The following is a 57,671-nucleotide window of genomic DNA, read 5'->3' as shown; positions in this document are numbered from 1 at the left end:
TGAAGCACCTGATAGATTATCTCTTGTCCCAGAAGTTTATGAGATACATGAAACGCGATTGTTGTTTCCAAAGGATGTTTTATCTGGAGGCACTTGGATTGGTGTTAGTGATAACAACAGAGTAGTTTGTGTGCTTAATGGAGGATTTGAATGGCATAAAAGAAAAGAAATATACAGATTGAGCAGAGGTATTGTTGCTCAAGATTTTTTATTGCATGACCATGTTTATACTGCCATGAATTCGTATAATTTATTAGATATCGAACCATTTACCATGGTTATTGTTGATTGGAACCGTGGTTTAAAGTTTTTTGAATTGGTTTGGGACGGTGTAAAGAAACATATTTCTGATTTACCTCTTGAACCTAAAATATGGTCGTCTTCAACATTATATAATTCAAAGATGCGAAACGAAAGACGAGATTGGTTTAATACTTTTAAGGAAAGGTATGATTTAAGTACTGAATCTTTAATGGAGTTTCATAAAAAGGCTGGCGAAAATAATAACGATTATGGGGTTATCATGGATAGAAACCACGTAAAAACAACGAGTATCACTCAGGTAGAAAAAAGAGCTGATAACGTTCAAATGAGATATGAAAACTTAGACTTTAAAAAGGTGACTTATTGTCAATTTAATCAATCTCAAATTGTTAATGACTAACACGGCAATTATTTTAACCTTAGCCTACCCTGAGACTATTGTTATGGTTTCTGAAGAATGGTTTTCACCTTTTTTGAAATTTCTAGGGATAGGAAAAAAGAATTATTTAAAAGCTGGTCATGCTGCTTTAGTTCTTATTAATAAACAAACGGGTGACTTAGAATATCATGATTTTGGTCGTTATATTACTCCTGAACCTTATGGTAGAGTGCGTGGAAGAGAAACCGATAACGAACTACATTTTCCCTTAAAAGCAAAAATTGTAAATGGAAGTATTTCAAACCTTAATGAGATTTTAAGGTTTTTAGCAACGCATCCAAAATTTACGCATGGTGACGGAAAGTTAGTAGCTTCTGTTTGCAATGCTGTTAACTATCAAAAGGCAAGAGACCATATTACCAGAATGCAAAACAAACACTTTATTAGATATGCGGCTTTTATTAAAGAGGCCTGTAATTGTGCGCGATTTGTAACCGATGCATTGATAGGTTCTGTTTCTAATGCTGAAATAAAAAAGAAGCTTGTAAAATCGAAACGATTTACACCAAGTACGGTTGGTAATGTATTGTTGTCAAATACTGAAAAAGAAGTATTTGAAGTCTCTGACATGGGTGTTGTTTCAGAATTTAAAGGAACTCAAATGAGTGAAAATATACGCTGCTTTTTAGATAGACTTAAAAATCATAGTCCTAGTTTTATTGGAACCTTAATGCCAAAACATATATGTGATTTAGATGATAAGGCGCAATGGTTGTCTGGGATTGCTGCTGGCGCATGGTTTGAATTACAACATATAGGGCATGATATAGAATATCAATTTAAGAGAATTTCACCTCATGGAAATATTGATGTGCATGATGTTTTTGTTTTAGAAAACGAAGGGTTTGATTATCACGCTCATTTTGAGTTTGTTCATTACTCAAACTGTAGCTTTTTTCATGTTGAACAAGCTGGAAAACTATATAAATTTAATAGAAAGAGAACTAGTTAGTTAATGGCAAAAGTGGCACTTAATTTGAAAGTAGGAATAATAACTTCAAAACTTTTTGTAGTCGTAAGGTTTATCATATCGTAATAGCCTTTCATAGCTCCAAAGGGAGATGTTAATAAACATCCAGACGTATAAGTGTGATATTCACCAGGTTTTAAAACCGGCTTTTTCCCAATAACACCTTCGCCAGAAACTATTTCAATATGGTTTAAAGCATCATGAATTTCCCAATGTCTGGCATTGAGCTGAACAGAGTCTTTACTTTGGTTTTCAATAGTCACTTTATAGCCAAAAGCATACTGTATTTTATAATTTTTATAAAATGAGCCTTCAAAGTTAGTTTCCACTGAAATTTTTATACCTCTTGTTACTTGTTGAACCATGTTACCTATTGATATACAATCTGTTTAGCAGACAAAAATAAGGTTTTTTTTCAATCCTAATTAATTAAACTAGATTAATCCGATTAATTGGAGATATTTATCGAGGATCCTTCGCCTAATCCTATAATTCTATCATAACGTTTTCCGAAATCACGATAATAAGCAAGTACTTTATAATTGTTTTCAGTTTGATAAAAATCGCCGCTTACGGCTCCTTCATTTAATGTTCCATTACTTTCAACTTCTACATATTTGTAATTATAGAACCCTTGTTTTAATAGTATTGAACATTTAAACAAATTATCATTTTCATCATACATCATTTTGGTGTTGTCATCAATGGCATAATTGTTAAAATTTCCATAGACATGTATGGTTTTATCTTCTATATTTATGTTTGGTGAAAGAGAAAAATGAACCCATACATAATCGGCTTCAATATCAGGATTATCTGCATCTATGTTTATAATTAAATAGTTTCCGTTAATATCGGGATTGTAAGTATAAGGTTTATCAGCTCTTGAATAATTTACAAATAAATAATTATGATATAACTCTTTTAAATCAATAAACTGAATTCCTGTGTTTGCTGCTCTAATATCCTTGTTTTCAAAAAATAAATATTCATTCCCTGCCCAAAAACTAGACTCAGAATCATACTTATAAATTAGCTGGTTTCCAATGGTGTATTGTGGTACAAGATTAGAAATTGCAGTATTTAAGTTATTGTTTTGAACCACCAAAAGTTTAACGTTTTGTTTTGGGTTGTTTAATTGAATACCTCTTGGGGCCATTGTGATTTCAACACGTTGTTTGTTTTCAATATGAGAAATATCTCTGGCACGTTTAAGAACAACACCTATATTAGCCATGTTTTCATAAATCATAAATTTTCTTGAAAATACAAGGTCATCATTGTCATTATAAACATGAATCATATAATTTCCAGAAATTTTTAGACGTTTAGTCCATTCATTAGGAATAGTAAGCTTGTAATGTGAATAAATTTGATAGGTATTGAAGGAATTTTCATAATTTCGAATGCGTTGATTGTCAATGCCATCTAAAAATTCTGTTTTTATTAATACAGAAGGCGTCCAGTCAAAATTATAGTGTTCAATTTTATAATAGAAATCTTCCTCTTTGCCATTTAGAGCATCAAACTCGAGAGAAAGATATTCGCCTAGTTTTAAAACTGGGAGTTGACTTTCATTCGTATTCCCTTTAAAATAGATGGTTTTAATAAAATCTGGAGGATTAATTTCTTCGACTTCCTGACCATTTGTAATTGATGAAATAATACTTAAGTATAGAAAAAGGTATCGTTTAATTCTCATTAATTCAGTGTTTTTTTGTAAATATAATCAAATTTTATACCTAAAATTGAACTTGCTAAAATGGCGGTAAATTTCTATGTTAATTATTATGAAAACTGAGTTTTAAATTTGTAAATTTGCTGCGTTTTTAGACAACTAATCTCAATATAACAAAATATGTCAAACGACATTCGTATTAAAAAAGGTCTAGACATTAAATTAAAAGGTGAAGCTGATAAGACCTCTGAAAAGGCTGCAATTAGCAACTTTTATACTTTAAGACCTGAAGATTTCCACGGTGTTACGCCTAAATTAATTTCTAGAATTGGAACAATAGTAAAAGCCGGAGAGCCTGTTTTTTATGATAAATCTAAAGAAGACGTAAAATTTGTATCTCCTGTTTCTGGTGAAATTATAGAAATTGAACGTGGCGAAAAGCGAAAAATTTTATCGATTAAAATTCAAGCTGATAAAACACAATCTTACCAAGAAAATAAAATTCTAAATTTAGAGACTGCAAAATCAGAAGAAGTCAAATCACTTCTTTTAACATCGGGTTGTTGGCCATTTATTAAACAACGCCCTTATGATGTTATTGCAAATCCAGATAAGGAACCAAAAGCAATTTTTATCTCTGCACATGCTTCTGCACCTTTAGCGGCTAATTTGAATTATACCTTACGAGGTAAAGAAAAAGAATTTCAAGCTGCAGTAACGGCTTTAGGTAAATTAACAAAAGGGAAAGTACACGTTTCTGTGGGGAAACATGGTAAGTCACCAATGGAAGGCTTATCAGGTATTACCTTACATAAAGTATCTGGTCCCCATCCTTCAGGGAATGTTGGAACGCAAATTAATAAAATTGACCCTGTTAATAAAGGTGAGGTTGTTTGGACGGTTAATCCACAAGACTTAGTTATTATAGGTGAATTATTACTTACGGGTAAGTTTAATGCGGAACGAATGGTGGCATTAGTAGGTTCTTCTATTGAAAAACCAAGATATTTTATCGCAAAACTTGGTTGTGAAGTAGCAACAATGATTTTTGATAAGGGTATCGAAAAAAATGCTCATGTTCGTATTATTTCTGGTGATATTTTATCTGGCAAACAGATTAATCCAGATGGTTATTTAGGTTATTATAGTAATTTAATCACTGTAATTCCTGAAGGTGATGATTATGAATTGTTTGGATGGACTACACCGGTATTTAATAAAATATCTACTTCAAGAGCCTTAACGTTCTCTTGGATGTTCCCCAACAAAAAATATGAGCTAAATACCAACACCAACGGTGAACATCGTGCTTTTGTTACAACAGGTAATTATGAAGAGGTATTTCCATTAGATATATATCCAATGCAAATATTAAAAGCATGTATGTACAAGGATTTAGATGAAATGGAAGTGTTAGGAATGTATGAAGTGTCACCTGAGGATTTTGCGTTAACAGAGTTTGTTTGTGTGTCTAAACAACCACATCAAAAAATTATAAGAGAAGGTTTAGACTTAATGTTAAAAGAAATTGGATAATTATTCATTGAGAAACGAAATGAAAAATATTACAAGATGGGTTTAAAAAGTACATTACATAATTTTAAAGAGAAAAATAAAGATAAAAAGTGGTTGCCAGCATTTTCGGCATTCCATACATTTTTATTTATGCCAAATGATACTACCAAAGGTGGTACACATATTAAAGCAGCCGACGATTTAAAGAGAACAATGAATACCGTGATTTTAGCACTTATTCCTTGTTTGATTTTTGGAATGTTTAACGCGGGTTATCAGCATTACTTAGCTTTAGGCGAAATTGATAAAGCTGTAGGGTTCTTTTCGGAGTCATTTTGGGCTTGGAATAACTTAGTCGTTGGGCTTTGGAAAGTGCTACCATTAGTTGTTGTGTCTTATGGCGTAGGACTAGGTATTGAATTTATTTTTGCAATTATTAAAGGACACGAAGTAGAAGAAGGATACCTTGTAACGGGTATGCTTGTTCCGTTAATTGTACCGGTGGATATTCCATTATGGATGCTTGCTGTTGCAGTTGCTTTTGGTGTCGTAATTGGTAAAGAAGTTTTTGGAGGAACAGGAATGAATATTTTAAATCCTGCTTTAACTATTAGAGCATTTTTATTCTTTGCCTATCCAACATGGATGTCTGGAGATAAAGTATGGGTTCAAGGAGCTGTAGAGCGTGCCGGAACACCAGATGCAATTTCAGGTGAAACGATTTTAGGAAGTTTAGCTCAAGGAAATGAGGTTGCTTATTCTGTATCAGATATGTTTTATGGATTAATTCCAGGGTCAGTAGGAGAAACATCCACAGTGTTAATATTACTCGGAGGATTGTTCTTAATCTTTTCCAAGATTGCAAGTTGGAGAATTATTGTGTCATCAATAATTGGAGCTTTAGTAATGGGATTAATATTTAATGGAGTTGTAGATCAGGGGTGGATTTCAGAGAGCAGTAAGTTTTATTCATTAATGGATACCGTGTTCTGGCAACATCTGCTTATTGGAGGTTTAGCCTTTGGTATTGTTTATATGGCTACAGACCCAGTGACAGGTTCGCAGACCAATAAAGGCAAATGGTATTATGGTTTCTTTATCGGATTTATTTCAGTAATGATTCGTGTATTTAATCCTGCATATCCAGAAGGTGTCATGTTAGCCATTCTTTTAATGAATGTATTTGCACCTGCAATAGATCATTATGTAGTTCAAGGAAATGTAAAACGTCGTATGAAACGTCTTAAAGCTAAAGTTGCATAACTATGGAAAAGAGAACAGAAAAAAATTCATATACTGTATTTTTTGCCATAATAATGGTAATTATAGTTGGAGCATTATTAGCTTTTACAGCATCAGCATTAAAAGAAAGAATTGCAGAGAATAAGCGTATAGAAAAACAACAAAATATTCTATATGCTATGGGAGTAAACGAAAATGAAGGGAATAAAGCAAATTTTGTTTCGAAAGACAAAGTAGGTGAATCTTTTCAAAAATATATTATCAATCAATTAGTCATTCAAGAAGGGAATGAGTCTCAAGATGAAAAAGCGTATTTGATTGATATTAAGAAAGAACAAGAAAGTGCAAAAAACGGAAATGCAAGACGTTTACCATTATTTATCGGTGAGAAAGAAGAAAAAAAATTCTATATCGCTCCAATAAGAGGTAAAGGTCTTTGGGATGCCATTTGGGCTTATGTAGCTATGGATGAAAACATGGTGGTGCAAGGCGCTTATTTCGATCATAAAGGAGAAACACCAGGATTAGGAGCAAACATTAAGGAGCGATTCTTTATGGATGATTTTATTGGTGAGCACTTAATGTCTAATGGTGCTTTCAAAGGGATTACAGTTTCCAAAAGTAATGGTGATCCAAAAAACGAAGATAAAACAGATAATGAAGTAGATGCCATCGCAGGTTCTACTATTACAGGAGATGGTGTTACAGCTATGATTAGAAATGAGCTTAAGTTGTATGTGCCTTATTTTAAAAACTTAAAAAATTAATTGATGGGACTTTTATCAAAAAAAGACAGCAAATTAATATTAGATCCTTTAGCGGATAATAACCCAATTACCATTCAGGTATTAGGTATTTGTTCTGCGTTGGCTATTACGGCACAATTAAAAGCATCTATTGTAATGACAATTTCAGTGTTGTTTGTTATGGGTGTTGGTAATGTTGTTATTTCGCTTATTAGAAATGTAATTCCTTCGAAAATCAGAATTATAGTTCAGTTAACAGTTGTTGCGGCATTAGTAATTATTGTTGACCTGGTTCTTAAAGCATTCGCTTATGAATTAAGTAAAGAACTTTCTGTTTTTGTTGGACTGATAATTACAAACTGTATAATTATGGGACGTTTTGAAGCCTTTGCATTAGGTAATGGGGTTTGGCGCTCGTTTTTAGATGGTATTGGAAATGCTCTTGGTTATGGTATTATTTTAATAATTGTTGGTTTCTTTAGAGAATTATTAGGATCAGGGACCTTATTAGGTTTCCAAGTTCTTGGAGATCCAATTGATAAAACGGGTGTTTACGCATTTGGATATGAAAATAACGGGTTTATGTTATTATCTCCAATGGCCTTAATTGTTGTAGGACTTATTATTTGGGTACAACGCAGTAGAAACAAAGCATTAATCGAAGATCACTAGAAAAACATACTATGGAACATATAGAATTATTTTTTAAATCAATATTTATAGATAACATGGTATTTGCCACGTTCCTTGGGATGTGTTCTTACCTTGCCGTATCTAAAAAAGTATCAACAGCTGTTGGTTTAGGTGCTGCTGTAATTTTTGTATTAGCGATTACCGTACCATTAAACTGGTTATTAGATCAATATATACTTAAAGAAGGTGCATTAGTGTGGTTAGGCCCAGAATATGCCGATTACGACTTAAGTTTCTTATCATTTATCATGTTTATCGCAACCATTGCGACGATGGTACAATTAGTAGAAATTGTAGTTGAAAAATTTTCACCATCGTTATATAATTCACTTGGTATTTTTTTACCATTAATAGCAGTAAACTGTGCTATTTTAGGAGGTTCGCTGTTTATGCAATCTCGTGAGATAGCATCTGTGGGATTAGCTTTTAATTATGGTGTTTCTTCTGGTATAGGATGGTTTTTAGCTATTCTTGCAATTGCTGCAATTAGAGAGAAAATAAGATACTCTAACGTGCCACCTCCTTTAAGAGGATTAGGTATTACGTTCATTATTACAGGACTCATGGCCATTGGTTTTATGAGTTTTGGCGGAATGTTAACTGGTGGCGATGAGGAAGCTAAAGAAGAAAAAACCGTTAGTGTTAAGTCTTCTGAAGAAACTGAAAAAGAAGCTAAGGATTTAGCTAATAACAATATTAAAGCGGTAAAATAACATGATATTAGCAGCAGGGACATTAGGAACAATTATAGCAACTGTAGCAGCCTTTTTAGTGTTAACACTTGCATTGGTTGCATTACTATTGTTTGTAAAGCAAAAATTATCACCATCTGGTCCAGTAAAGATTACTATCAATGGTGAAAAAGAGGTAGAAGTAGCTTCTGGTGGATCGTTATTAACGACATTAAGTGCAGAAAAAATCTTTTTACCATCGGCATGTGGTGGCGGTGGAACTTGTATTCAATGTGAATGCCATGTGCTTTCTGGAGGAGGAGAAGCCTTACCAACTGAAACGCCACATTTTTCAAGAAAAGAATTACAACATGGTGCACGTCTTGCTTGTCAAGTAAAGGTTAAGCAGGATATGAACATAACCATACCAGAAGAAGTTTTTGGTATTAAAAAGTGGGAAGCAACTGTTGTTAGAAATTATAATGTAGCATCGTTTATTAAGGAATTTGTAGTAGAAATTCCTGAAGACATGAATTATAAGGCAGGTGGATATATCCAAATTGAAATTCCTCAATGTGAAGTGAAATTTTCTGATATGGATATTACGGCACATCCGGAAGAACATGAAACACCTGATAAATTTCAAGAGGAGTGGGACAAGTTTAAACTTTGGCCATTAGTAATGAAAAATACCGATGTAGTAGAAAGAGCCTATTCAATGGCCTCTTATCCAGCTGAAGGTAGAGAGATTATGTTAAATGTTCGTATAGCGACGCCTCCTTTCGATAGGGCTAAGGGTGGATGGATGGATGTAAATCCTGGTATCGCATCATCTTATATTTTCTCAAGAAAAAAAGGGGATAAAGTAATAATCTCTGGTCCTTACGGAGAGTTCTTTATAAATGAGTCTGACTCGGAAATGTTATATGTTGGTGGTGGTGCCGGAATGGCTCCAATGCGTTCGCATTTGTATCACTTATTTAAAACACTAAAAACAGGTCGTAAAGTTACTTATTGGTATGGTGGACGTTCTAAGCGTGAATTGTTCTATTTAGACCATTTCAAACAATTAGAAAATGAGTTTCCTAATTTTAGATTTTACTTAGCTTTGTCTGAACCAATGGAGGAAGATAACTGGAAAGTAAAGGAAAATATTGATGCTCCTGGTGATGGTTTTGTTGGTTTTATTCACAATTGTGTTATTGAGAACTATTTAAATCATCATGAAACACCAGAAGATATTGAATTATATTTCTGTGGACCTCCTTTAATGAACCAAGCTGTTCAAAAAATGGGTGAAGATTTTGGTATTCCAGACGAGAATATCAGATTTGATGACTTTGGAGGGTAGACAATAAATTGTCATGCTGAACGTGTTTCAGTAGTATTATAAATAAAAAAACCAACTCATTTGAGTTGGTTTTTTTATTTATTTTAGATTAAACCAATTCATATTTTGGCTTATCGTTTTCAAATTCAAAAAGTTTAGTGTAATCCATCATATTATTAATATGGTCTAACTTGCATAAAAACGCTATAACAGAGCATAATCCTTCAAAGAGAACATCTTTATTATCGAGGTTTTGAGGTTTTTCATTTTTGTGATGAAGTGGTAATTGAAATCCGCAAGAACTCAAAAAAATATGTTCAATTTTTAGAAGTTCTAATGGTGTATAACCATTAAACGTTCTTCCTAAGTTTTGATGCACCCTACCAGCATAATTTAATTGCAATGAGCCATGATGATTAGATAAGTGTTTCCAACTATCTGTCTTATCTAATATATTTCCAACTGCGCATTGTTTACAACATTCGGGATGCAATTCATTATTATGAAACGCATTATATAATTTTCTAATAGCTTGATCCAATCTAATTGAGGTTTTCATTTTTTATTTCTAAAATACTAAAAATGAATTAAATATTAAAGATTGAATTTTAAGCATTGGCTTTTTCCTAACTATTTTCTTTTCTTAATACTTTTAAAGGTGGATTTTTTATAACGCTTCTGGTATTGGATAAACCTATAGTAAGCACTAAAAGTGTAATAAAAGGGAATAGGACTGTAAATGGAATTAAGGAAGGTGTAAATGGGGTTTTAAAAATCCATAAAGCAAGAAATTGACTACTAATTAAAGACAATATAATACCGGTAAAACTGCCAATAATGCCTAAGTAAATATATTCCAAAGTTATTATTTTGAGTATTTGATTGCTTTTGGCTCCCAACGTTCTTAGTAATACACTTTCCTTAATTCGTTGGTGTTTACTTGTACGAACAGCACCCATAAGTACAATAATACCAGTAAGGATGCTAAAAAATGCCATAAAGTTGATAATCCAACCAATTTTATCTAGTAGTTTTTCTACGACATTTAATATTTGTCGCAAATCTAAAACAGAAACATTGGGAAATTTATTTACTAATGCTTGCTGTAAAATAGCACTCGCTTGTTCATTGGGAACATGAGTAGAAAGGACCCTAAACTGAGGAGCATTTTCTAAGACACCTTTTGGAAATAATACATTAAAATTCAATTGCATTCGACTCCAGTCAACAGATCTTATGCTGCCTACTTTGGTATCGATTAAAACGCCTTGAACATTAAAGGTAATAGTATCATCAATATCTACGTTAGCATCTTTTGCAAAATTTTCACTCACTGAAATAGGCACTATATCGTTAGTAGTCGCAGTAGAAGTAAATTCACCAAATTCGATGGTTTCAGATGCAATGAGTGCATCACGATAAGTAACCCTAAATTCATGGTCTAAAATCCAATTGTTTATTTTATAGGTTGAATCTTTACGTATGTCATTCACAGTTTTACCTGAAATACTGTTAATACGCATTGTTACAATGGGGATGTTGTCAATAACCTCATGTGAGTTACTCACAATAGTTGCAGCAACGTCTTCTGTCTGTTCATTTTGAATGTCTAGTAATATCATATTAGCGCTATTGGTTTTTGCTTCAATTGAAGCCTGAGACAACAATAGGTTTTTGCTAAAGTATAGCGTACTAATTAAAAATGAGCCTACACCAATTGTGAGTACTAATATTAGGGTTTGGTTCTGCGGACGGTATAAATTTAGAAGACTCGTTCTTGCTATAAAACCCCATGAGTGTGGAAAGTATTTTTTTATTACTTTCATAAGCATATGAGCAATGCCTCCCAAGATGGAAAAGGTTATTACGATTCCAAATAGAAACGCTAATGCATAACGAAGGTCTTTTAGTAGCCAATAAGCAAACAAAAAAATAAAACTAAATATGGCAACCAACACTATGAGCCCTGCTTTTTTTGATTTTTGATTTGTGTTTTCCTGAATACGAAGCGCCTGTAAAGGCGAGATATAAATAGTACCGATCAACGGATATAGCGCGAACAAAATCGACATAACTACACCTAGTAATATTCCCATTATAATAGCTTGAGGCGCTAAGGCTATTTGAACATCTACAGGTAGCAAACCTTCTAATAACAGTGGAAACAACTGTTGCAAAAGTATACCGGATAATGTTCCAATGATACCACCTATGAGACCTATAAACCCGATTTGTATAAGATAGATTAAAAATGTCTGTTTTTTACTAGCTCCTAGACATTTTAATATAGCAACCGACTTCAGTTTTTCTTTTATATAAATATGAACAGCACTAGCTATGCCTACACAGCCTAATAATAAAGCAATAAATGCGACGAGATTAAGAAATTTACCAAAGTTATCATAGCGTCTTCCTAATCGTTGGCTTGTACTTGTATGTATGTCTAAATCGGCATCTTCGGCATCTAATGCACTATCAATGGCCTCATCTAATAGGTCTAAATCTGTTTCTGGTTTTGAAACAAAATAAAACTCATAATCTAACCTGCTTCCCGTTTGTACTAGACCCGAGGTTTCAATGTAGCTATAAGGAATAATCACAGGCGGTGCCATACTACTAAATAAAGAAGAGCTTCCCGGAACAGATTTTAAGGCGCCACCAATAGGAAGTGTTGTATTTCCTATTTTTATTGAATCTCCTACTTTTAATGAAAACTGTAACATGACAGTGGCATCTACCAATGCAGTTTCCAGTTTTTGATACGTTGTAGCGGCTGTTTCTGGATTTGTTTCCATAGAGCCATAAAAAGGGAATCCACCGGCGATGCCTCGCACTCTTACTAACTTAGTTCCATTATGATTAGGAAATGCAGCCATTGAAGCAAAATTAATTTCTTTGGCATTAGCGCCTCCCAAGGAATCAATAATGGCTAATACGCGCTCATTAGGAGCTTTATTACTGTCAATCTTAAAATCACTGCCCATTAACGATTTAGACTGTAAGGCGATATTGCTCTTCAGGTTTAAACTAAAAGATTGTATTGAAACCACCGCAGCTATTCCCAAAACAATAGAGGCCATAAAAAGCATTAATTTTTGCCAGCTAGACTTCCCATCTCTCCATGCCATTTTTAAAAGCCAACCAAAACCAACTTTAGAAGTACGTGTTTTTTTTATCATTATGTTAATTTGCTGTTTTCAATAACACGGCCACCCTTAAGTTTCAGAATATGTTTTGTTTTTTGTGCAAGTTCTATGTCGTGAGTCACTATTACGAGGGTAGTACCTAATTCTTTATTAAGATTAAAAAGTAAATTGACTACTTTTTCACCAGTTTCGGCGTCGAGGTTTCCAGTAGGCTCATCGGCAAATAAAATGGTAGGATTGTTAGAAAATGCTCTTGCCAAGGCGACGCGTTGTTGTTCTCCACCAGATAATTGTGAAGGGTAATGACCTAAACGATCTCCCAAACCAACTTTTTCTAATAGTTCAATGGCTTTTTTAGTAGCTTTTTTATCACCTTGTAGTTCTAGCGGAACTCCAACATTCTCTAAAGCAGTAAGTGTAGGTAATAGTTGAAAGTCCTGAAAAATAAAGCCTACATTCTGGTTGCGAAGTTGAGCACGTTCATCCTCACTTAGATTACTCATTTTTGTATTACAAAGTTCGACAGTACCAGAGTCAGGCTGATCAAGTCCAGCACATAACCCTAATAGCGTTGTTTTTCCACTGCCAGATGGCCCTACAATAGCAAAGGTTTCTCGCGCTTCAACATAAAAATTGATATCCTGGAGAATAGTGAGTTTTTTTGAGCCACTAAAATAACTTTTCTCTAAGTTCTGAACGTTTAATATCTTTACCATAAATGTTTTTTAAAGAGGTCTTTTGTGTTTTCCACAAATTATAAAAATGTTTTTAATAAGTAATTCTAAAGCTATGAGAATCCTGTTAATGTTTTGTTATTTTTTACTGCTTGTTCTTAGTACATCGTGTGGAGAAACAAAAAGCAAAAAAAACACAGCTGCTTCCAATGAAACTGAAACAAATGATAGTTTGCAAATTACTAAAGACAAAACTATTATATTCTTTGGAAATAGTTTAACCGCTGGTATGGGTTTAGAAATGGCAGATGCTTTTCCATCATTAATACAACGAAAATTAGATTCATTAGGGTTTTCATATCAAGTTATTAATGCTGGTTTAAGTGGCGATACCTCGGCGGCTGGAAAAAATAGAGTGAATTGGGTTTTGAATCAAAAGGTTGATGTTTTTGTGCTTGAACTTGGAGCAAATGATGGATTGCGTGGTATTCCACTTAGTGAAACAAGGAATAACTTACAAGCTATTATAGATATCGTTAGAGAAAAAAATTCGGATGTAGAGATTATTTTAGCAGCTACACAAATTCCACCAAATATGGGAAAAGATTATACCACCGAATTCAAAAATATGTTTCCAGAACTAGCGGTCAAAAACAATTTGAAGCTGATTCCTTTTTTGCTTGAGAATGTTGCAGGCATTCCTGAATTGAATCAAAACGATGGTATTCATCCAACTGCAGAAGGGCATAAAATATTGGCACAGAATACATGGGTAGTCTTAAAGAATGTCCTTTAAGCTCATAAATTTTCAGTAAGTTTATAAGGCATTTTGATCATTTAAAGATAAAGAGACCGTTCGTGTTTTGAAGCTAAACAATTTCTGAAATGTCATCATCAAATAAACTTTTATACTATTTTTGTGATATGAGTAAACCTCTTACAAAACAACAGTTACATAATTTAGCTATGAACCACGTAGGAAAAGATCTAGAACAACGTGGTTTTGAATTTATAGCCGTCAATAGTAAGCTTAAAAAGCATCCTCAGTTTGTTTGTATCGATAAAAACAGTCAATACTTTTTTGTAATTGTAAGAGCAATCTTACTACCAGAAAATCCAAATAATTATGATGTTATTTGGATGGAGTCTTTTAAAAAGCACGCAAGAGAAAAAAATGCACAAGTACTTTATGCTGGTGTTGGATTGGCAAACGTAAATGATGAAAAGTTGCCCATATACCTAAATGAAGCATATTTAATTGAATATAATGGTATCCAAGTTTTAGATACCAATTTTAATTAATTTAAACTATGAAAAAACTAATAACGCTTGCCATAACTTTTTTACTGCTTATATCGTGTAACAACGAAAACATAAAACAATCAGGATTGGTTTTTGGAACGTCGTACACCATTCAATATAATGGAAAAACATCTCAAAGTTTAGTGGCTAGCATAGATAGTTTGTTTTATGATATAAATAAATCTATGTCTACTTACGATGCTAGCTCTTTAATTTCAAAGATTAATAGAAATGAAGCTTTTGAAATCGATGTATATTTTGCAACGGTTTTAGACCGTTCTAAAGAAATTTACAAAGAAACTGAAGGGGCTTTCGATCCAACCATAGGGAATCTTGTTAATGCTTGGGATTTTGGTTCAGAAGGGCGTATAGTTGCTTTAGATAGTATAAAAATTGATAGTTTAATGCGCTCTGTAGGATTTAATAAAGTGAGTCGTGACGGATATACAATCAAAAAACAAAATCCAAATACCTATTTAGATTTTAATGCCATTGCAAAAGGATATAGTGTAGATGTTGTATCTAATTTTTTAGAAGGACAAGGGATTGAAAGCTATATTGTTGAAATAGGCGGAGAAATAAGAGCCAAAGGGATTAATAAAGAAAAAGATAAATCGTGGAAAGTTGGAGTTGAAATGCCTCACTTTGATGGTACACGTTCTATCATTAGAGCTATTAGTTTAAATAATCAAGCAATGGCGACTTCTGGTACTTATAGAAAATACAAAGTTGATACCAATGGGAATAGGTATTCACATATTATTGATACTAAGACAGGTTACCCTAGTAAAACCAGTCTTCTAAGTGTTTCTGTCATTGCTTCAAATTGTATGACAGCTGATGCATATGCAACAGCGTTTAAAGCTATGGGTATTGAAAAGATTAAAACATTTTTGCAGTTTCATCCAGAATTACAAGTTTTTTTAATTTATGAGAATGAAAATCAAGAATTGGAAAGCCTGTCTTTAAATGGGTTTCCAGAAAGTTAGACTTTAAATACTATTGGAATTATTTCTCCTTTAGCTAAACAATAGGTTTTGATGTCATCTTCAGCAAGAGTGGTTGTATAATCTACTTCTTTAACTTTAAAACCAATAGATCGCAATTTGTCAAAATAGTCTCGACCATAAATGCGAACATGGTCATACTGTCCAAAAATTTTAGCACGTTCTTTTTTATCTGTAATCGCGTTGTCTTCAAAGGTGTTTTCTCTATTTAGATCTTGTGGAATTTGAAAAATACCAAATCCGCCAGGTTTTAAGACACGATATAATTCTTGCATGGCTTTGGTGTCATCTGGAATATGCTCTAATACATGATTACATAGAATGATATCAAATATATTATCATCAAAAGGCAAGTTGCAAATATCAGCTTTAACATCAGCTAAGGGTGAATTCAAATCGGTCGTCACATAATCCAGATTTTTCATCTTTCTAAATCGTTTATAAAAAGCTTGTTCTGGAGCAAAATGAAGGACTCTTTTTTTAGTAGTAAAAAAATCAGTTTCATTTTTTAAATATAACCAAAGTAATCTGTGGCGCTCTAAAGAAAGGGTTGAAGGTGATAGCACATTATTCCGTTGTGTTCCATAGCCATAGGGTAAAAACGTTTTAAAGCTTTTCCCGTCTATGGGGTCTGTAAATTTACTTCCTTTTAAAAAAAGCGATAAAACAGGACGAACAAGAAAACTTATCCTAATTAATATAGGTCTGGGAATGGTGTTTAGAATTAATTTGAAGAGTTTTTTCAAAACAAAACGACTATTTATAATCTTCTCTCACAGGACAAAACACATCTGTCAACTTACATTTAGTAAGTGCTTTGCCACCATGTAATATATTAGAAGGAATTTTAATAATCATTCCAGCGTGATATATTTTTGTAATACCATCGCAAGTCATTTCAAATTGGCCTTGGGTCACTTCGGTAGTTTGCTCATGAATGTGGGAATGTAATGGAATTTCAGATCCGGCTTCAATTTCCCAATACCCAATAGTAAAACTTTCCATATGAATAAATCTACCTTTAAAGCCTTGGAAAACTTCCTTTTGTTCAATATTTGAAATATTCATATTATAGCGTTAATGCTTTTTGTCTAAACTCATCTTCTTCATCAGAAACAATTCCTAATGCTTCATAAATATAAGCAAAGGTTGAAAGTAATTCGGGTTTGCCATCAACGAGTGCTACATCATGTTCAAAATGGGCGCTTGGTTTATTGTCTAACGTAGTAATGGTCCATCCATCTCTATGCTGTTTAATACGATGTGTCCCCATATTAATCATAGGTTCAATGGCAACTACCATACCTTCGATAAATTTTTTTCCTCTGCCTCGTTTACCATAGTTGGGCATTTCTGGGTCTTCATGCATTTTAGCACCAAGTCCATGGCCAACCAATTCTCTAACTACCCCATATCCATGATCTTCACAATATTTTTGAATAGCATAACCCACATCGCCAACACGATTATTGGCTTTAAACTCTCTGATGCCAACGTATAACGATTCTTTGGTAATTTGAAGTAATTTCTCCGTTTCTTTATCAATCTCACCTACTGCAAATGTATAGGCATGATCTCCATAAAAGCCATTTTTTAAAACACCACAATCTATGGAGATAATATCTCCTTCAACTAAAGGTTCGTTATTTGGAATACCATGTACAACCTGTGTGTTTGGACTCATGCATAATGTGTTAGGAAAATCATATAGTCCTAAAAACCCAGGAATGGCTCCTTGATCTCTAATAAACTCTTCGGCTATTTTGTCTAGTTGTAACGTGGTAACTCCAGGTTTAATTTCTTTTGCAACTTCTCCTAAAGTTTTAGATACTATTAACGCGCTTTCACGCATTATTTCGATTTCTTCTCTTGTTTTTACTACTATCATGCTTTAAAAATAATGGCAAAGATACTTAAAATTAAATTTTAATTGATTTTTTAGTGAGTATGACTTTGGACAGTTTTTATAATGTATTTTATTAATAGTTTTGTGATATAAAGAAATTTGCTATGTATAAAATATTTAGTGCAGATGAAGCTGTAAAAGTCATTAAATCAAATGACAGAGTATATCTTCAAGCAGCGGCTGCAGCCCCGCAGGTTTTAATAAATGCAATGACGCAACGTTCAGATGAATTAAGAAATGTTGAGGTTTGTCATTTACATGTTGAAGGGGATGCTCCTTATGCTAATCCAGAGTTGCGTAACAGTTTTCATGTAAATTCATTTTTTGTCGGGAATAATGTTAGACATACATTGGCAGCAGGTAATGGGTCGTATACTCCCGTTTTTTTGAGTGAGTTACCTTTATTATTTAAACGTAATATTTTACCACTTGATGTGGCTCTTATTCATGTGTCTGTTCCTGATAAACATGGTTATTGTTCTTTAGGAGTTTCTGTTGAAGCTACTTTGGCCGCTATTGCGAATGCAAAAACAGTTATTGCTCAAGTAAATCCTCAAATGCCAAGAACACATGGAGATGGCATTATTCATCATACAGAAATAGATTTATTTGTTGAGTGCAATGAAACGATACCAACCCATGATTTGCCAATTTCGACAGATATTGAAAATAAAATTGGAGATTATGTTTCTAGTTTAATTGAAGATAGAAGCACGTTGCAAATGGGAGTTGGTGTTATTCCAAATGCGGTTTTATCCTGTCTCACAAACCATAAAGATTTAGGCTTGCATACTGAAATGTTTTCTGATGGCGTTATAGACCTTATTTTAAAGGATGTTATTAATGGAAATTATAAAACTATTGATCCAGGACGAACTTTAGCAACATTTTTAATGGGTTCAAAACGATTGTATGATTATGTAGATGATAATCCGTTTATTGAATTACGAGCTTCAGATTATGTAAATGATGTCTCTATCATTAAACAAAACAAAAGAATGGTAGCTATAAATTCGGCTATTGAAGTAGATGTTACAGGACAAGTGTGCGCAGATTCTATGGGTTCTAAAATATATTCGGGTGTTGGTGGGCAAATGGATTTTATAAGAGGCGCCTCCTTAAGCGAAGGTGGTAAAGCTATCATTGCATTACCATCAATAACTAAAAATGGGGTTAGCAGAATTGTACCTTCATTAAAACCGGGGGCAGGAATTGTAACGACAAGGGCACATGTTCATTACGTTATTACGGAATATGGTATTGCTGATTTATATGGTAAAACAATTAAAGGTAGAGTGAAAGCCTTAGTAAATATTGCGCATCCTATGCACAGAGAAAGTATTGACAAAGCATACTTTGAATTAATATAGATTTCATATTTTACTTAAAAAAATCAAATAATCCTTTCTTTTTCTTTTCCATTGGAATGCTTCCAACGGTACCAATAAGCATTTGATAAACTTCACCCCAACCTATAAAACCGCCAATATTTCTATCGTCAATGAATAAATCAGCATGAATTTTTCTACTTCTATCAGTTTCGTAGGTTTCTTCAGGAAAACTTTTATTAACAGCGTAAAAAAAGATACCGTTTTTTTCGCAAAATTTAACGGCTTCGTCCAATTGATACCCACATCTATACGTCCATAAAATAAGTCTATGACCTTCTTCTTGTAGTTTTTTTAAGGTTTCAAAAGCAAATAGCATTGGCTTACCTATATTCGGATAAGCATCTTCAACAATAGTTCCATCAAAGTCGACTGCAATAATAAGCTTGTCGTTTAAATTCATTGTACATTTACATTTGGATGGTGTAAATGTACAATAAATATTTTTTTTTATCCTTAAATTAACGAATGTCTAGTCATCGCTTTTGGTTGTTCTATACCCATTAATTTTAGGATAGTTGGTGCGATATCACCTAAAACGCCATCATCTATATGTTTTAATTCTTTATCAATTAAAATTACAGGAACCGGGTTTGTAGTATGTGCTGTATTTGGTGAGCCATCTGGATTAATCATAGTTTCGCAATTACCATGGTCTGCAATTAAAATCGTGGTATAATCATTTTCAAGTGCAGCTGTGATAACCTCTTTTACACATGCGTCAACGGCTTCACAAGCTTTAATGGCAGCTTCCATAACACCAGTGTGACCAACCATATCTCCGTTAGCAAAATTGAGACACACAAAATCTACGTCCCCTTTTTGTAATTCGGGCACTAAAGCGTCTTTCAATTCGTAAGCACTCATTTCTGGTTGTAAATCGTAAGTAGCGACTTTTGGAGAGTTTCTTAAAATACGAGTTTCGCCTTCAAAAGGTGTTTCCTGTCCGCCTGAAAAGAAAAATGTTACGTGAGGATATTTTTCTGTTTCGGCTATTCTTATCTGTTTTTTGTGATGTTTTTCTAAAATTTCTCCTAGAGTTTCAGTTAAATTATCTTTATTAAAAACGACATTAATATTTTTAAAACTGTCATCATAATTAGTAAGCGTAACATAATGTAAGTTTAATTTATGCATGTTCTGCTCATGAAAATCTTTTTGAGATAACGCCTCGGTTAATTCACGACCTCTATCTGTTCTAAAGTTGAAAAATATAACAACGTCACCATCTTTTATGGTTGTAAGTGGTTTATTGTTTTTGTCAACCATAACAATTGGTTTTATAAATTCATCAGTGATGTCATTTTTGTAATGAGACTCAATAGATTCTGTTATATTAGTTGAAAACTCACCATTACCATTTACCATACCATCATAGGCAAGTTTAACACGTTCCCATCGTTTATCTCTATCCATGGCGTAGTAGCGACCTGTTACAGTAGCAAGTTTGCTATTTGTTTTTTCTAGTTGTTCTTCTAGTGCAGTTAAAAAGCCATAACCAGATTTTGGGTCAACATCACGACCATCAGTAAAAGCATGAACATAAGAGGTCGTTAAACCAAATTCATTAGCAGCTTCTAATAAGCCAAATAAATGGTTAATATGTGAATGTACGCCACCATCACTAAGCAATCCCAAAAAATGAACATCCTTATTGTTCTCTTTTGCATACTTAAAAGCATTAACTAATACTTCTTCATTATTTAATGTTTTATTTTCTACGGCAAGGTTGACTTTAACAAGGTCTTGATAAACAATTCTTCCTGCTCCAAGATTCATGTGTCCTACTTCACTATTACCCATTTGACCTTCAGGTAAACCAACATGTAACCCATCAGTTCTTAAAGAAGCGTTAGGGAATTTTGTATATAAAGAATCAATATAAGGTGTGTTTGCATTATCAATAGCAGAAACTTTAGGATCTGGTGATTTGCCCCATCCATCAAGAATCATTAATATGGTTTTTTTGTTCATTTTTAAAGTAATTTAATTAGGTTGTAAAGATAACGAAGTTTGGTAAGATAACCCATGTAAAGACTTTATGAATCTATATTTTAATACCGGCGTTGTTACGAATGTTAAAATTTAATAGTGTGTTAAATGGATTAAATAAAAGTTAAAAATATGTTATAATGAAATTTTTCTGTAACACTAACGGATTTTATTCGTCTTTTAATATATCAAGAAACGAATCAATAATCAAAATCAATAATCAAAATCCATAATCAAAATCCATAATCAAATTAAAATCTTTCATCATGAAAAAAACAATCATTATTTCAGCAATCGCATTATGTTTTGCAGTTTTAACAGTTAATGCTAACAAGTCTGTTGACAGTTCAATAGATAATCATACTACTGTAACTGATTTTAAAGTAAGCCCTTTTTGTGTTTCTATAGCTAAAGGAGATTTGGAGACCGTAACAAAACTCATTGAACTAGGTATGGATGTTAATGAAACATCTAATGGGATGACTCCTGCAATGTATGCCGCAAGGTACAACAGAACAGAAATTTTAAAACTTCTAATTTCTAAAGGAGCGGATTTAAAAGCGAAATCTCATCAAGAATTAACAGCGTTAAAATATGCTCAAGCTTCAAACGCTCACGAAGCGGTTAAAATCATAAAAGAAGCATTAAAAAAATAATTAGTTTATTTTATATTTATTTGAATTAGTCACTCAAATTAAAAAGGTCTTGTCATTCAAGACTTTTTTTTATGCTTATTTGTTTTTGTACTTAATGATTGCTTCTTTAATTTTCTCAATTCTATTTTCAGGATCTGGATGCGTACTTTGAAACTCAGGAACTGAATTATCCCCAGCAGCAGATTTAAGAATTTTCATAACGCCCATCATTTCTTCAGGATTATAACCAGCATTCATCATAAAAAGTACTCCTAAATCGTCACTTTCGAGTTCGTCTTCTCTGCCGTATTTCATATTAATTATACTAGCAATAGCGGCTGCACCTTGAGCAGTATTAGGATCTAGGGCAACGGCAACACCGTTTAATAAACCTTCTGTCAAGCCTTGTTTAGACATTCTGTCTGCTGAATGTCTTCCAACTACATGACCAATTTCATGACCAATAACACCAGCTAGTTGATCTTCATTTTGTAATTTAGAAAATAGGGCATAAGTAATAAATATGTGTCCGCCTGGAAGTGCAAAGGCATTTATGGTGTTTTCATCTGCTAGCAAGTGAAAGTCATATTGGTAGCCAGTTTCTATTGCTACGCTATTTTCAACTAGTTTTTGTTCTATTTGATCAAGAAATTCTTGATATCTTTCGTTTTGGTATAAAGCCCCCGTATTGTTGTTTCATTTGTGGAGCGCTTTGCAAGCCAATGGCTATTTCTTGATCTTCAGATAATGAAATGTGCTGTTCCTTACCCGTGTAAGGGTTTATTTCTGTGCTAGCGCAATATTTTATGACTGCAAAAACAGCGATAGCTGTTCCTACAAATAATTTTACCTTAAAGTATCTTCTTCTCATAAAAGTTCAAATGACAACAAATAAAAACACTAAACTTTATAATATAGTATGAATATATGAATATAGATTAAATATGATTTCTTTTAAAAATTAAATTATTTAAAATTAAAGAGATGTGAGACACCATAATTTAATACTTATGTTGTTAATTACCTGTCACATAAGTTTTATTTCAATTATAACCGTCAAATTTTAAGCTATCCTTTCTCGAAGAAGCGATGTTTTTTCCTGTAAATCAATTTTGATATAAGTATTTTTGTTTGAGAATTGCGGGAGTAGCTCAGTTGGTAGAGCGTCAGCCTTCCAAGCTGAATGTCGCCAGTTCGAACCTGGTCTCCCGCTCAAGAAGTTTCATCAATTAGATGGAACTTTCTTATTTTAAAGTATTTAGTTCAGTTTCAGGTGTTACTTCGTAAGGTGTTTTTTGATATTCAAAAATACGAGCTGGTAATTCGCCTTTTAATGTAATAGAATTACCTTTAACTAATAACCAACTACCTTCTCTCAACCCAATTACAGGTTGTGTATTATAACTATGAAATTCTTTAATACGGGTTTCTCTAGTTTCTCCCATATGTTTTAAAGTGGTATCAGGATCTAAATAATGCGGATTTAAGTTAAAAGGAACCATACCTAATGCATTGAAATTTGGAGGATATACAATAGGCATGTCATTTGTGTTTTTTATAGTGAGTCCACAAATATTACTTCCAGCACTTGTGCCTAGATAAGGAATTCCATGATTTATAGTTTCCTTTAAAACAGAAAACAAATTATGCTTGTATAGTTGATTTAATAATACAAACGTATTGCCTCCGCCAACAAAAATAGCTTCAGACTGCTCAATAGCTAATATTGGGTTTTCAAACGTATGAATTCCCATAACGATTTTATCTATCTTTAAAAAAGCATCTTTGGCTTTATTCGTATATTCATCATGCGATATACCTCCGGGTCTTGCATAAGGGATAAAAAGAATCGTGTTTATGTTTTTAAAAAACAGGTTTAACTCTTCTAAAATGTATTGTAAATAATCGCTTCCGTGAGTGGTAGACGTACTCGCAATAATCATATTTTTCATAGTTGTTTTTTTAAACAAAAATATAATTGTACAATTTAACAAAAGATTATATCAAATTAATAAATCAAATAATTTTTTAAAGATTATTTTTAAACAAAAAATAACTATGAAAAATTTTATAATCTTATTGATGCTTTTAACTGGGTTGCAAGTTCTTTCACAAGATTTGAAACCAATCGAGGTTAAAGGTAAAGTAATTGTGGAAGGTGAAGATCTTTTTGGTATAACTGTTTTTAACAAATCATCTAATAAAGGGACCGTTACAAACGAAAAAGGTGAGTTTTCTCTATTAGTTACGTTAAATGATTCAATTGAAGTAAGTGCGTTACAGTTTCAAAACATTAATTTTCAAATTAATGAAGTGATTCTGGAATCGAAAAAAATGAAAATATTTTTGATTGAGGAAATTAATAAACTCGACGAAATTTTTATAACAGGAAACAGATTGTCTAAGAGTTTAGAAGTACAAATTAAACGTACCGAAGCTTTCAATCCAAAGTTAAATAATCTATATTTCAGTATGGCCAATGACGATCAGCCATATAATGATATTGATTACAAATCGGGTGTAAGTAATAACACGATGAATTCCCAACGACAAAGAATGATTAATGGTCTCAATATTGTTAATGTCGTAGATCAATTGTTATTGCCTTTATTTAGGTCTGAAGTTAAAGATAAAAAGGAAACCGGAATTCCAGAGGTTCCTATAGAATCTATAAAATACTTTTACGGGTCTGAGTTCTTGACTGATAATTTTAATATTCCAGAACATCGCGTTGAAGAATTTATTAGGTTCGTTGAAAGTGAGAATTTCGATGTCTCTTTGCTTAATTATGGAAAAGAAATGGAATTGTTAGAAGTTATTTATAATAAAAGTTTGCGATTTCTAAACAAAAATTAAGTAGTTTACTTATGAAAGAAGTTGTTTACTTTAACAGAACTTTAAATACCAGTTTTATTTTATTTAAGATTTGATGTACGTTCTTTATATCTTTAAGATGTGCATGTGAAGAAACTTATACTTTTTTTATTGTTTACATTTTTTGTAACCACGTTTTGGGGTCAGGATGTTCAGCGTATAGAAATTAGCGGAATCATTCTTTCAGAAAACCAAGATGTTGAAGGTGTGACTGTTTTTAACACATCTTCCAATACAGGTACTATAACCAACTATAAAGGAGAATTTGTTATAAAAGCGTCATTAAATGACCGTATTGAGATTTCAGCACTTCAATTTAATGCTATGTCAGTCGTTTTTGACGAAGACGTTATAAAGACAAAATCATTAAAAATTTATTTAGTTGAACAGATTAATCAGCTAGATGCTGTTGTTTTATCCTCGGGACTTTCAGGAAATATCGCCGATGATATTAAGAATGTGAAAATCATTCCAGTTATCGAATTAGACATGGGAAATATGAATATGACCTATGAGTATAATGATGATAGAGTTTTTGATAATCAAGCAATAGGAGATGCCTACAATGCAACCGTAAATAAAGGGCAATATTATAACGGATTTAATCTGGGAGAAATATTTAAGTTGTTTATTAACCCTAAAAAAAGAACAACCAAAATAGACCAGTTTAACCAAGAGCCACAACAAAAGGTATTAGTTGATATGTATTCTCATGAATATTTAAGTAAAACATTTCATATTCCGTTTCAAAAAGTAGATGCTTTTACAGCTTTTTTAGAGGAAAAAGGCATAAAAAATGAGTTGTTAAATAAAGAGAATGAGATGCAACTTATAGAGTTTTTAATACAACAAAGAACTTTGTTTTTAAGCTTGAGAGATGTTAAAAATTAGGTTCATTGTATTTCTCTTGATCGGGTTTTATCTTCAAACCTCAAATTCTCAATCAGTTAAAATTCAGGGTAAAGTCGAAAGCAGCCTTAATGTTGAAAATATAAATGTCATCAATAAGACGGCTCAGGTTTTTACAATATCAGATGTTAATGGCGAGTTTACAATTAAAGCGAAGCTTAATGATACCTTGCAATTTTCGTCCATACAGCACAAACTAAAAACAATAATAGTTAATGAAACGATTATACGTTTAAAAGGGCTAAGCGTTAATTTGGAAGAACAGATTAATGAATTAGATGAAGTATTAGTAGGTAAAGTTTTAACAGGAAATTTACTCTTAGACATTAATACTACTGAAGGCCAACCGCCCATAAATTTTTATGATGTTGGCATCCCAGGTTATACAGGTAAAATTGCGACGCAAAGTGAAAGGAGATTAAGTGAAGCTGGAGCGTTTAAACCAAAAATGCTTTTGGGTGTTCTAAGTGGAGGATTACCATTAAATCCCATTTTAAATGGAATTTCAGGTAGAACAAAAATGTTGAAAAACAGAGTTGAGACGGAAGAAAAGGAAGCCTTGATGCAAAGCATAAAAGGACGATTAGCAAAAGATTTTTTCATGTCAAATCAGTTAGATAACAATTTAAAATCAGACTTTTTTTATTTCTGTGCCGATGATGAAAACTTTATTACCTATTGTAAAAACCAAAGCGATTTTAAAATACTCATATTTTTAAGAATGAAATATAGGCAGTATCAAGAGAATTTAAAAATCTCTGAAGATTAATCTTTTTTTGGAATGCTTTTTGAAACATTAAAACAAGTTACTTTTAAGAAATATTTTGGCACTATAATACAAGATGAAAAAAATTATAATAATACTTTTATTAGCATTCATTCCTTTATTTGCATTTACCGGATTCCATAAATACTATATAAGTATCACCCAGATAAACTATATAAAAGAAAAACAGTCTGTTCAAATTATAACACGCATATTTATAGATGATTTTGAAAAAGTTTTACGTGAACGATATGATGACAAATTAGAGTTATTGGTAAAAAACGAATCAAAAGATGTTAATGAGTATATAGAACAGTATTTAAAAAATAAGATGCGAGTTACTATTAATGAAAAAAATATGACTCTTAATTTTATAGGCAAAGAATATGATATTGATGTTGTACAATGCTACCTTGAAATTGAAAACGTTAAAAATATTAATTCTATAGAAATTTCAAATCAAATTTTGTTCGATTTATTTGATAATCAACAAAATATGATTAAAACAAAAATCAACTCTAAACAAAAAAGTTTTTTATTAAATCAAAGCAATAAAATAGCGATGTTAAATTTTAATTAAAAATCATAATTCGACTTGATAATTGATTATTTTAGAAGACTTTTTGTCTATTTATGTATAGAATTATTCATAAATAATATAAATAGATACGTTAATTTAAAATTTGCAATGAAAAAAACTATTTTTTACCTTCTATCTTTTTTTCTTATTTCAGGAGGTATACTAGCTCAAGATCAAGAAAAAACAAAACCAAAAACAGGTCATACAAATAACAATAAGTTTAAACAGTTATATGATGAGTTTTCAACACCAAACATGTTTAGGTCTGCTTCTGGTGCGCCTGGACCTGCTTATTATCAGCAACAAGCTGACTATAAAATGGATATTGAAATAGATGATGTAAATGCGAAATTATATGGCGGTGAAACCATAACATATAGCAATAATTCTCCAGACGAATTAAAATACCTTTGGGTACAGCTCGATCAAAATATGAGAGCAAATGATTCAAAAACTCCTCTTATAGAAGGAAGTGGTTATAGGTCTGCGAACTCGGCTTCAAGTTTTGTGAATTCATACATGAAAGAACCTTTTGATGGTGGCTTTAACATACTTGAAGTTAAAGACACTAAAGGGGCTAATTTAGAGCACATGATTAACAGAACCATGATGCGTATAGAATTACCTGCGCCATTAAAGACTGGGGAGCAATTTTCATTTTTTATAAAGTGGTGGTATAATATAAATGACCATGTAAAAGATGGCGGTCGTTCTGGCTATGAATATTTTCCTGAAAATGATAACAGAATCTACGTGATGGCTCAATTCTATCCAAGAATGGCTGTTTATAGTGATGTTGAAGGTTGGCAGAACTCTCAATTTTGGGGACGTGATGAATTTGCACTTACATTTGGTGATTTTGATGTTAATATAACAGTTCCAGCAGATCATATATTAGATGGTACTGGTTACCTTGTTAACAGAAAAGATGTGTTTACAAAAGATATGATGAAGCGTTATGAAAAAGCTAAAAAATCGTATGATGAACCTGTAAAAATTGTAACGCAGGCAGAAGCCGAAGTGATTGAGAAACAAAAGAGCACACAAAAAAAGACTTGGAAACTTTCAGCGCAAAACGTTCGTGATTTTGGTTTTGCAACCTCAAGAAAGTTTATTTGGGATATGATGGCTGTTAAAATTGGTGATAAAGATGTTATGGCGGTATCATTATATTCAAAAGAAGGTAATCCACTTTGGGAAGATTGGTCAACTAAAACAGTGGCTAGTACCTTAATTTCTTATTCAAGAATGACCTTTAATTATCCCTACCACAAAGCTATTTCAGTGCACGCACCTATGGGAATGGAATATCCCATGATTTGCTATAATTACGGAAGACCAAAACCTGATGGAACTTATAGTGATAGAACTAAATATGGTATGATGGGTGTTATTATACATGAAGTAGGTCATAACTTTTTTCCAATGATTATTAATAGTGATGAACGTCAGTGGACATGGATGGATGAAGGTTTAAATACCTTTGTACAGTATGTGGCAGAGCAAGATTTTGGAAAAAAATATCCAGCAGCTTTGTCTCCACAACATAAAACTTTTCCTTCAGATCGCGGTCCTGCAAGAATGATTACACGTTACATGGGCGGGAATCAAGATTTTATTGCGCCCATAATGACCAAAGGGTTAAATGTTTATGATTTTGGAAATAACGCTTATGGAAAACCTGCTACGGCTTTAAATATTTTGCGAGAAACTGTTATGGGACGTGATTTGTTTGATTATGCGTTTAGAGAATATGCCTATCGTTGGATGTTTAAACACCCAACACCTGAAGATTTCTTTAGAACGATGGAAGATGCATCGGCTTTTGATTTAGATTGGTTTTGGAGAGGATGGTTTTATACAACCGATTGGGTTGATATAGGTGTTAAAGAAGTAAAAAAATATTATGTATCGTCTAAAACAAATGAATATGGTAAAAGAATAGCAAGATATTATGGTATGAATGCAGACGACTTTGTGTATTTAGTAGAAGAAGGAAGTGAAGATTTTGAAGAAAGTATGCGTGGTAAAAGTCCAACTGAAGCTTCTTTAAGTTTAAAGGAATATATAATGGATAATTTTACACAAGAGGAACGAAAGGCTATCAAAAATCCTAAATATTTTTATAGTGTCACTTTTGATAAACCAGGGGGATTAGTAATGCCTATTATTGTTGAATATACCTATACCGACGGTACAAAAAGCAGGGAAACATATCCAGCTCAAATTTGGAGATTAAATGATAGTCAAGTTAGTAAAACAATAGCGTCAGAAAAAGAAATTGTAAGTATTGTTGTGGATCCAGATTTAGAAACAGCTGATATTGATACCTCCAATAACTCTTGGCCAAAACAAATGACACAAAGTGATTTTGATAGGTTTAAAGACAAAGTAAAAAATTAAATTTTAAACATTAACACATGAAGCTGATTATTTATAGTCGGCTTTTTTTTATTCTCATAAAACACTCACTATATTTGTATGATGATACAACAAGCTACATTCTTATTTATTAGCGGTGCGGAAATAGCGTTTATACTGTTTATTGTAGTGATGGTATTTGGTGCAGATAAGATACCGGAAATAGCTCGCGGATTGGGAAAAGGCATGAGAACCCTTAAAGATGCCACCAATGACATAAAAAGTGAGATTACAAAAAGTGCTGAAAAAAATGGTATTGATACCAGTATAACCAAAGACATCAGTGACGAATTAAAAAGGGTTAAGGACGATATTGGTGATTTTACCGGGTCGGTAAAACGAAAATTGTAGATATTATTTTTTCCTACTAATTGTTAAACCATCTCTAATAGGTAAAACAACAGTTTCTATTCTAGGATCTTCTTTTAAAAGTGTATTAAATTCTAAAACAGTTTTTGTTGATTTGTCTTTTGGGTCTAAGGGGTTAACAACCTTTCCGTGCCAAAGCACATTATCAGATAAAATAATGCCACCAGTATTTATCTTGTCTATAATTAATTTAAAATATTTTACGTAATTAGGTTTATCGGCATCAATAAAAACTAAATCAAACGTTTTGTCAAGTGTTGGAATAATGTCTAACGCATTGCCTAAATGTTGAATAATTTGAGAACCATATAAAGATTTATCGAAATATTTGCGTTGAAAATCTAATAATTCTTCCTTAATATCAATGGTGTGAATTTCGCCTTCTTTTTGTAGGCCTTCGGCCAAACAGAGTGTAGCATATCCTGTAAAGGTTCCTAATTCTAAGATAGTTTTAGGCTGCTTCAATTTAGAAATCATACTTAACACCCGACCTTGGTAAGGCCCGCTAAGCATAATAGGCTGCAAAATCTTTTGGTAAGTTTCGCGCGTTAATTGTTGTAATAATTCTGGTTCCTCTTCAGAATGATTTACGATATAGTCGTCTAAAGCTTCAGGTAAAAAATGCACTAGGAAAGAATTCTTTTAATTAATTTTTGTTTTGCGTTTTCATCTTCACCACACAACCATTGAATCACATTGTTTTCCCAAATAGCATCCCGTTCTGTTTCAGTAATAATTTTTTGTTCCATGGCAAGATCTAATATTTTTCCTGGATAAGATGATTGTTTGATACTCTCCATTTCACCTAGTGGATAGGGATCATCTAATCCCATAATAACTTGTTTAGCACCTTGGTTTTTAATTAATAATTCTAATGAACCAGTGTCATGAACCAAAGTATCAAAAAAGATATTTTTATGCCCAACCGCTTTTCTTGGGTGATGCTTTCCTTCAAACAAATCGGGTCTTCCGTCAAACCCTTGAATACGTCTTCCTAAATTAATTTGAGCTAATTGTCCGCCATGAGCAAAACAGGTACGCATATTAGGGTACCTTTCTTGGTAGCCGTTTAAAGTTAAAAAGTGATAAGCGTCGGCACACTGTGCCAGCATCCAAATCAAATGAAAACGCCAAGAGGTGTTTTCAAGTTTTATGAATTTTTCGCCATCATAAGGATGAATCTCTACGGCCAGATTGTATTTATTAGCAAGCTCAAAAATGGGTTCATTTTCTTCATCAAAAATACAACGCCAGGTACCAATGGTATCCATGAAATGGGTAGGCAAACATAATAATTGCATCCCATGGGTTTCTACACAACGTTCTATTTCCCAACAAGCACTTCTTACAAAACCAGGATGTACTACAAAACCGCAGGTAAACTTACTTGGGTTGTTATGCTGAATTTGTGCATTAAAATCATTTTGAAAACGCAAAGCTTGCTTCATTTCCTCGACACGTAAACCATTACCATATAGCTGAGATAAGTTTAAAACAACCGCATGATCTATCTTAAAACGTTCCATCCATTCTAATTTTTCATGTAAAAAGAAACTAGAGTCTGTTACAGGGCGACTCCAATCTTTTTGAAGCATGAATTTTCGATCTTTATCCACCCAAAAAATTCCTTTTTCTTTCATGAAATCTGGAATTTCCTCTGGATAAGGTAATAAATGCGAATGGCCGTTAATACGAAGTTTAGGTGTCATAAAAATTTAATCAATTTTTACTTTTCTCGGGGGATCCATGATTTCTCCGCAATTCGGGCAGGTTCGTTTGTCTAAATCACCGTAGTATCTATCAAAAATCTTGGGCATATCGGTTTCAATATTTTTTATGGTAAAATCTTCTTCATATAATTTGGTAACACAATGTTCACAAAACCAAAGTAGTGCATCGCGCATACCTTCAGGACGTTTGTATTCAATTACTAATCCAACTGTATTCGCACCACGCTGTGGCGAATGTGGTACTTTTGGTGGCAATAAATAAATATCACCTTCATTTATATGTACATCTTTAGGAGTGCCATTATCAATTATTTTTAAAACAATATCACCTTCTACTTGATAGAAAAATTCAGGTGTTTCATTATAGTGATAATCCTTTCTGCTATTGGGACCACCAACAACCATAACAATAAATTCACCATCTTTCCAAACTACTTTATTGCCTACTGGCGGTTTTAGTAGATGTCTATTTTCCTCAATCCAAGCTTTAAAATTTAAAGGCGAAACTAATTTACTCATAGGTTGCTATTTTTAAGGCGTGCCCCTTTGGGTCAGGCTTTCCGCGCTACACGGTAGCTTGCTTCAATCCTTCACGCATGATTTTGATATAAAGTTACAAACTTTTTGTTCGTCCACCATCAACAGGGAGGTTAATTCCATTAATATATCCGGCGGCTTCACTTGCCAAAAACATAATGGCATTGGCTGTTTCTTCTGGTTTGGCAAACCGTTTTGCAGGACAATAATTTTTCATAATCTCAGTCATCTCTTCAATAGAGGTTTCTGCACCATTAGCCTTAATTTTAATAATTTCATTGAGTCGATCGGTTTCAGTAAATCCCGGTAAAATATTATTTACGGTAATACCAAAAGGACCTAATTCTATAGATAGGGTTTTACTCCAGTTTCCAACGGCACCTCTTATTGTATTACTAACACCTAAACCAGGAATGGGTTCTTTAACAGATGTTGAAATAATATTCACAATTCTACCAAAACCTTCTTTTTTCATAAACGGAATGACCGCTTGTGCTAATACATGATTGCATTTTAAGTGTTGTGTAAAGGCATTATCAAACTCTTCTAAACTGGCGTTTAAAATGTCTCCACTTCTTGGCCCGCCTGTATTATTTACTAGTATATGAAAGCCATGATCTTTTTCAATACATTTTATGACTTGTTCTTGCAGGTCTCTAGGTTTTGAAAAATCGGCTACGATATAACTATGGTTTTTGCTATCAGGTAATTCAGTTAATAACTGCTTTAATTTTTCTCTATTTCTGGCAACTAAGGTGACTTTAGCGCCTTCATTGGCCAAAGCAATAGCCGTTGCTTTTCCAATGCCTGCTGTGCTTCCGCAAACTAAAGCGTTTTTATTTTTTAAGTTTAAATTCATTTTATTTTATATAATAGATAATTCATGTTAGATTAGAGAAGCAAGACTTAAAATTTTGTCTTTTTCTAAATTCGTTAATCTTGATTGTTTTTTAATATTTTAAACATACATTTTTCGCTTCAGTAAAAAACCGCAAAGCCTCAAAGCCTCCTTCTCTGCCAACACCTGATGCTTTTATGCCACCAAACGGTGTTCTTAAATCACGAAGCATCCATGTATTTACCCAAACAATTCCAGCTTGTACTTGGTTACTTATACGCATGGTTCGTTTTAAATCGTTGGTCCAAAGCGTAGCAGATAAGCCATATTTTACTTTGTTGGCCATTTGAAGTACTTCATCTTCAGTATTAAAAGGCATAATGGTGACTACTGGACCAAAAATTTCCTCTTGATTTATTATGCATTCATCAGTAGTAATTTCAATGACTGTAGGTTCTAAATAATAACCATTTTCGAAACCTTCGACTTTAACTTGGTTTCCACCACATAAAATGGTTGCGTTTTCTTTTTTAGCAATCTCGATATACTGCATCACTTTTTCTAAATGAGATTTTGAAACTAAAGCGCCAATATTGGTATCATTTTCAGATGGATGCCCTACTTTAAGTTGTTTAACTTTAGTTATAAAATCATTTTTAAATGTGACATACAAAGATGACTCAACAAAAATGCGACTGCCACATAAACAAATCTGACCTTGATTAGAAAAAGAAGAACGTATGGTAGTCTCCAACATATCTTCATAATCGCAATCTGCAAAAATGATGTTTGGGTTTTTCCCACCAAGCTCTAACGATAATTTTTTAAACATAGGTGCTGCTACTTTTGCAATGTGTGCACCTGTTACTGTTCCTCCTGTAAACGAAATTGCTTTAATATCAGGATGTTCAATTATGGCTTGACCAGTTGTTGTTCCTAATCCGTGCACTATATTTAAAACACCTTTCGGTAGGCCTGCTTGATTGCAAATATCACCTAAGAGGAAAGCGGTCATGGGTGTTATTTCACTAGGTTTTGCAACGACACAATTTCCTGCGACTATCGCGGGTGCAATTTTCCAAGTAAATAAATAAAGCGGTAAATTCCATGGTGAAATACAGCCAACGACTCCAATTGGTTGACGTAAGGTATAATTTATGGCTTGCAGACCAATACTTTCGTGACTTTCACTTGAGAACTGTGTAATGGCATTTCCGAAAAAACGAAAGTTACTGGCGGCTCTTGGAATGTCAATAGCTTTTGCTAGGCTAATGGGTTTGCCATTATCTTTACTTTCTGCTTCTGCAAATCGTTGTAAGTTAGCTTCTAACAATTCTGAAATCCTAATTAAGATTCTACTGCGTTCTTCTAAAGTAGTTTGCGACCAACTTGGAAACGCTGATTGGGCCGCGATATAAGCATTTTCTACATCTTCTTTCGAAGAATTTGGAAGTTGACTGTAGATTTCTCCATTGGCAGGACAAAAGTTATCTAACCAATCATTCGATTCTGGATCGTGAAAGTTTCCGTTGATGTAGTTTTTTATATTCATTTCATTTCCAGATAAAAGATGTTCGAGAAAAGAATAAAGATTATAAATCTCATCTCTAAGTTCTTATTTTTTTTAATCTCTTTTCTTATAAGCCATTACCTTGATTTCTATCACCAAATCTGGATGGGGTAATTGGTGTACGGCTACCGTTGTGCGTGATGGCCCGGTTTCAGCATTAAAAAATTCGGCATAGGCTTTATTATATCCTGCAAAATCATTCATGTTTACTAAAAAGGAGGTTACGTCAACGACATCTTTTAAGCTAGCGCCTTCTTTAGCCAAATTCTTTTCTATATTTAATAGTACTTCGCGAGTTTGAACTTCAACATTTAAGCGTTTGGTTCCCATATCATCAATAATATCAACGCCAGCAATGGAGTTGTCCACACGACGAGAACTGGTTCCAGATACAAAAATAAAATCACCAACACGTTTGGTATGTGGATAAGCTCCTCTAGGTGTTACCGTTTTTTTATCGCTCATAGTTTCTTATTTTAATCCAGCAATTCTGTCATCCTCAAGAATAGCTTCGGTTTCAGTTTTTACTTTGTCTAAGATAGTTTTTAATTCTTTTTCTGTGATATCAGTCGTAGTCAAAATATCACCATCAGCTAACATATTTAAAATAGCTTTGTCTTGTGCTCGTCCTTTAAGCATAGCTTCTCTATAACCAATATGCTCATTAAACGTCACAAGAGAATATTTTGATGAATATTCTCTTGGAAAATTCTTTTCTAAAGCCATTTCTAAATCACGTTTTTTTCTAAACAAGTCATTGTTAACATGTTCTTTCATTTCATGAAAGTTATCGATAGCTAGATCTGCAATGGCATCGGTATCTTTTTTTCGGGTTTGTTCATAGGATTTAAATATGGCTTCCCAATCACTTTTTGAACTTGGTTTTTTATGTTGATCTAAAACAGCATCAAATTCAACAATGTCTTCAAAAGACGCATTCATGCCCTGACCGTAAAACGGAACAATAGCATGAGCAGAATCTCCCATAAGTAAGGTGTTTCCTTTAAAATGCCATGGCGAGCATTTTACAGTGCCAAGTGGTGACGTTGGATTTTTAAAAAAGTCATCAACTAAGTTTGGCATTAACTCAAGGGCATCTGGAAATTCTTTTTTGAAGAATTCAGTGACCATCTCAGGATTAGTTAAATTGTCGAAATTGTATTCACCTTCATTATAACTTAAAAACAAAGTGACAGTAAAACTGCCATCTAAATTTGGTAATGCAATAACCATGAAATCACCTCTTGGCCAAATATGTAAGGCATTTTTATATGTTTTATAGTCACCATCTTTTGTTGGATAAATCGATAGTTCTTTATAACCATGCGTTAAATAATCTTGAGAAAAACTGAATAAAAACTTTTTAGCTAAATAGTAACTTTTTCTTAAAATAGATCCAGCACCATCAGTGGCAATAATGACATCGGCATCCTCTACAAAATCTTTTTTTGAGTGATAGTCATAAAAAAGAGCGGTTGTATTTTCAAAATCAATAGATTTACATTTTCGGTTAAAGAATATGTTTACATTTTCATGTGTCTCGGCCTCATCTAATAGTAAGGCGTTTAGGTCGCCTCGAGAAATAGAATTGATATATTCGTAATCTCTTCCGCTATAATTAGATAAAAACGTATTCCCTTTTGTGTCATGAATCATTCGTCCATTCATTGGGATACAAAGTGCTTTAGCTTTTTCTTCCATGCCAACTAATCGCATGGCTTTAATGCCTCTGTCAGAAAATGCTAGATTTATGGATCGACCTGCACTAATTTCAACTTGACGCAAATCGGGACGTTTTTCCATAACGGTTACATTGTAGCCTCGCTGTCCTAAACGCAAGGCCAGTAGGGACCCACAAAGTCCTGCGCCAATAATGAGTATGTTTTGTTGTCTATCCATTTAAAATGATTTTTAAGCGTTCCACCAAATGATGTACGTCTTGAAATGAATTGTAAAAAGGTGTAGGGGCACAACGAATCACATCAGGCTCACGCCAATCACTAATCACACCAGCTTGAGTTAATTTTTGATGCAGTGATTTGTTTGCATTTTTTACTTGAATAGATAGTTGGCAACCACGTTCCTTTGGATTTTCGGGAGTAATAATTTTGATATTTTTATTATTAAGTTCGTTAATTAAAAACTCAAAATAACCTGTTAGCTTTTTAGATTTTTCAGTTAGTTTTTTAATGCCAACTTCATTAAACATATCTAAAGATGCCTTAATGGCAGCCATAGACAAAACAGGAGGATTACTAAGTTGCCAACCTTCGGCACCTGGAAGTTGGTCAAATTCATCACGCATTCTAAAGCGGGTTTCTTTATTATGACTCCACCAACCGGTAAACCTATTCAAATCTTTTTTATAAGCATGTCGCTCATGTACAAAGCATCCTGCTAAACTACCTGGACCGGAATTTAGATATTTATAAGTACACCAAACTGCAAAATCGGCTCCAGAATCATGTAAGTTGAGTTCAACGTTACCAGCACCATGAGCGCAGTCAAAACCAACCATGCAGCCATGTTTATGACCTAATTCAGTGATGCGCTTTAAATCAAAAAACTGACCAGTGTAATAATTGACACCTCCAATCATAATTAAGGCAATTTCTTCACCTTGAGTTTCTACAATAGTTTCTAAATCTTCAAACCTGGCTAGTTCTTCACTTTTTCTTGCTTTCCAAAGAATTACCCCTTCTTTATCATTGTATCCGTGATGCCTTAGTTGGGATTCAACAGCATATTTATCAGAAGGAAATGCATCGGCTTCAATAAGAATTTTATATCGTTTTGCTTTTGGTTTGTAAAATGAAACCATCATGAAATGTAAATTTGCTGTTAAGGTATTCATTACAACTACTTCTATGGGTTTGGCACCAACAATATGAGCCATGTTTTCTGTTAAATATTCATGATATTTTAACCATGGGTTTTTAGCATCTGTATGTCCTTCTACACCTAAGTTCGCCCAATCTTCAAGTTCTTGGTTGATATATTCTTTTGTCCTTTTTGGTTGTAGTCCGAGGGAGTTTCCTGTCATATAAATCAAATCATTACCTGTTTGGTCTTTTGGAATATAAAATTGATTTCTATAAGATGATATGGTGTCATTTTGGTCTTGATTCTTAGCGAATTCCAGACCTAATTGATAGTTTGACAAAGTGAATTGTTTTAGCGTTTCTCAAAAATAGGAATTCTAAAGTTAGAAAGAAAGCCAAAAAATATTAGTTATGGTAGTATTCACTTTTTTGTATATTTATTTAAAAATATTAGTATGAGTAACGTAAAAGAATATACAAATGATGAGGTAACTATTGTTTGGGAATCCCATAAATGCATACATTCAGCTATTTGTGTTAAGGGTTTACCACATGTTTTTCAACCCAAAGACAAACCTTGGATAAAGATTGATGCAGCTAAAACGGATGCTTTGGTTAATCAAGTAAAGGCATGTCCTTCCGGAGCTTTAAGTTTTTATATGAATGATGAAAAAGATAAATCTTTTGGTGTTTTAGAAACCAAAGTAGAGGTTATGGAAAACGGACCCTTATTGATTTATGGTACCTTAAATATTTCTCATAAAGATGGAACTAAAGAGACTAAAAATAAAACAACGGCATTTTGTAGGTGTGGATTATCCACTAATAAGCCCTATTGTGATGGAACGCATGTAAAAGAAGCTTTTAAAGGATAGTTTTTAATGAAATTAAATAAAATGCTTCAGTTATTTAACGGAGGTTTTTTTAGATTTAGATGCAAAGGACGAAAAATTTATGCCTTAGATACAACTTACAGATTAATTTAAGATGTTTAAATTCTTGTTAATTTTTTATAACAATTAGTTGAATTTAATTTGAATATTAGAAAAATAAAGCTTCCAGTTTCCTTCAGGTTTTTTGTGTTCTTTTGCGATTTTTAATCCATTAAAATCTTCATAATTCTCCCATGACGTGATTATTGAAGGGTCTTTAGAATTTCCCTTTCTATAAATCCATTCTTTGACTAAAAAATCATTACCATAATAAAAATCATAGGCATCACCTGGTGTATAGCCACCATCCCTAGGGTAGGTCAGCGTTATTTTGTTTAACTGCTGTTTGCTTATTGGGGCTTCTTCAAGGCTAGGTTCGGAAATGTTTGTGCCTTTGTCCCAAACCAATTGAAACGGAGCTAGTAACCAAAATTTATCGTTAATAAAGCCTTTGTCTGCATTTAATGAGAGGCTATCAACAGATTTTCGGTTGTATAAAATGGTGTCTTTTCCAGAGATTAATGTCACGTCACTAGTTTTTAGTTTCCAATTCCATGAGCGTTCAAAATGGGTGCTATCTCTGTCTACATTAAAAGTGAAGTCTATTTCAGATACATATTTCCAGTGTTTAAATCCATTCGCATTGGCTATTTTTTCAGCAACACTTAGAGGTGTTTGGGTGGCATCGGATTTTTTATTTTCTTTACATGAAACAGCGATGAATACGATAGCTAATGCGTAAATGAAATTTTTCATAATTTAGGTTTTTGTAAAGATATAATTTGAACATGAATTCTAATAAAAATTATTTTAAAATCAATAAAGCAACTTGGAACCAAAAGGTCAAAGTACATGCCAAGAGTGAGATGTATGATTTGGAAGCTTTCAAAAAAGGGAAATCATCATTAATGAATTACGAGCTTGAGGCCTTAGGAGCCGTTATGGGAAAATCGTTATTGCATTTGCAATGCCATTTTGGACAAGACACCTTAAGTTGGAGCAGGATGGGAGCGACGTGTACAGCTGTTGATATTAGTGATGAAGGAATTAATTTGGCACAGGAATTAAATAAAGAATTGAAACTTGATGCACAATTTTTTTGTTGCAATGTATTAGAAACTTCAAAGTATGTGAAAGATACGTTCGATATTGTTTTTACAAGTTATGGTGTTATTGGTTGGTTGCCTGATTTGAAACCTTGGGGGCAAATGATTTCTGAACGTTTAAAAAAAGGAGGCACATTTTTTATTGCTGAATTTCATCCCATTGTTTGGATGTTTGATTATTTAGAAGAACGACCCATTATGAAATTTGGTTATATGCAAGATGAGGTGATTTATCAAGAATATGAAGGAACCTATGCTAGTCAAGAATCAAAAATGATAAGTAAGGAGTATGGTTGGAATCATGGATTGGGTGAACTCGTATCTGCTTTAACTGAGGCAGGATTACATATTGAATATTTAAAAGAATTTAATGAAAGTCCTTATAACGTATTACCAGATTTAGTAAAAACAAAATCAGGTATGTACACTACAAAAAATCAATTATACCCTCTAATATTTACATTAAAAGCGACCAAGTTTTAATGGTTTTCTTTAAGTAATTCGGGGAACTTAGATTTAAATCTATTTAACCTAGGTATTGAAACTCCTTGTACATATCGATTTTCTGGATGTAACTTTTCATAGTTTTGATGGTACTCTTCTGCTTTCCAAAATTTTTGAAACGGATAAATTTCAGCAGCAATGTCTGCATTAAGTTTTTTAGATAAGGCAACTTTTTTTGATTCTATAATCTGTTTTTGTTCGTCGTTTTGATAAAATATAATAGAACGATACTGTGAGCCTCGATCTGGTCCTTGACCATTGACTTGAAGTGGATTTTGTGAACCAAAATAGACATCAATAAGCGTAGAGAAACTTATGATTTCTGGATCGTAAATTATTTCAACTGCTTCGGCATGCCCAGTTCTGCCCGTATTACTTGCTTCGTAAGTCGGGTTTTTGGTGTGTCCTCCAGAGTAGCCATTTATTACTTCATCAACACCTTTTATGCTTTCGTAAATAGCTTCAACGCACCAAAAGCAGCCACTTGCAAAATAAGCTCTGGCTTTACCGTCTTTCAAAGAAACTTCAACGGGTTTAGCATTAATAACGGCTTCTTGATCTTTGTTTGTTTGGGCCGAATTTTGACAACTAAATAAAAGGGTAATTATAAATAGAGAAACTAATTTTTTCATGATATACAATTTTTTAATAATAGACGAGCAAAATAATGAATCCTTAAGTTAATTAATGTGAAAGTTTTATTAAATAAAAAAAGCCTTCAATATCTTGAAGGCTTTTAGACTATATTTTAAAATGAATTATAGTTTAGAGAAAAACTTTGCCATTTTTTCTTTTTGTTCATTAGCTAAAATTCCATCAACTAAAATTCTACCACTATGCTCATCAGTAATTATTTTCTTTCTTGAAGCAATTTCAACTTGAACTTGTGGCGGAATCGTAAAGAAAGAACCACCAGAAGCACCTCTTTCAATAGGTACAACAGCTAATCCGTTTTTTACATTATTACGAATTCTTGTATAAGCAGCAACTAAACGCTCTTCAATTTTTTGCTTGTAATCATCAGATTTAGCAATTAAAGCATCTTCTTCTTTTTCAGTTTCAGCTAGAATAGCGTCAAGTTCATTTTTTTTGTGCTTCAAATGATTTTCACGTTCTTTTAAACGTTCTTTAGTTTCTGTTATAACTTCATTCTTCTGCTCGATTTGAACTCTGAATTCTTTAATATGCTTTTCAGCTAATTCAATTTCTAATTCCTGAAATTCAATTTCTTTAGTTAAAGAATCAAATTCTCTATTATTTCTAACGTTTTTTTGTTGCTCGTTGTATTTTTTAATTAAAGCTTTAGCTTCTTCAATTAAATTTTTCTTTGAAATAATTTCATTATCAGTAACATCTAAACTAGAGACTAATTTTTCTAATCTAATGTTTAGCCCAGCAACTTCATCTTCTAAATCACGAACTTCTAAAGGAAGTTCTCCTCTCACATTTCTTATTTCGTCTATACGAGAGTCTATTAATTGTAAATCGTATAAAGCTCTTAAACGCTCTTCAACAGTTACTTCTTTCTTTTTTGTCATACTTTAAAAATACTTAACAGGATTGGTATGTGTCTTTGATAAAACGACTGCAAAATTAGTAATTTTTTTCGTAAGAAATGCTACTAAAATATTTTTTGTGAATTGTTCACTTTCAAAATGTCCAACATCTGCTAAAATAATGTTGTTTTCGGCAGTAAAAAAGTCATGGTATTTTAAATCGGCCGTGATAAATATTTGAGCACCACATGCTTTAGCTGCTTCAATAGCGAAACTTCCAGAGCCACCTAAGACGGCTACTTTTTTTATGGGTTTACCCAATAGCGCAGAGTGTCTGATGTGAGGCGTATTCATTTTAGATTTTAAATAGTTTAAAAAGGTTATTTCATCCATGGGTTCTTTCAGCTCTCCAACCATTCCCATTCCTCTATGTTGGTTTTTATTTTCAAGTGTGGTTACTTCATAAGCAACTTCTTCGTATGAATGTGTTTTAAATAGTGTATGTAAGATATTTGATTCTAAATGTTTTGGATAGGTAATTGTTATTTGTGTTTCTTCTTCCTTATGAGTTTTACCTTTTTCTCCTTTTGTTGGTGACGATTGGGCATTACCGTTAAAAGTCCCAATGCCATCAGTATTAAAACTACAATTTGAATAATTACCAATATTACCCGCTCCAGCTGCGAAAAGAGCAGTTCTTAACGATTCCGCTTCTTCTTTAGGGACAAACGTGGTTAGTTTTTTTATAGTTGCTATTTGTGGAATGAGAATTTGCTTATTTATTAATTCCAATTGGTTACAGATACCATCGTTAACACCTTTAAGTGCGTTGTCTAAAGCTGTATGTATGGCATATATCGCTATGTTATTTTGAATGGCTTTTAAAACAACACGCTCAACATATGTTTTCCCTGTTATTTTTTTTAAACCTTTAAAAATAATGGGATGAAAACTTACAATGAGATTGCAGTTTTCTTGAATGGCTTCGTCAACAATATTTTCAAGTGTATCTAAGGTTACTAAAACACCTGTTAACTTAGCCTTTTTATCGCCAACTAATAAGCCCACATTATCAAAATCTTCAGCATAAGCCAGAGGAGCAAAATCTTCTAAATGTTTAATAACGTCTTGAATAATCATATTGCATATGTTTTCCATCAAAGATAAAAATATTTGACGTGAACTGTTGCATTTTATTTTCAACCAATGAAGGTATAGCTTTTAAAAAAATAATCTTTACTTTGTGTTTTATAGATTATCCGAAATTAGATTTTATTCCTGTGAAGTTTTATAGAAAATTATTATTTCCATTAGTTCCTTTGTATTATGCAGTAACTTGGATGCGTAATACATGTTATGATATAGGAATAAAGAAATCTATTTCTTTTGATTTCCCGGTAATTTGTGTTGGTAATTTGAGTGTTGGAGGCACTGGAAAAACGCCCATGATTGAGTATTTAATACAACTACTTAAAGATGATTACAGTTTAGCAACATTAAGTAGAGGTTATAAAAGAAAAACAAAAGGGTTTCAATTGGCAACCGATAAATCTTCCGCAGAGACTTTAGGTGATGAGCCTTTTCAATTTTATTCAAAATTTAATAAAAATATTCTTGTAGCAGTTGATGCTCACAGAGTTAATGGTATAAATACATTAAAAGCCATTAATAAATCTCTAGAAGTAGTCTTACTGGATGATGCGTTTCAGCACAGAAGCGTTAAGGCTGGGCTTAATATTCTTTTATCTACTTATAATGATATCTTCACAAAAGATTTTTTGTTGCCAGCGGGTAATTTAAGAGAGCCCATTAGCGGTGCAGTACGCGCTAATATTATTATTATTACTAAATGTCCAACTGATTTAAGTACTATTGAAAAGGATAACATTATTAAACAAATAAATCCATTAAAACATCAAAGTGTTTTTTTTAGTAGTATTGATTATACTGATAAAGTGCTGTCATTTAATTCTAGTAAACCTCTCGAGTCTTTTAAGGATTTTACTTTAGTTACTGGTATCGCTAATGCAAAACCCTTAGTCGCTTTTTTGAAAAGAAAACAGCTTAAATTTGAACATTTAAACTTTAAGGATCATTATGATTTTACAGAAAATGATATTGAAAATTTAACTAAAAAGGAACTTATTATAACTACCGAAAAAGATTTTATGAGACTGCAAAAATTCTCTTCATTAAAAGAAAAGCTATTCTATTTACCAATCAAGGTTAATATAAGTGATGCTAGTAAGTTTAATGATTTAATAAAAGCATTTATTAAGTCTAAATCGTAGTTTTATTTTTAGAAAGTGCATTGAATAGTTTCTTTTCAAACTCTTCTTGCTTAAATGGTTTTGGAATAATGTCTGTAAAACCAGCTTCATCAAACTCTTTCATTTTATCTTCAATAGTAACGGCGGTTAATGCGAAAATGGTAAGTTCTTTGTCGAATGTTCTAATGATTTTGGTTGCCTCAATACCACTTATTCCCGGCATATGAATATCCATTAAAACAAGATTATAGTTATTTGTTTTAACCATATCAACGGCAGACTCTCCATTATCAACAACATCACAACTAAGTTGCATTTTAGTAAGTATTTTTTTAGTAATCATTTGGTTGATTTTATTGTCTTCAACCACAAGCACTTTAACTTTTGTTAAATCTAACTCCTTAGTCTCGTTGAATTGAGGTTTTTTAGTTTCTTTAACCTCTTCTTGCGTAGTATATTTTAAAGGAATTTCAAAAAAGAAAGAACTTCCTTTATCTAATTCACTTTTTAGATAAATTTTTCCTTTTAAAATATCTATTAATCCTTTTACAATTGATAAGCCTAAACCGGTACCACCATATTTTCGATTAATTTGAATAGACCCTTGAGAGAAACTTTCAAACATATTTTCTTGTTTCTCTTGGCTTATTCCTATACCATTATCTTCAACTTCAAAACGTAGATTGTAAATATCATTTTCTTCGTTAATTTTAGAAACCCTAATCCATATATCTCCGTCTTTGGTAAACTTAATAGAGTTTCCAATAAGGTTAATTAATATTTGTGATATTTTTAATTGGTCTGCAATGAAATTCTGTGGTAAGCCTTTTTCATATTCTAAATGAAGTTTTGTATTATTATCCTCGGCAGAGTTATTTAAAGCAAGAATAATATTGTTTATTTTCTTTTTTAAGTTGAACGTTTCTGGTTCTATTTCAACTTTATTAGCTTCAATTTTATTAATTTGTAAAATATCATTTATAAAGGTTAAAAGATAATCACCTGAAAATTTTAGCGATTTTAAATGCTGAATCTGTTCTGGTCTAGGATTTTCTTCTAACAACATACTACTTAAACCTGTTACGGCGTATAACGGTGTACGTAATTCGTGAGTTACTGTTGACAAGAAATTAGCTTTAGTTTTAGAGGCTAATTCTGCCTTTTCTTTAGCTACAATAAGCTCCGAATTTTTTTTGTGGAGCATATTGTTGGTTTTGAGTCTTATATTGTTGTTTTTGTAAAGAGACAAGGTTAATAATGAGAGTATGGTAATTAATGCGACACTTAATATGGAGATTAATGTGCTTAAATCATTCTTACTTTTGGCTTCTTCTAATTCTTCTTCTTGCTTTTTGTTGTTTTCAATTTGGTCATTCATTAAAAACTGATATTTTTTTTCTGCAGATAAATTTTCTCTTTTTATTCTTCTTAATGAATCGGACAGTTTTAAGTGACTTTTTAGGTATTGATTTGAAAGAGAATAATTGCCAGTGCTTTCAGTAATATTGCTTAAGACCAAATAACCTTCATTAAGAATTTCATCATAATTATTAGCTTTTGCTATTTCTAAACCTTCTTTTGCATACGAAAGAGCTTTTTCATTATCTCCTAAAATATTATATACTTTTCCGTGATTTATAAGCGCACTACTTTCAACTTTATGTAATTCAAATCGCTTAGCTAAACCGAGAGACTGTTCAATTAAAGTTCTGGCTTTACTGTAATTTTTTAGATAAAAATAGGTTTCTGCTTCGCGTAATAATACGTCTGCTAAATTGTTGTTAAGTTGTTCCTGCTCAAAAAGAGTTTTTGCAGAAATGTAGTAATCGATAGCTTGATTGTAATTCTTTTTACTTCTATAAATGTCACCAAATGTTTTGTAAGAATTACCAAGATTAGCATTGTCTTTTTCAAATCGTTGAACCTCAATTGCTTTATTAATAGAAACGATGGCTTCGTTTAGGTCTTCTATAGTAAGTTGAAGTTTCCCCTTTTTAGAATAAATCAAACCTATACTTTTTTTATCACCTATGCTTTCAGCTATTTTTAAAGCTTCATCTAGCTTTTTTTGAGCTTCAAAATAATTAAAATTATCAATATCATATTCTGACTGGGTAATACGATAATTTATGGTGTTTTTAAGAATTTCAGGATCTTGCTCAATAGTGTTTTGTGATGACACACTGAGAGTCAACAACATAAAAATAGCTAGTAGGTATTTATTAGTCGGGGTCATTTTATTTCACTATTATCGACAAATATAATTATTTTTACGATAAACCGTATCTTTTTTCCGATAAATTGCACAATAAATCAATAATTCTTTGTGAATATCCAGTTTCATTATCATACCAACCAATGATTTTTACCATATTTCCAATCACAGACGTCATTTGAGAATCAAATACGCAGGAATGTCTATTTCCAACAATATCAATAGAGACAATTGGATCTTCAGTATATTCTAAAATGCCTTTATAGTGGTTTTCTGAGGCAAGTTTAAAGTCATTATTTATTTCCATAATAGTAACGGTTTGTTTTACATTAAAAGTTATATCTGTTAAGGACCCGTTTGCTACAGGAACTCTAATGCCACAGCCACCTATAACATTTGAAAGTTCAGGGAAAATTTTCGTTAATGCCTTTGCAGCACCTGTTGTTGTAGGAACGATGGATTGACCTGCCGCTCTTGCTCTTCGTAAATCTATATGAGGTTGATCATGTAAGCTTTGATCAGTAGTATATGAATGCACCGTTGTGATATATGCTTGATTTATACCACAAAGTTTATTAATAATATCAATCATTGGTGCTGCATTGTTTGTTGTGCATGATGCAATTGAAATAATGCTTTCAGAACCATCTAGGGAGTCTTCATTAACCCCAAGAGCAATAGTTTTTATGCTATCATCTATTGGAGGTACACTCAAAATAACGCGATTTCCACCATTTAAAATATGATACTGCAAGTCTGATTGAGTTTTAAACTTTCCAGATGATTCTATAACAAAATCAACCTTAAAAGGAGACCAATCAATATCTTTTGGATGCAAATGATTAAGTAAGTCAATAGATTCATTGTTGACTAAAATTTCATTTTCAGAATGCGATACAGATGCATTTAAAACACCATGAATACTATCATACTTTAGCAGGTGACTTAGGGTTTTGGCATTGGCAAGATCATTGATGACAACAACTTGAACGTTTTCATTGTTTTGAAGTAATCTAAAAACTCTACGACCAATCCTACCAAATCCATTGATAGCAACATTAATCATAATTAATGAATATGTTTTTGCGCTCTGTATGATGAACGAACCAGTGCACTACTTTCAACATGTCGGAAACCAAGCTCTAGTCCAATCGCTTCATATTCTTTAAACTGATCTGGATTAACAAAATCTTGAACAGGTAAATGTTTTTTACTAGGTTGTAAATACTGGCCAATAGTTACGATATCAACATCATTCTCTTTTAAATCATGAAGTGTTTCAATCACTTCTTCTCTTGTTTCACCAAGGCCTAACATAATGCCAGATTTTGTTCTTCTTTGTCCTTGTTGCTTTAAATATTTTAAAACACCGAGACTTCTATCATATTTTGCTTGAATACGAACTTCACGAGTTAAACGTCTTACCGTTTCTATATTGTGAGACACTACTTCGGGAGCGACATCAATAATTCTATCAATGTGTTGTTCAATACCTTGAAAATCTGGAATAAGGGTTTCAAGGGTTGTTTCAGGATTCATTCTACGCACTGCCTTTACAGTTTCTGCCCACATAATACTACCCATATCTTTTAAATCATCCCTATCAACACTGGTTAAAACGGCATGTTTAATTTCCATGAGTTTAATAGAACGCGCTACTTTTTCAGGTTCATCCCAATCAATACTTTCTGGACGGCCCGTTTTTACACCACAAAAACCACAGGAGCGCGTACAAATATTTCCTAAAATCATGAAAGTGGCGGTACCTTCCCCCCAACATTCTCCCATATTAGGACAACTTCCCGAAGTACAAATAGTATTGAGTTTATATTTATCAACTAAGCCTCTTAGTTCTGTGTATTTTTTACCTGTAGGCAATTTAACCCTAAGCCATTTTGGTTTAGGTTGGCGTTCTGGTAATATGTTAGATATTGTTTCTGTTTTCATAGCTTAAAAAGAAAGCAACAAAGATACAAAGTATTCTCTAAATCAACTCCTATAAGGTTGTAAGATACCAAACGCTAAATCCTATTAAAAATATAATACCTAACCAACTGAATATATGAAGTTTAATGGAGGGGCGCCAATCTTTGGGTGTATGATGGCTTGATATGAGTTTATAGTTAATGATGGCATAAAAAGGTGCCGTCATAAATGAAAGTATGGTTGCTATTTTAATGAGTACTCCCATTTCAGAGGCTAAAAAGAAAAAGATGCTTAATGTTCCAAGCGTTAATAGAATAATCCAAAACATATAACCATGTTTTGAGGATGTTTTAAAAAGGAGTTCGGTAGATTTTTCCATAGCTCTTGGTGACGCATCTAAGGTGGTCAGTGTGGTACTAAACATTGTGGTAAACGCAGCTATGGCAATAATGTAATAAGCCCAACTACCTAAACTTTTTGTGTACATGCTAATTAATTGATTTGAAAAAATACCTGCAGAATCGCTAAATGTTTCACCGCTGTTAAACATGACTAAAGCTCCTAATAATAAGAACCCAAGACCAATAAAGATGGTACTTATATAACCAATATTAAAATCAAATAAGGCAGATTTTGGGTTATATGTGTTGGTGCTTTTATTTTTTTCTATAGCCCATAACGATTGCCAAACAGACACATCTAAAGGCGCTGGCATCCAACCCATAAAGGCTATTAAAAACGCTATTTCTAAGCTGTTTTTTGGAAGTAATAGTTCCATTGAAAGGGAATTAGCACTGTTAGAAAAGGCCATACTAACCGCTATAATAGTACTAACAGTAAGAGTTAGAACAATAACTTTCATTAGTCGGTCAAGTAATTTGTATTTTCCAAAAATTAATAGTGTAAAACAAATAGCAAGAATAACGATAGTCCATAGTTTAATACTAATAAAATCACCAAATAATGAAGAAGCTAATCCAGCCGTTACTATGGTTACGGCTGTTTGTATGGTGAACATAGTCGCTATATTGAGTATAAAATATGTTAGTAAAATACCCTTGCCTAATTTTTTATAACCATCAAGTAAGCTTTCACCTGTAGCAGCAGCATATCTTGGTCCAAATTGAAAAAAGGGATATTTAAATAAATTTACGAGTACTAATGCCCAAATTAAACCTAAACCAAAATTAGCGCCTGCTCTCGTTGATTGCACTAAATGTGACACACCAATAGCTGCACCTGCAAATAATAAACCAGGACCTAAGTTTTTGATTTTGTTTATCATTTAAGACTTTTGAATAATTTCTGCCAACAGTTTTTTGGCTCGTAATAATTTTACTTTTACATTATTTATAGGTTGATCGAGCTCTTTTGAAATTTCTTTGTAACTCAATTCATGAAAGTATCTTAAGTTAATAACTTCTTGATAGTGAGGGTTTAGTTTTTTTATGTCTCTAAGTAGTTTGGCTAAATTCTGTTCTGTAATTAGCTTATCTTCAGCAGAAGGAGACTCATCTAAGATTTGAAAGGCATGTTTGTTATCATTCAAATTTTTAGGTAACATTTTTTTCTTATCTTTTCTTAACAAGTCAATGTGAATATTTTTCGAAATAGTTATAAGCCATGTTTTAAAGGTATAATTATCATCAAACGTTTCAATCTTATCGAAGGCTCTTGAAAATGTTTGAATCGTTATGTCTTCGGCATCACTTTCATTTTCAATTCGTTTTAATTGAAAACCATAAACGTCATCCCAAAAAGTATCTAATAAGTAATTAAAAGCTTTTTGATCGTTTTGCTTTGCACGTTTAATAGCCTCTTTTATTTCCAATGATTTGCTTTTGAAATAAGATTCTTTATAAAGATAGTTAATTGGGTAATAACTAAAAATATTTCTAAAAAAGGGAGTGTTAAAATCAGGTCTTTTTCTCCTAGTTTTTTAGCTGAATAGCCAAAAATTACATAATAAATTATCAGCTTTAAGAGAAGAAGAGATAATACAATTTGCCATTTAAATATAGTTATAAGTAGAATACTCATAAGTATCCAAAAAAGCAACTGGGATGCGTAAAGAATTGCTAATAATATTTTATGTTTTAATTTATAATGGTTTGCGGTAGAAATATGTCTTCTTTTCTGGTCAACCCAGGTTTTAAAAGATGTTTTAGGTAAAGATTTAATAAAACTATTTTTTGAAAAACAAATGGCTACATTTTTATTGGTAGCAATCTGATTAATAAACAAATCATCATCACCAGAAAGAACATCAATATGACTAATAAAACCATTAGCATTAAAAAATTCGCTTTTTTTATAAGCCAAATTTCTACCAACACCCATATAAGGTAATCCGATTTGGGTGAATGAGAAATAATTTATAGCGGTTTGTAAGGTTTCAAATCTTATAAGCTTATTAAGAAACGATTTTTTGATTTTTTTATAAGGGCTATAACCCAGAACTATAGATTTAGTTTTGTTAAAACAAGCACTCATTTCTGATATCCAATGATTTGAGACGGGCTCGCAATCCGCATCTGTAAATAGGAGATGCTCATATTTAGTTACTTTAATGCCAAGCGTTAAGGCGTATTTTTTATTTCCCCAAAACGCTTCAATGCTTTTTACATTAACAATTTTTATATGGTCATACTGTCTAGCAAAAGACTCCATCATCTTGAGTGTTTTGTCTCTAGAACCATCATTAATTAAAATAATTTCAAAAGTCGGGTAGTCTTGTGAAATGATTGAAGGTAAAAATATTTTTAAATTGTCTGCTTCATTTTTAGCGCAAATTATAACACTTATGGGAAGGTTGCTTGCAGATTGTTGTTTTGGTTTTAAAAACGCAAATTTCCCAAAGAAAAAAACATGAAATATGACTTGAATACTAACTACAAAAATAAAAAGGTAGAATACAACGTCAAGAAATGTCATATACTATGAAGCGTGTTGTGGTTCATTACAATCGCTAAATTGGTCTGGAGTTTTTCCGCAAAAGCCACACGATTCACCGTTTTTGTTTAATACTGGATTTTGACTAGCGCAGGTTCCCGCAAATTTTCCATCTTTTTTAGCCCAGATTTTTATAGCAATTCCTGCGATTCCTAACCCTAATAATGCAATTGTTATTAATAGAAGTTTCATGTAATTAAAATTTTGATGCAAAGATAATGGTTTTATACAAAAAACTTACACAACAAGGGCAATGATATGTAATGTGACAATCAAAATATTTTTGAGTATAAATGAGTAAAATTATTATATTTATTAAACTAATCGTTAACTTTTAATTTATAAAAAAATTATTTACAGAGTTTATCGGAACTTTTTGGCTTGTTTTTGGAGGCTGCGGAAGTGCTGTTTTTGCAGCAGCTTTTTCTGAATTAGGAATAGGTTTTGCTGGCGTTGCGTTGGCATTTGGTCTTACAGTATTAACTGTGGCTTATGCGGTAGGGCATATTTCTGGCGGGCATTTTAATCCTGCTGTATCTCTAGGTTTGTGGACTAATGGAAAATTTGAAGCAAAAGATTTATTGGGTTATATTCTTGCTCAATTAATTGCTGCTATTGCAGCTGCTGCTGGAACCTTATATCTAATAATATCTGGCAAGTCTGATTTTGTTAGTATTGGAGGTTTTGCATCTAATGGTTATGGCGAATTGTCACCTAGAGGTTATTCTATGACTTCTGCTTTAGTTGCCGAATTTTTATTAACGGCATTTTTTCTATTAATCATTTGAGGAAGCACAAACGAAAGGGCTCCTAAGGGATTTGCTCCAATTGCTATTGGTCTTGGTTTAACATTAATTCATTTAATTAGTATTCCTATTACAAATATCTCTGATAATCCAGCAAGATTAACGAGTCAAGCATTATTTGTAGGTACCGATTTTACCAGTCAATTATGGTTGTTTTGGTTAGTGCCTATTACTGGAGCGATTGCAGCTGGTCTTATACATAAATCACTTTTCGACAAAGAATAAATACGGAAATATTTTAAAATAAAAAGCCTCATTTTAGATTTAAAATGAGGCTTTTTAGTAAGTGCTATTAATCTATTTTAATTGAATTTCTGCTACCGAATTTTCTAAAGAAGCAATAGTATTACCTCCTTTAGGTTCAATAGTGATATTTAAACCAAGTGCATCCTCAGTATAAGGAATAGCCCTAAGTTGTCTGTCGGTTTCATCTAAAATCCCTAAACTTACCATTTTACCTTGCAATTCTGCCCAAATTTGGTAGCATTGTTCTTCAGGTAATTGTGGTAAAGAAACCACATCAATCATAGATGTTTTTTCTTTAGGGTTAATGTAAGCAACCGTTTTTAGGTTTTTTGCTCTATTGTTACCCTGCATAATGTATTTGTATGTTTCAGGGTTGTTAAGCTGTTTAAACTGATACATAACATCATCAAGCTTTCTGTTGTTCATTTCAATATCATTTCTTAAATCAAAAATTTCATCAACAACCACTTGGTTTTCTTCAGAAAGTTTTTGATTTTTATCGTGGAGAACATAAGCTTGTCCAGCAAAAATTAAAGCCACAATACTGGCAGCAATACTATATTGATACCATTTTTTGCTTTTCCCCTGAGTGTTTAATTTTACTACAGGTGTTTCATCTAGTTCTTCTAAAACGGCATTTAATATGCTTTTTGGAGCTTCTACAGCATCACGCTTAGCAACAATCTCTAAGTTAAATTGCATTGTATTATAAGCGTTCTCGACTTCTGGATGTCTCGCTATAAACGTTTCAATGTATTGAGTTTCTTCAGAAGAAGTTTCTCCTAATAGATATTTTTCTAAGAGGCCAGAATTTAAAAAAGTAGTTATTTTTTCATTCATGACTATTATTATTAAGGATTGTAAATTTTTTTTAGTTCACGTAATCCAATTTTTAATCTTGATTTTATGGTTCCAAGTGGAATATCTAATTCTTCACTTGCTTCTTGTTGTGTCATGCCTTCAAAAAAGAGAGCATTAATCACAATTTGATATTTTTCATCTAAAGTACCTAGGTGCTTTTGGATGTCCAAAACATCTTGATTTAATTCATTTGATTTTATTCTATATACGGAAGAAATATCAATTTGGACTTCTTTATTGGTTTTGTTTTTTAAAGACCGAACCTTGTCAATAGCCGTGTTATAGGCTATACGATATAACCAAGTAAATAATTTAGCTTTGCTTGCGTCGTATTTTTTTGAGTTTTTCCAGATTTTAACGAAGCTTTCCTGCAACACATCTTGCGCAACTTCTTCATCTGAAATAACCTTTAAAATAACACCGTAAATAGCATCTGAATAATACTCATATAATAAAGTTATCGCTTTTTTATCTCCACTTTCAAGTAAGATGACTATTTCTTTTTCTATTGGTGAAATCAAGATGAGTGATGTTTAAATTATAAATTTAATATATAGCTTAAAAGCTTTAAAGTTAGATATTTATTTTATATCAAAGGATATTTACTTCAGTCTCAATTAAAATATTAAAAATACGTTGAATCGTATTTTGTATTAATTCTGAGAGTTTTAATATATCTGAGCCTTTTGCTTCACCATAATTCACCAATACTAATGCTTGGTTTTTATGAACACCATAGTCTCCAAAACGTTTTCCTTTAAAGCCAGCTTTTTCTATGAGCCAACCTGCGGGAACTTTAATTTCATCTTCTGAAACAGAGTAACTTGGTGCATCAGGAAAATTTAGAAGTAAAATATTAAATTGCTTTTTTGTGATAATGGGATTTTTGAAGAAACTGCCACTATTGCCAATATCTTTGGGGTTTGGTAGTTTACTTTCTCTTATCGAAATGACCACTTTTGAAACATCTTGAATAGTTGGTTTTAAAATATTCATTGATTCAAGTTCGGAGGATATTGTGCCGTAGTTAATATGTAGATTGTGGTTTCTTTTTGTAAACTTAAAGATAACACTTGTAATAATATAGTTTCCCTTTTCTTTTTGTTTAAAAATGGAATCTCTATACCCAAATTGACAATCAGATTTTGTAAATGTATACATTTCTAAAGTGCTTACAGATAACGCGTCACATGAAACAAAGTTGTCTTTTAATTCAACACCATAGGCTCCAATATTTTGTATTGGTGACGTACCAACATTTCCTGGTATTAATGATAAATTTTCAATACCACCAAAGTCATGTTCCATACTCCATAATACAAATTCATGCCAGTTTTCCCCTGCATTGGCCTTGACAAAAACAAAATCATCGTCTTGAGAAATAATTTCAATACCCTTAAAATTGATATGAATAACCAGTTTGTCTTGATTCTTAGTTAGCAACATATTACTTCCGCCTCCTAAAATAAGTTTGTTTGGGTATTTCTTTAGGGATAAAATGTCTTTTAGTTCAGAAATACTTGAAACCGAAATAAATTGTTTAGCTAAGACATCAATACCAAACGTATTGTATGGTTTTAAAGATATGTTATAATGAATATGCATTAATCTTTATAAACTTTTAAAGCTTGTTTAATAATATTCACGGCTTTTATTAAACTCTCTTTATTAAGTACGTATGCAATTCTAATTTGGTTTAGGCCAACACCTGGTGTTGAATAAAATCCTGCAGCAGGAGCCACCATAACGGTTTCTCCGTTAACATCAAAATGCTCTAATAGCCATTGCGCAAAATCATCAGAATTTTTTATTGGTAACTCAACAATGCAATAAAATGCGCCTTTAGGTTTTGCGACTTTCACGCCATCAATTTTATTTAACTCAGCAATCAAAATGTTTCTCCTTTCTACATATTCTTCAATAACATCATCGAAATAACTTTGTGGTGTTTCGAGTGCCGCTTCACTGGCAATTTGTGCATATGTAGGCGGACTTAATCTGGCTTGAGCAAATTTTAATACCGTTTGAATGACTGCTTTATTTTTTGAAACTAAACAGCCAATCCTTGCTCCACACATACTGTATCGTTTGGAAACCGAATCAATCATGATAGCATATTCTTCTAAACCAGCTTCTTGCATTATAGAATAATGTGCGTTTCCATCGTAGCAAAACTCTCTATACACTTCATCAGCAATTAAGAATAAATCATGTTTTTTAACAATGTCGGCAAGTTTTTTAATTTCTTCTTTAGAATAAAGATAACCCGTAGGATTACCTGGATTGCATATTAAAATAGCCTTTGTTTTTGGGGTGATGAGCTTTTCAAATTCCTCTATAGGCGGCAAAGCAAAATTATCTTCTATTTTAGAGATAACCGGAACAATATTTATATTTGAAGCTGTAGAAAATCCGTTATAATTTGCATAAAATGGTTCCGGAATAATAATTTCGTCATCTATATCCATGATACTTCCAAAAGCAAAAAGTAAAGCTTCACTTCCACCGGTGGTTACTATGATATTATCATGAGTAACGTTAATGTCGTTTTTAGAATAATAATCAGCTATCTTAATTCTATATGTTTCAGATCCTTCAGACCTAGTATAAGCTAATATATCCAAAGAATGCACCTTAACAGCATCTAAAGCGATCTGAGGTGTTTTTATATCGGGTTGCCCAATATTTAAATAATATACTGTTTTACCCTCTTTTTGTGCTTGTTCTGAATAAGGTACTAACTTTCTTATGGGTGATTGAGGCATTAATTGCCCTTTTTTCGAAATTTTCGGCATTTTTAATCTGTTTTCAGATACAAAGTTGAGAAAATTATCTTAAAGTTTATTTAAAAAACAAGCATAATTAAAGCAAATGGAAAAAGGATTTGTAAATTCATAAAGCAAAGTACTGATGCTTGATAATATGAATAAAGTATTACACATTCTAATATTATTTTTAAGTTTTAATTCTCTTGTTTTTTCACAAGATAAATTTGTCGTTCAAAATTTAAAAAAATCTGAAAAAATTCATTTCAAATTAATTAATAATTTAATCATTGTTCCTGTGGAAATTAATGATGTTAAATTGTCTTTTATATTAGATACAGGCGTAAGTAAAACGATTCTATTTAATTATTTGAGCATGTCGGATTCATTAAAAATTAAGGATACCGAAGCTATTTATCTAAGAGGATTAGGTGAAGGGGAATCTGTTGAAGCGCTAATGTCAAAAAACAATATTATCAGGTTAGGGGATGCGGTTAAATTTCATCATGAATTATTTGCAGTATTTAACGATAAAATTGATTTTACTCCAAGATTAGGTACTCCTATTCACGGGATTATTGGGTATGATTTGTTTAAGGATTTAATTGTTGAAATTAATTATTCAAGGAAGATTATAAGGTTAACTGAGCCCGAAAACTATACATATAAGAATTGTAAAAAGTGCGAGACTCTTAGTTTAGAATTTTATAATAATAAACCTTACCTCAACGCTCATGTTAAAATTGACGAAAAATCCATACCGGTGAAATTATTAATTGATTCGGGAGGTAGTGATGCCTTATGGTTATTTGAAGACCAAGAATTAGGAATAAAACACAGGAATAAATTTTTTAATGACTTCTTGGGACATGGATTAAGTGGAAGTGTCTATGGTAAACGCTCTAAAATCGATGAATTTTCATTAAATTCGTTTGTCTTTAAAAACGCAAATGTTGCCTTTCCAGATTCTACTTCAATTTCATTTGCAAAACGATTTAAATCAAGAAATGGGAGTTTGGCAGGAAGTATTTTAAAACGATTTAATTTAATAGTTGACTATCGGAAAGCCATTATTGTTTTAAAAAAGAATAGTTTTTTTAAACAAGAATTTAGTTATAATAAAAGTGGTATTGAATTAGCTCATGATGGCGTTAGGGTAATAAAAGAAGTTGTTTATAAGATGAGTCATGATAAAGGCTTAATTAGTGAAGACACTAATAAAATAAATAAATTTATTCTTGACCCGAGCTACAAACTTTTTCTTAAGCCATCCTATTCTATTGTAGAACTTAGAGAAAATTCTCCAGCAGATAAAGCAGGCTTGGAGCTCGGTGATATCATATTAAGTATTAATGGTAAATCAACACATTTATATACATTACAAAATTTAATGCATAAATTTTATGATAAAGAAGGAACCAGGGTAAAACTTACAATTCAACGAAACGAAAAAGTATTTTCTGTTTATTTTAAATTAGAAAAAGTATTTCAATAAAAAAGACCTCAAACAATGTTAGTTTTAGGTCCTTTTTAATGTTATCAAAAGTTTCTTTTATTGTTCAACAAGGCTTTTACCTTTTTTTTCAAGAACACTTTCTTTACTTGAATCTATAACTTCTCCTTTTATTTTTAAGGCTACTGTCGGTGTGTCTGCATTAGAAATAACCGTAATAGTTTTTCTAATAGGGCTCACTCTGTTTGTGTCATATTTCACTTGGATTTCTCCTGTGGCTCCAGGTAAAATTGGCTCTTTCGACCATTTTGGAACAGTACAGCCACAGCTTGACGTTACTCTTGATACAATAAGAGGTGCATCGCCGCTATTTGTAAATTCAAATATTCTTAATCCGTCAGCTCCTTTTTCTATAGTACCGTAATCAATGGTGTCAGATTTAAAATTAATTTTAGCAGTTTTGTCTTGTGCGTTGACAGACAAACTGATTAGACCAATAAATAAAATAGTAATTAATTGTTTCATCATTAAAATTTTAAAGTGTTCGTAAACATAGGTACTTTTTCTACAATCTGCAAAAATATTAGACGTAATACACGTTTGTTAACATTTTTCATCGGTATCAATTTTTTTGACAATACCAAAATTTGTTTTCACAGAAAAAGAAATATAAGTACTTTTGGACATTAATTCAAAAACTATTCCAAAGCATGCAAATTCCATCAAAATATGATGCAAGTCAGGTAGAAAATAAATGGTATGATTACTGGATGACACATAATTATTTTCATTCAGAGCCAGATGAAAGAGAACCATATACCATTGTAATACCGCCGCCAAATGTTACTGGTGTGCTGCATATGGGACATATGCTTAACAATACCATTCAAGATGTTTTAATACGTCGCGCACGCTTACAGGGTAAAAATGCATGTTGGGTTCCTGGAACTGATCATGCTTCCATTGCTACTGAAGCAAAAGTGGTAGCGAAACTTAAAGAGCAGGGTATTGACAAAAATGATTTGTCACGAGATGAGTTTTTAAAACACGCTTGGGCTTGGACACATGAGTATGGTGGTGTTATTCTTGAACAATTAAAAAAACTAGGATGCTCTTGTGATTGGG

The 57,671-nt window shown here is 32.4% G+C and carries 59 protein-coding genes, 1 tRNA gene and 2 pseudogenes (1 of these 62 running past the window's edge); 26 read left to right on the top strand and 36 right to left on the bottom strand.

The genetic code is table 11. The features are described 5' to 3' along the window. Both AC15TD_RS12450 and AC15TD_RS12445 read left to right on the top strand, forming a co-directional pair. A protein-coding gene (locus AC15TD_RS12450) for an NRDE family protein (RefSeq protein ID WP_484452477.1) crosses the window boundary here: on the top strand, nt 1-664 show its 3' portion. The gene continues 62 nt to the left of window position 1, outside the view; only the last 664 of its 726 coding nucleotides appear in the window; its start codon lies off the left edge, out of view; it ends in the stop codon at nt 662-664. Further along, nucleotides 657-1,655 (top strand): DUF6695 family protein, encoded by a 999-nt coding sequence (locus AC15TD_RS12445; protein ID WP_484452476.1) that lies wholly within the window; start codon nt 657-659, stop codon nt 1,653-1,655. Before AC15TD_RS12450 ends, AC15TD_RS12445 begins: the two co-directional genes overlap by 8 nt. Here the strand turns inward: AC15TD_RS12445 and apaG are convergent. Both apaG and AC15TD_RS12435 read right to left on the bottom strand, forming a co-directional pair. Then, nucleotides 1,652-2,038: a Co2+/Mg2+ efflux protein ApaG gene (gene apaG, locus AC15TD_RS12440; RefSeq protein WP_484452475.1), complete on the bottom strand. Its 387-nt coding sequence runs from the start codon at nt 2,036-2,038 to the stop codon at nt 1,652-1,654. The genes AC15TD_RS12445 and apaG overlap by 4 nt on opposite strands. An 83-nt stretch (nt 2,039-2,121) precedes the next feature. Further along, a complete protein-coding gene (locus tag AC15TD_RS12435; RefSeq protein ID WP_484452474.1) occupies nt 2,122-3,375 on the bottom strand; it encodes a type IX secretion system plug protein in 1,254 nt (417 codons plus the stop codon). Between the two features lie 156 nt (nt 3,376-3,531). On the opposite strand from AC15TD_RS12435, the gene AC15TD_RS12430 reads away from it, so the two are divergent. The 6 genes from AC15TD_RS12430 to nqrF are packed head-to-tail and all read left to right on the top strand — an operon-like array spanning nt 3,532 to nt 9,569. Next, complete coding sequence (locus tag AC15TD_RS12430; protein WP_484452473.1) at nt 3,532-4,887, top strand: Na(+)-translocating NADH-quinone reductase subunit A; 1,356 nt, start codon at nt 3,532-3,534, stop codon at nt 4,885-4,887. A 36-nt stretch (nt 4,888-4,923) separates the two neighbouring features. Beyond that, on the top strand, nt 4,924-6,129 hold the full coding sequence (locus AC15TD_RS12425; RefSeq protein WP_484452472.1) for an NADH:ubiquinone reductase (Na(+)-transporting) subunit B: 1,206 nt from the start codon (nt 4,924-4,926) through the stop codon (nt 6,127-6,129). Nucleotides 6,130-6,131: 2 nt separating this feature from the next. Further along, complete coding sequence (locus tag AC15TD_RS12420; RefSeq protein WP_484452471.1) at nt 6,132-6,875, top strand: Na(+)-translocating NADH-quinone reductase subunit C; 744 nt, start codon at nt 6,132-6,134, stop codon at nt 6,873-6,875. A 3-nt stretch (nt 6,876-6,878) separates the two neighbouring features. Next, nucleotides 6,879-7,526 (top strand): NADH:ubiquinone reductase (Na(+)-transporting) subunit D, encoded by a 648-nt coding sequence (locus AC15TD_RS12415; RefSeq protein WP_484452470.1) that lies wholly within the window; start codon nt 6,879-6,881, stop codon nt 7,524-7,526. Nucleotides 7,527-7,537: 11 nt separating this feature from the next. Beyond that, entirely contained in the window at nt 7,538-8,260 is a 723-nt protein-coding gene (gene nqrE, locus AC15TD_RS12410; protein ID WP_484452469.1) for an NADH:ubiquinone reductase (Na(+)-transporting) subunit E, read from the top strand. A gap of 1 nt (nt 8,261) precedes the next feature. After that, a complete protein-coding gene (nqrF, locus tag AC15TD_RS12405) occupies nt 8,262-9,569 on the top strand; it encodes an NADH:ubiquinone reductase (Na(+)-transporting) subunit F (protein WP_484452468.1) in 1,308 nt (435 codons plus the stop codon). Nucleotides 9,570-9,657: 88 nt separating this feature from the next. Here the strand turns inward: nqrF and AC15TD_RS12400 are convergent, their stop codons facing one another. From AC15TD_RS12400 to AC15TD_RS12390, 3 genes are all read right to left on the bottom strand, one after another. Next, nucleotides 9,658-10,107 carry a Na(+)-translocating NADH-quinone reductase subunit F gene (locus tag AC15TD_RS12400; protein WP_484452467.1) on the bottom strand — a complete coding sequence of 150 codons (450 nt, stop codon included), beginning with the start codon at nt 10,105-10,107 and terminating at the stop codon, nt 9,658-9,660. A gap of 67 nt (nt 10,108-10,174) precedes the next feature. Beyond that, a complete protein-coding gene (locus AC15TD_RS12395) occupies nt 10,175-12,727 on the bottom strand; it encodes an ABC transporter permease (protein ID WP_484452466.1) in 2,553 nt (850 codons plus the stop codon). Next, on the bottom strand, nt 12,727-13,410 hold the full coding sequence (locus AC15TD_RS12390; protein ID WP_484452465.1) for an ABC transporter ATP-binding protein: 684 nt from the start codon (nt 13,408-13,410) through the stop codon (nt 12,727-12,729). Before AC15TD_RS12390 ends, AC15TD_RS12395 begins: the two co-directional genes overlap by 1 nt. A 73-nt stretch (nt 13,411-13,483) precedes the next feature. Here AC15TD_RS12390 and AC15TD_RS12385 point away from each other — a divergent pair, with 73 nt between their 5' ends. The 3 genes from AC15TD_RS12385 (at nt 13,484) to AC15TD_RS12375 (ending at nt 15,659) form a co-directional block, all read left to right on the top strand. After that, nucleotides 13,484-14,164: an arylesterase gene (locus tag AC15TD_RS12385; protein ID WP_484452464.1), complete on the top strand. Its 681-nt coding sequence runs from the start codon at nt 13,484-13,486 to the stop codon at nt 14,162-14,164. A 128-nt stretch (nt 14,165-14,292) separates the two neighbouring features. Then, on the top strand, nt 14,293-14,670 hold the full coding sequence (locus AC15TD_RS12380; protein ID WP_484452494.1) for a Na(+)-translocating NADH-quinone reductase subunit F: 378 nt from the start codon (nt 14,293-14,295) through the stop codon (nt 14,668-14,670). A gap of 8 nt (nt 14,671-14,678) precedes the next feature. Beyond that, complete coding sequence (locus AC15TD_RS12375; protein WP_484452463.1) at nt 14,679-15,659, top strand: FAD:protein FMN transferase; 981 nt, start codon at nt 14,679-14,681, stop codon at nt 15,657-15,659. Here AC15TD_RS12375 and AC15TD_RS12370 read toward each other — a convergent pair. From AC15TD_RS12370 to map, 3 genes are read right to left on the bottom strand one after another with little or no spacing between them, the layout of a single operon-like run. Beyond that, complete coding sequence (locus AC15TD_RS12370) at nt 15,656-16,423, bottom strand: class I SAM-dependent methyltransferase (RefSeq protein ID WP_484452462.1); 768 nt, start codon at nt 16,421-16,423, stop codon at nt 15,656-15,658. The genes AC15TD_RS12375 and AC15TD_RS12370 overlap by 4 nt on opposite strands. Nucleotides 16,424-16,433: 10 nt before the next feature. Continuing rightward, nucleotides 16,434-16,745: a cupin domain-containing protein gene (locus tag AC15TD_RS12365; RefSeq protein ID WP_484452461.1), complete on the bottom strand. Its 312-nt coding sequence runs from the start codon at nt 16,743-16,745 to the stop codon at nt 16,434-16,436. Between the two features lies 1 nt (nt 16,746). Further along, the gene (gene map, locus AC15TD_RS12360) at nt 16,747-17,565 is read right to left on the bottom strand and encodes a type I methionyl aminopeptidase (RefSeq protein WP_484452460.1); all 819 of its coding nucleotides are present in this window, start codon (nt 17,563-17,565) and stop codon (nt 16,747-16,749) included. Nucleotides 17,566-17,687: 122 nt separating this feature from the next. Here map and AC15TD_RS12355 point away from each other — a divergent pair, with 122 nt between their 5' ends. Beyond that, nucleotides 17,688-18,953, top strand: coding sequence for an acetyl-CoA hydrolase/transferase family protein (locus AC15TD_RS12355; protein ID WP_484452459.1), 1,266 nt, complete (start codon nt 17,688-17,690; stop codon nt 18,951-18,953). 10 nt (nt 18,954-18,963) lie between these two features. On the opposite strand, the gene AC15TD_RS12350 is transcribed toward AC15TD_RS12355, so the two are convergent. Further along, nucleotides 18,964-19,374, bottom strand: coding sequence for a BT0820 family HAD-type phosphatase (locus tag AC15TD_RS12350; protein ID WP_484452458.1), 411 nt, complete (start codon nt 19,372-19,374; stop codon nt 18,964-18,966). A 53-nt stretch (nt 19,375-19,427) separates the two neighbouring features. Then, nucleotides 19,428-20,945: a 2,3-bisphosphoglycerate-independent phosphoglycerate mutase gene (gene gpmI / locus AC15TD_RS12345; RefSeq protein WP_484452457.1), complete on the bottom strand. Its 1,518-nt coding sequence runs from the start codon at nt 20,943-20,945 to the stop codon at nt 19,428-19,430. 284 nt (nt 20,946-21,229) lie between these two features. Here gpmI and AC15TD_RS12340 point away from each other — a divergent pair, with 284 nt between their 5' ends. Further along, on the top strand, nt 21,230-21,619 hold the full coding sequence (locus tag AC15TD_RS12340) for an ankyrin repeat domain-containing protein (protein ID WP_484452456.1): 390 nt from the start codon (nt 21,230-21,232) through the stop codon (nt 21,617-21,619). A 75-nt stretch (nt 21,620-21,694) separates the two neighbouring features. On the opposite strand, the pseudogene AC15TD_RS12335 reads toward AC15TD_RS12340, so the two are convergent. Next, a pseudogene (locus tag AC15TD_RS12335) lies at nt 21,695-22,469 on the bottom strand (M48 family metalloprotease). Between the two features lie 269 nt (nt 22,470-22,738). On the opposite strand from AC15TD_RS12335, the gene AC15TD_RS12330 reads away from it, so the two are divergent. After that, nucleotides 22,739-22,811: transfer RNA gene (locus AC15TD_RS12330), tRNA-Gly, on the top strand. A 31-nt stretch (nt 22,812-22,842) separates the two neighbouring features. On the opposite strand, the gene pepE is transcribed toward AC15TD_RS12330, so the two are convergent. Continuing rightward, nucleotides 22,843-23,550, bottom strand: a complete 708-nt coding sequence (pepE, locus tag AC15TD_RS12325; RefSeq protein ID WP_484452455.1) for a dipeptidase PepE — start codon at nt 23,548-23,550, stop codon at nt 22,843-22,845. Between the two features lie 106 nt (nt 23,551-23,656). Between pepE and AC15TD_RS12320 the strand changes: the two genes are divergently transcribed. From AC15TD_RS12320 to AC15TD_RS12295, 6 genes are all read left to right on the top strand, one after another. Continuing rightward, on the top strand, nt 23,657-24,454 hold the full coding sequence (locus AC15TD_RS12320; protein ID WP_484452454.1) for a carboxypeptidase-like regulatory domain-containing protein: 798 nt from the start codon (nt 23,657-23,659) through the stop codon (nt 24,452-24,454). A 105-nt stretch (nt 24,455-24,559) separates the two neighbouring features. Continuing rightward, a complete protein-coding gene (locus AC15TD_RS12315; RefSeq protein ID WP_484452453.1) occupies nt 24,560-25,363 on the top strand; it encodes a carboxypeptidase-like regulatory domain-containing protein in 804 nt (267 codons plus the stop codon). Beyond that, complete coding sequence (locus AC15TD_RS12310) at nt 25,350-26,150, top strand: peptidase associated/transthyretin-like domain-containing protein (RefSeq protein ID WP_484452452.1); 801 nt, start codon at nt 25,350-25,352, stop codon at nt 26,148-26,150. The genes AC15TD_RS12315 and AC15TD_RS12310 overlap by 14 nt, the downstream gene beginning before the upstream one ends. Before the next feature lie 73 nt (nt 26,151-26,223). Further along, nucleotides 26,224-26,727, top strand: coding sequence for a DUF6702 family protein (locus AC15TD_RS12305; RefSeq protein WP_484452451.1), 504 nt, complete (start codon nt 26,224-26,226; stop codon nt 26,725-26,727). A gap of 108 nt (nt 26,728-26,835) precedes the next feature. Further along, nucleotides 26,836-29,130, top strand: coding sequence for a M1 family metallopeptidase (locus tag AC15TD_RS12300; protein ID WP_484452450.1), 2,295 nt, complete (start codon nt 26,836-26,838; stop codon nt 29,128-29,130). A gap of 81 nt (nt 29,131-29,211) precedes the next feature. Continuing rightward, nucleotides 29,212-29,499 carry a Sec-independent protein translocase subunit TatA/TatB gene (locus tag AC15TD_RS12295; protein ID WP_484452493.1) on the top strand — a complete coding sequence of 96 codons (288 nt, stop codon included), beginning with the start codon at nt 29,212-29,214 and terminating at the stop codon, nt 29,497-29,499. A gap of 3 nt (nt 29,500-29,502) precedes the next feature. Here the strand turns inward: AC15TD_RS12295 and AC15TD_RS12290 are convergent, their stop codons facing one another. The 8 genes from AC15TD_RS12290 to kynU all read right to left on the bottom strand — a co-directional run bounded on the left by AC15TD_RS12290 (nt 29,503) and on the right by kynU (nt 37,355). Continuing rightward, complete coding sequence (locus AC15TD_RS12290; RefSeq protein WP_484452449.1) at nt 29,503-30,144, bottom strand: O-methyltransferase; 642 nt, start codon at nt 30,142-30,144, stop codon at nt 29,503-29,505. Continuing rightward, a complete protein-coding gene (locus AC15TD_RS12285; protein WP_484452448.1) occupies nt 30,144-31,226 on the bottom strand; it encodes an amidohydrolase family protein in 1,083 nt (360 codons plus the stop codon). Before AC15TD_RS12285 ends, AC15TD_RS12290 begins: the two co-directional genes overlap by 1 nt. 6 nt (nt 31,227-31,232) lie before the next feature. Further along, on the bottom strand, nt 31,233-31,766 hold the full coding sequence (locus tag AC15TD_RS12280) for a 3-hydroxyanthranilate 3,4-dioxygenase (RefSeq protein WP_484452447.1): 534 nt from the start codon (nt 31,764-31,766) through the stop codon (nt 31,233-31,235). A 94-nt stretch (nt 31,767-31,860) separates the two neighbouring features. Beyond that, nucleotides 31,861-32,643, bottom strand: coding sequence for an SDR family oxidoreductase (locus AC15TD_RS12275; RefSeq protein WP_484452446.1), 783 nt, complete (start codon nt 32,641-32,643; stop codon nt 31,861-31,863). Nucleotides 32,644-32,734: 91 nt separating this feature from the next. Further along, a complete protein-coding gene (locus AC15TD_RS12270) occupies nt 32,735-34,174 on the bottom strand; it encodes an aldehyde dehydrogenase (RefSeq protein WP_484452445.1) in 1,440 nt (479 codons plus the stop codon). Between the two features lie 72 nt (nt 34,175-34,246). Continuing rightward, entirely contained in the window at nt 34,247-34,657 is a 411-nt protein-coding gene (locus AC15TD_RS12265) for a RidA family protein (RefSeq protein WP_484452444.1), read from the bottom strand. A gap of 6 nt (nt 34,658-34,663) precedes the next feature. Further along, entirely contained in the window at nt 34,664-36,091 is a 1,428-nt protein-coding gene (locus AC15TD_RS12260; protein ID WP_484452443.1) for an FAD-dependent oxidoreductase, read from the bottom strand. Beyond that, entirely contained in the window at nt 36,084-37,355 is a 1,272-nt protein-coding gene (gene kynU / locus AC15TD_RS12255; RefSeq protein WP_484452442.1) for a kynureninase, read from the bottom strand. Before kynU ends, AC15TD_RS12260 begins: the two co-directional genes overlap by 8 nt. Nucleotides 37,356-37,469: 114 nt before the next feature. On the opposite strand from kynU, the gene AC15TD_RS12250 reads away from it, so the two are divergent. Continuing rightward, on the top strand, nt 37,470-37,889 hold the full coding sequence (locus AC15TD_RS12250) for a (4Fe-4S)-binding protein (protein WP_484452441.1): 420 nt from the start codon (nt 37,470-37,472) through the stop codon (nt 37,887-37,889). A gap of 144 nt (nt 37,890-38,033) precedes the next feature. Here AC15TD_RS12250 and AC15TD_RS12245 read toward each other — a convergent pair whose 3' ends face one another. After that, complete coding sequence (locus AC15TD_RS12245) at nt 38,034-38,702, bottom strand: hypothetical protein (protein ID WP_484452440.1); 669 nt, start codon at nt 38,700-38,702, stop codon at nt 38,034-38,036. Between the two features lie 32 nt (nt 38,703-38,734). Between AC15TD_RS12245 and AC15TD_RS12240 the strand changes: the two genes are divergently transcribed. Continuing rightward, a complete protein-coding gene (locus AC15TD_RS12240) occupies nt 38,735-39,535 on the top strand; it encodes a class I SAM-dependent methyltransferase (RefSeq protein ID WP_484452439.1) in 801 nt (266 codons plus the stop codon). Here AC15TD_RS12240 and msrA read toward each other — a convergent pair. The 3 genes from msrA to AC15TD_RS12225 all read right to left on the bottom strand — a co-directional run bounded on the left by msrA (nt 39,532) and on the right by AC15TD_RS12225 (nt 42,192). Beyond that, the gene (gene msrA / locus AC15TD_RS12235; RefSeq protein ID WP_484452438.1) at nt 39,532-40,188 is read right to left on the bottom strand and encodes a peptide-methionine (S)-S-oxide reductase MsrA; all 657 of its coding nucleotides are present in this window, start codon (nt 40,186-40,188) and stop codon (nt 39,532-39,534) included. The genes AC15TD_RS12240 and msrA overlap by 4 nt on opposite strands. 126 nt (nt 40,189-40,314) lie before the next feature. Further along, nucleotides 40,315-41,094, bottom strand: coding sequence for a zinc ribbon domain-containing protein (locus AC15TD_RS12230; protein ID WP_484452437.1), 780 nt, complete (start codon nt 41,092-41,094; stop codon nt 40,315-40,317). 3 nt (nt 41,095-41,097) lie between these two features. Beyond that, the gene (locus tag AC15TD_RS12225; RefSeq protein ID WP_484452436.1) at nt 41,098-42,192 is read right to left on the bottom strand and encodes a Nif3-like dinuclear metal center hexameric protein; all 1,095 of its coding nucleotides are present in this window, start codon (nt 42,190-42,192) and stop codon (nt 41,098-41,100) included. Nucleotides 42,193-42,230: 38 nt separating this feature from the next. Here AC15TD_RS12225 and lpxK point away from each other — a divergent pair, with 38 nt between their 5' ends. After that, nucleotides 42,231-43,343 (top strand): tetraacyldisaccharide 4'-kinase, encoded by a 1,113-nt coding sequence (gene lpxK / locus AC15TD_RS12220; RefSeq protein ID WP_484452435.1) that lies wholly within the window; start codon nt 42,231-42,233, stop codon nt 43,341-43,343. Here lpxK and AC15TD_RS12215 read toward each other — a convergent pair. The 7 genes from AC15TD_RS12215 to AC15TD_RS12185 form a co-directional block, all read right to left on the bottom strand. Continuing rightward, complete coding sequence (locus AC15TD_RS12215) at nt 43,333-45,504, bottom strand: ATP-binding protein (RefSeq protein ID WP_484452434.1); 2,172 nt, start codon at nt 45,502-45,504, stop codon at nt 43,333-43,335. The genes lpxK and AC15TD_RS12215 overlap by 11 nt on opposite strands. Before the next feature lie 88 nt (nt 45,505-45,592). Next, nucleotides 45,593-46,603, bottom strand: coding sequence for a type I glyceraldehyde-3-phosphate dehydrogenase (gene gap, locus AC15TD_RS12210; RefSeq protein WP_484452433.1), 1,011 nt, complete (start codon nt 46,601-46,603; stop codon nt 45,593-45,595). Between the two features lie 2 nt (nt 46,604-46,605). After that, a complete protein-coding gene (gene lipA / locus AC15TD_RS12205) occupies nt 46,606-47,484 on the bottom strand; it encodes a lipoyl synthase (protein ID WP_484452432.1) in 879 nt (292 codons plus the stop codon). A gap of 49 nt (nt 47,485-47,533) precedes the next feature. Continuing rightward, nucleotides 47,534-48,748, bottom strand: a complete 1,215-nt coding sequence (locus AC15TD_RS12200) for an Nramp family divalent metal transporter (RefSeq protein ID WP_484452431.1) — start codon at nt 48,746-48,748, stop codon at nt 47,534-47,536. After that, nucleotides 48,749-49,294: an RNA polymerase sigma factor gene (locus AC15TD_RS12195; RefSeq protein ID WP_484452430.1), complete on the bottom strand. Its 546-nt coding sequence runs from the start codon at nt 49,292-49,294 to the stop codon at nt 48,749-48,751. Further along, nucleotides 49,285-50,397 (bottom strand): glycosyltransferase, encoded by a 1,113-nt coding sequence (locus tag AC15TD_RS12190; protein WP_484452429.1) that lies wholly within the window; start codon nt 50,395-50,397, stop codon nt 49,285-49,287. Before AC15TD_RS12190 ends, AC15TD_RS12195 begins: the two co-directional genes overlap by 10 nt. 3 nt (nt 50,398-50,400) lie before the next feature. Then, nucleotides 50,401-50,607, bottom strand: a complete 207-nt coding sequence (locus AC15TD_RS12185; RefSeq protein WP_484452428.1) for a membrane or secreted protein — start codon at nt 50,605-50,607, stop codon at nt 50,401-50,403. Between the two features lie 149 nt (nt 50,608-50,756). Here AC15TD_RS12185 and aqpZ point away from each other — a divergent pair. After that, nucleotides 50,757-51,446, top strand: a pseudogene (gene aqpZ / locus AC15TD_RS12180) (aquaporin Z). 72 nt (nt 51,447-51,518) lie between these two features. On the opposite strand, the gene AC15TD_RS12175 reads toward aqpZ, so the two are convergent. From AC15TD_RS12175 to AC15TD_RS12160, 4 genes are all read right to left on the bottom strand, one after another. Next, nucleotides 51,519-52,307: an anti-sigma factor domain-containing protein gene (locus AC15TD_RS12175; RefSeq protein ID WP_484452427.1), complete on the bottom strand. Its 789-nt coding sequence runs from the start codon at nt 52,305-52,307 to the stop codon at nt 51,519-51,521. A gap of 11 nt (nt 52,308-52,318) precedes the next feature. Continuing rightward, nucleotides 52,319-52,849 carry an RNA polymerase sigma factor gene (locus AC15TD_RS12170; protein WP_484452426.1) on the bottom strand — a complete coding sequence of 177 codons (531 nt, stop codon included), beginning with the start codon at nt 52,847-52,849 and terminating at the stop codon, nt 52,319-52,321. A gap of 70 nt (nt 52,850-52,919) precedes the next feature. Then, nucleotides 52,920-53,933, bottom strand: coding sequence for a UDP-N-acetylmuramate dehydrogenase (murB, locus tag AC15TD_RS12165; protein WP_484452425.1), 1,014 nt, complete (start codon nt 53,931-53,933; stop codon nt 52,920-52,922). Next, entirely contained in the window at nt 53,933-55,123 is a 1,191-nt protein-coding gene (locus AC15TD_RS12160; RefSeq protein WP_484452424.1) for a pyridoxal phosphate-dependent aminotransferase, read from the bottom strand. The genes murB and AC15TD_RS12160 overlap by 1 nt, the downstream gene beginning before the upstream one ends. A 127-nt stretch (nt 55,124-55,250) precedes the next feature. Between AC15TD_RS12160 and AC15TD_RS12155 the strand changes: the two genes are divergently transcribed. Then, entirely contained in the window at nt 55,251-56,588 is a 1,338-nt protein-coding gene (locus AC15TD_RS12155) for a retropepsin-like aspartic protease (RefSeq protein ID WP_484452423.1), read from the top strand. A 57-nt stretch (nt 56,589-56,645) separates the two neighbouring features. Here the strand turns inward: AC15TD_RS12155 and AC15TD_RS12150 are convergent, their stop codons facing one another. Beyond that, nucleotides 56,646-57,071, bottom strand: a complete 426-nt coding sequence (locus AC15TD_RS12150) for a DUF1573 domain-containing protein (protein WP_484452422.1) — start codon at nt 57,069-57,071, stop codon at nt 56,646-56,648. A gap of 185 nt (nt 57,072-57,256) precedes the next feature. On the opposite strand from AC15TD_RS12150, the gene AC15TD_RS12145 reads away from it, so the two are divergent. Then, nucleotides 57,257-57,671, top strand: a 415-nt coding sequence (locus AC15TD_RS12145) for a class I tRNA ligase family protein (RefSeq protein WP_484452421.1), incomplete at its 3' end; no start/stop codon positions are given.

It is taken from the genome of Yeosuana sp. (genome assembly GCF_057126245.1).
The sequence above is the reverse complement of the archived record's forward strand: the minus strand, read 5'-3'. Positions and strand labels throughout refer to the sequence as shown.

What these genes read in the sequence shown, in the direction of transcription:
- AC15TD_RS12445 (WP_484452476.1), top strand. Translation starts at nt 657, where the DNA reads ATGACTAACACGGCAATTATTTTAACCTTAGCCTACCCTGAGACTATT.
- apaG (WP_484452475.1), bottom strand. Translation starts at nt 2,038, where the DNA reads ATGGTTCAACAAGTAACAAGAGGTATAAAAATTTCAGTGGAAACTAAC.
- AC15TD_RS12435 (WP_484452474.1), bottom strand. Translation starts at nt 3,375, where the DNA reads ATGAGAATTAAACGATACCTTTTTCTATACTTAAGTATTATTTCATCA.
- AC15TD_RS12430 (WP_484452473.1), top strand. Translation starts at nt 3,532, where the DNA reads ATGTCAAACGACATTCGTATTAAAAAAGGTCTAGACATTAAATTAAAA.
- AC15TD_RS12425 (WP_484452472.1), top strand. Translation starts at nt 4,924, where the DNA reads ATGGGTTTAAAAAGTACATTACATAATTTTAAAGAGAAAAATAAAGAT.
- AC15TD_RS12420 (WP_484452471.1), top strand. Translation starts at nt 6,132, where the DNA reads ATGGAAAAGAGAACAGAAAAAAATTCATATACTGTATTTTTTGCCATA.
- AC15TD_RS12415 (WP_484452470.1), top strand. Translation starts at nt 6,879, where the DNA reads ATGGGACTTTTATCAAAAAAAGACAGCAAATTAATATTAGATCCTTTA.
- nqrE (WP_484452469.1), top strand. Translation starts at nt 7,538, where the DNA reads ATGGAACATATAGAATTATTTTTTAAATCAATATTTATAGATAACATG.
- nqrF (WP_484452468.1), top strand. Translation starts at nt 8,262, where the DNA reads ATGATATTAGCAGCAGGGACATTAGGAACAATTATAGCAACTGTAGCA.
- AC15TD_RS12400 (WP_484452467.1), bottom strand. Translation starts at nt 10,107, where the DNA reads ATGAAAACCTCAATTAGATTGGATCAAGCTATTAGAAAATTATATAAT.
- AC15TD_RS12395 (WP_484452466.1), bottom strand. Translation starts at nt 12,727, where the DNA reads ATGATAAAAAAAACACGTACTTCTAAAGTTGGTTTTGGTTGGCTTTTA.
- AC15TD_RS12390 (WP_484452465.1), bottom strand. Translation starts at nt 13,410, where the DNA reads ATGGTAAAGATATTAAACGTTCAGAACTTAGAGAAAAGTTATTTTAGT.
- AC15TD_RS12385 (WP_484452464.1), top strand. Translation starts at nt 13,484, where the DNA reads ATGAGAATCCTGTTAATGTTTTGTTATTTTTTACTGCTTGTTCTTAGT.
- AC15TD_RS12380 (WP_484452494.1), top strand. Translation starts at nt 14,293, where the DNA reads ATGAGTAAACCTCTTACAAAACAACAGTTACATAATTTAGCTATGAAC.
- AC15TD_RS12375 (WP_484452463.1), top strand. Translation starts at nt 14,679, where the DNA reads ATGAAAAAACTAATAACGCTTGCCATAACTTTTTTACTGCTTATATCG.
- AC15TD_RS12365 (WP_484452461.1), bottom strand. Translation starts at nt 16,745, where the DNA reads ATGAATATTTCAAATATTGAACAAAAGGAAGTTTTCCAAGGCTTTAAA.
- map (WP_484452460.1), bottom strand. Translation starts at nt 17,565, where the DNA reads ATGATAGTAGTAAAAACAAGAGAAGAAATCGAAATAATGCGTGAAAGC.
- AC15TD_RS12355 (WP_484452459.1), top strand. Translation starts at nt 17,688, where the DNA reads ATGTATAAAATATTTAGTGCAGATGAAGCTGTAAAAGTCATTAAATCA.
- AC15TD_RS12350 (WP_484452458.1), bottom strand. Translation starts at nt 19,374, where the DNA reads ATGAATTTAAACGACAAGCTTATTATTGCAGTCGACTTTGATGGAACT.
- gpmI (WP_484452457.1), bottom strand. Translation starts at nt 20,945, where the DNA reads ATGAACAAAAAAACCATATTAATGATTCTTGATGGATGGGGCAAATCA.
- AC15TD_RS12340 (WP_484452456.1), top strand. Translation starts at nt 21,230, where the DNA reads ATGAAAAAAACAATCATTATTTCAGCAATCGCATTATGTTTTGCAGTT.
- pepE (WP_484452455.1), bottom strand. Translation starts at nt 23,550, where the DNA reads ATGAAAAATATGATTATTGCGAGTACGTCTACCACTCACGGAAGCGAT.
- AC15TD_RS12320 (WP_484452454.1), top strand. Translation starts at nt 23,657, where the DNA reads ATGAAAAATTTTATAATCTTATTGATGCTTTTAACTGGGTTGCAAGTT.
- AC15TD_RS12310 (WP_484452452.1), top strand. Translation starts at nt 25,350, where the DNA reads ATGTTAAAAATTAGGTTCATTGTATTTCTCTTGATCGGGTTTTATCTT.
- AC15TD_RS12305 (WP_484452451.1), top strand. Translation starts at nt 26,224, where the DNA reads ATGAAAAAAATTATAATAATACTTTTATTAGCATTCATTCCTTTATTT.
- AC15TD_RS12300 (WP_484452450.1), top strand. Translation starts at nt 26,836, where the DNA reads ATGAAAAAAACTATTTTTTACCTTCTATCTTTTTTTCTTATTTCAGGA.
- AC15TD_RS12295 (WP_484452493.1), top strand. Translation starts at nt 29,212, where the DNA reads ATGATACAACAAGCTACATTCTTATTTATTAGCGGTGCGGAAATAGCG.
- AC15TD_RS12285 (WP_484452448.1), bottom strand. Translation starts at nt 31,226, where the DNA reads ATGACACCTAAACTTCGTATTAACGGCCATTCGCATTTATTACCTTAT.
- AC15TD_RS12280 (WP_484452447.1), bottom strand. Translation starts at nt 31,766, where the DNA reads ATGAGTAAATTAGTTTCGCCTTTAAATTTTAAAGCTTGGATTGAGGAA.
- AC15TD_RS12275 (WP_484452446.1), bottom strand. Translation starts at nt 32,643, where the DNA reads ATGAATTTAAACTTAAAAAATAAAAACGCTTTAGTTTGCGGAAGCACA.
- AC15TD_RS12270 (WP_484452445.1), bottom strand. Translation starts at nt 34,174, where the DNA reads ATGAATATAAAAAACTACATCAACGGAAACTTTCACGATCCAGAATCG.
- AC15TD_RS12265 (WP_484452444.1), bottom strand. Translation starts at nt 34,657, where the DNA reads ATGAGCGATAAAAAAACGGTAACACCTAGAGGAGCTTATCCACATACC.
- AC15TD_RS12260 (WP_484452443.1), bottom strand. Translation starts at nt 36,091, where the DNA reads ATGGATAGACAACAAAACATACTCATTATTGGCGCAGGACTTTGTGGG.
- AC15TD_RS12250 (WP_484452441.1), top strand. Translation starts at nt 37,470, where the DNA reads ATGAGTAACGTAAAAGAATATACAAATGATGAGGTAACTATTGTTTGG.
- AC15TD_RS12245 (WP_484452440.1), bottom strand. Translation starts at nt 38,702, where the DNA reads ATGAAAAATTTCATTTACGCATTAGCTATCGTATTCATCGCTGTTTCA.
- AC15TD_RS12240 (WP_484452439.1), top strand. Translation starts at nt 38,735, where the DNA reads ATGAATTCTAATAAAAATTATTTTAAAATCAATAAAGCAACTTGGAAC.
- msrA (WP_484452438.1), bottom strand. Translation starts at nt 40,188, where the DNA reads ATGAAAAAATTAGTTTCTCTATTTATAATTACCCTTTTATTTAGTTGT.
- AC15TD_RS12230 (WP_484452437.1), bottom strand. Translation starts at nt 41,094, where the DNA reads ATGACAAAAAAGAAAGAAGTAACTGTTGAAGAGCGTTTAAGAGCTTTA.
- AC15TD_RS12225 (WP_484452436.1), bottom strand. Translation starts at nt 42,192, where the DNA reads ATGATTATTCAAGACGTTATTAAACATTTAGAAGATTTTGCTCCTCTG.
- gap (WP_484452433.1), bottom strand. Translation starts at nt 46,603, where the DNA reads ATGATTAATGTTGCTATCAATGGATTTGGTAGGATTGGTCGTAGAGTT.
- lipA (WP_484452432.1), bottom strand. Translation starts at nt 47,484, where the DNA reads ATGAAAACAGAAACAATATCTAACATATTACCAGAACGCCAACCTAAA.
- AC15TD_RS12200 (WP_484452431.1), bottom strand. Translation starts at nt 48,748, where the DNA reads ATGATAAACAAAATCAAAAACTTAGGTCCTGGTTTATTATTTGCAGGT.
- AC15TD_RS12190 (WP_484452429.1), bottom strand. Translation starts at nt 50,397, where the DNA reads ATGACATTTCTTGACGTTGTATTCTACCTTTTTATTTTTGTAGTTAGT.
- AC15TD_RS12185 (WP_484452428.1), bottom strand. Translation starts at nt 50,607, where the DNA reads ATGAAACTTCTATTAATAACAATTGCATTATTAGGGTTAGGAATCGCA.
- AC15TD_RS12175 (WP_484452427.1), bottom strand. Translation starts at nt 52,307, where the DNA reads ATGAATGAAAAAATAACTACTTTTTTAAATTCTGGCCTCTTAGAAAAA.
- murB (WP_484452425.1), bottom strand. Translation starts at nt 53,933, where the DNA reads ATGCATATTCATTATAACATATCTTTAAAACCATACAATACGTTTGGT.
- AC15TD_RS12160 (WP_484452424.1), bottom strand. Translation starts at nt 55,123, where the DNA reads ATGCCGAAAATTTCGAAAAAAGGGCAATTAATGCCTCAATCACCCATA.
- AC15TD_RS12155 (WP_484452423.1), top strand. Translation starts at nt 55,251, where the DNA reads ATGAATAAAGTATTACACATTCTAATATTATTTTTAAGTTTTAATTCT.
- AC15TD_RS12150 (WP_484452422.1), bottom strand. Translation starts at nt 57,071, where the DNA reads ATGAAACAATTAATTACTATTTTATTTATTGGTCTAATCAGTTTGTCT.